The sequence below is a fragment of the Methylobacterium fujisawaense genome, from assembly GCF_014138435.1.
Classification (GTDB): domain Bacteria; phylum Pseudomonadota; class Alphaproteobacteria; order Rhizobiales; family Beijerinckiaceae; genus Methylobacterium; species Methylobacterium fujisawaense.
In genome coordinates this window covers 391,938-449,608 of record NZ_JACJIM010000005.1, presented here as the reverse complement: position 1 = coordinate 449,608, position 57,671 = coordinate 391,938, and the positions used below count along the sequence as shown (strand labels likewise).

The window sequence follows — 57,671 nt, the reverse complement described above, 5'->3', positions numbered from 1 at the left end:
GGCTACGCGGGCGGGTCCCTGGTGCTGCTCGGATCGGTCGTCGCGACCCTGATCCTGTGGAAGCGCACGCTCGGCACGGTCGCCGTGGAGACGGTGCGGTCCCCGCGGGCCGAAGGTTTCTATTGGGCCACGGTCATGTTCTCCCAGACGCTCGGCACCGCGTTGGGCGACTGGATGGCCGACAGCAGCGGGCTCGGGTACAACGGGAGCGCGCTCCTCATCCTCGTCGCGCTGGCCGTGGTCACGGCCCTCCATCTGCGTACGCGCGTTTCCAGGCCGATGCTGTTCTGGACGGCGTTCGTCCTGACGCGGCCGCTCGGCGCCACCCTCGCCAACTCGCTCGACAAGCCGGTCGCTTCCGGCGGCCTGGGCATCGACGACATCACGATCTCCGGCGTCCTCGCGATCGTCATGGTCGGGCTCGTCCTCCTCATCCCGCAGCGTGCCGGTCGCCGGGCGGCCTGCGCCGACGCGCCGTCAGGTTTCCCCTCGAAGAAGGAGCAGGTCCGATGGACGACCGTTACGAACGCGCCCTGAGCAAGGTACCCGAGGTCACGCTGGGCTTCTGGATCGTCAAGATCCTGGCCACCACGCTCGGGGAGACCGGCGGCGACACCGTCACCATGACCCTCGATTGGGGCTATCTCGCCGGCACCGCCCTGTTCGCCGTGCTGCTGGTCGGGCTCGTGGTCGCCCAGATCATGTCGAAGCGGTTCCACCCGGTCCTGTACTGGTCCACGATCGTCGCCTCGACCACCTTCGGTACGACGATGGCGGACTTCGCCGACCGCTCGCTCGGCATCGGATACACCGGCGGATCGACCCTGCTCCTCGCCTGCCTCGCGGCCGTGCTCGGGCTCTGGTATGCGACCGAGGGCACCGTGTCGGTGGACACGGTTTCGACCCCGCGGGTCGAGGCGTTCTATTGGGGGGCGATCACCTTCTCGCAGACGTTGGGCACCGCGCTCGGCGACTGGCTCGCGGACACCGGCGGCCTCGGCTACGAGGGTGGCGCCCTCGTCTTCGCGGCGGCGCTCGCGGTCGTCATCGCCCTGTACTACCGGACCTCCGTTTCACGGGTCACGCTCTTCTGGGCGGCGTTCATCCTGACCCGCCCGCTCGGGGCCACGGTGGGCGATTTCCTCGACAAGCCGGTCGCCGACGGCGGGCTGAACCTGAGCCGGCCGCTCGCCTCCGCCGTGATCGGGGCCTTCATCGTCGCGCTCATCGTCCTCCTCCCGCAAAGGGCCGGTCGGCATCCGACAGAGGGAGCGCAGGCGTCGCGGTGACCCGGACGTTCCCGTGCGAGCGCCGAACGGCCACCGTGCCTTGCCCGCAGCTTCCGGATCGCCACGTCCAAGCGTATGAGGAGGGGGAACCTCTAGGGCCATAGCATGCCCGCTGCGTTACGCGACGACTTCATCGGGCTGGATGAGTACGAACGCCTTTGCGAAGCGGCGGAGGAAGGGGAGCGGCTGGAGTACATCGACGGGCAGGTAATCCGCATGCTGGTCGGCGGCTCCATCGCCCACGATGCCTTGACCCGGCCCCTCGATGACCTGACGGTACGACCGCGGCGGGAAATGGCTCGAATACCAGACGCTGCCGGACCTCATGCATTTCGTCCTTGTCGCGCAGGACCAGCGCCGGGTTGATTTCTTTCACCGTCAGGGAGACGGATGGCACTACGAAGTCCAACAAGGACCAACGCCGTCCTCCGGCTAGCGGCCATCGGGGTCGAGTTGAGGCTCGACGATCTCTACTCGTCCATCCCGATGCTCGCCCTGGAGGACGGCGACCTTGCTACCCAAGCCACGTTCGCCCCCGCTCAGGTATCGGGCATCGCGGGGATGAAGGGTCTTCCACGCTCGCCGGACATCTACGCCAAGGTTACGGAGATGGACGCCGGCGAGTGTGAGGCGGCCGTAGCTGCCATCGTCGGCTTGGTCGGTACGCCCGCGATGGTGGACTGAGAGTCCGTACTGCCGGAGCGGTTGCAGGACCGGCTGGATGCTGTTCTGAGCGCCAGCACTTACAATGAGGCAGTCCTTTCAGGAGCCGGGCGGCTTAATCATAACCGAAGGGGGGCGGCCCCATGAGGGCTTGGGCCTCCTCCGACGCCCGGTCGACGTTGCGAGGGTGTTTGCCCGCTCTGGCACCCGCCGCGACGACCAACGCCGGATGGAACCCCGTCTTCCTTACCCACTCCGAACCTAAGCGGTCCGTACCCCGACGGCTTCGGCGGCCATGGCGCTCAGCAGGTAACCATCCCCGAAGCGTTGGATCTCGGTCACCAAAGGGCACTGACGAAAGCTCGATGTTGACAGCGGAGAGCATCTCTGAATCAATGCTCTACCGGCCTGAAAACCGGCCGATATGCCGGCGAGGTCAGGCTTCTCAGTAAATCGGTCCACATAACTCGCTTCCCGGGATATGTTTTACTGAGAAATTACACAGGCTGAGCCCTAGACGTCCAGATTGGCGACGCTGAGGGCGTTTTCCTGAATGAACTCGCGCCGCGGCTCCACCACATCGCCCATCAGCTTCACGAACAGGTCGTCGGCGTCGGTCACGTCCTTTACCTTGACCTGCAGCAAGGAGCGCACGTCGCGATCCAGGGTGGTCTCCCAGAGCTGCTGGGCGGTCATCTCACCGAGGCCCTTGTAGCGCTGGAGCTGCAGGCCTTTCCGGCCAAACGCCATCACCGCCTCGAACAGCGCGACGGGCCCGTGCAGCACGGTCTCGTCGGACTTACGCATCAGGGTGGCGGGTTCGCCATAGATTTCCCGGAAGGCGTCGGCCCGCTCGGACAGGCGCCGGGCTTCCTGCGAGGTGATCAGGCCGAGATCGAGGGTCGCCACCTGCCGGACGCCGCGCAGCGTCCGGCTGAGGCGATAGCCGCCCTCGAAGGATTCGCCCTGCCAGCCGCGCTCGATCTCGTCCGCGATGGCGTCGAGCCGGCGGGCGGTCAGGTCGGCCAGCACCTCGGCCTCGCCGGTCCGCGAGGCCGCCTCGGGGTCGAAGGCGCCGGCCAGCACCGCCTGCTCGACCACGGCGCGGTCGTAGCGCGTGTGCAGGCCCTGCAGGATGTTGCGGAAGGTCCGCGCCTCCTCGACGAGGCTCTTGAGCTGAGGCCCGGCGAATTCCGCACCGGTGGAGAGGCGCAGGATCGCCCCGTCGGTCCCCTGGTCGATCAGGTAATCCTCAAGGGCGCGCTCATCCTTCAGGTAGATCGCCTTCCGGCCGCGCTCCGCTTTGTAGAGCGGCGGTTGCGCGATGTAGAGATGGCCGCGGTCGATCAATTCCGGCATCTGCCGGAAGAAGAAGGTCAGAAGCAGCGTCCGGATGTGCGAGCCGTCCACGTCCGCATCGGTCATGATGATGATGCGGTGGTAGCGGAGCTTCTCCGGGTTGAAGCCCTCGCGGTCGGTCGAGGAGCGCCCGATCCCGGCGCCGAGCGCCGTGATCAGCGTGCCGATCTCGGCCGAGGACAGCATCCGGTCGGCGCGGACGCGCTCGACGTTCAGGATCTTGCCGCGCAGCGGCAGCACCGCCTGGAAGGTCCGGTCGCGGCCCTGCTTGGCCGAGCCGCCGGCGGAATCACCCTCCACCAGAAGGATCTCGCACTTCGTCGGGTCGCGCTCCTGGCAATCGGCGAGCTTGCCGGGCAGCGAGGCGATGTCGAGGGCGCCCTTGCGGGTCACGGTCTCGCGGGCCTTGCGGGCGGCCTCGCGCGCCGAGGCCGCCAGGACCACCTTTGCCATGACCGACCGCGCCTGGCTCGGATTCTCCTCGAGCCAGGTCGACAGGCCTTCGTTGAGGACGTTCTCGACCGCGGGCCGGACCTCGGACGAGACGAGCTTGTCCTTGGTCTGCGACGAGAATTTCGGGTCCGGCACCTGCACGGAGATGACGGCGGTGAGGCCCTCGCGGCAATCCTCGCCGGTGAGCGACACCTTCTCCTTCTTGGCGATGCCGCTGGATTCGGCATAGCCGGTGACCTGCCGGGTCAGGGCCGCCCGGAAGCCGGCCATATGGGTGCCGCCATCCCGCTGCGGGATGTTGTTGGTGAAGGGCAGCACGGTCTCGTTGAACGAGTCGTTCCACCAGAACGCGACCTCGACGCGGATCCCGTCGCGCTCGGAACTGACGACCACCGGGCTGGTCATGCCGTCGATCGGCTTGCGGGAGCGGTCGAGATACCGGACGAAGGCCTCGATGCCGCCTTCGTAGTACAGCTCCTCGCGCTTCTTCTCGGCATGGCGGGCATCGGTCAGGACGATGCGCACGCCGGAATTGAGGAAGGCGAGTTCACGCAGGCGCTTTTCCAGCGTCCCGTAATCGAACTCGATCATCGTGAAGGTTTCGGTGGAGGGCAGGAAGCTGACTTCTGTCCCGCGCCGACCGTTGCCGGGCCCGACGACCTCCAGGGGCGCCACGGCGTCGCCGTGGCGGAACTCCATCGCGTGCTCCTTGTCGTTGCGCCAGATGCGCAGGCGAAGCCACGACGAAAGGGCATTCACCACCGACACGCCGACGCCGTGCAGGCCGCCGGAAACCTTGTAGGAATTCTGGTCGAACTTACCGCCGGCGTGCAGCTGGGTCATGATGACCTCGGCCGCCGAGACGCCCTCCTCCTTGTGGATGTCCACCGGGATGCCGCGCCCGTTATCGGAGACGGTGCAGGATCCGTCGGCGTTGAGGGTGACGGTGACGAGATCGGCATGGCCTGCCAGCGCCTCGTCGATGGCGTTGTCCACGACCTCGTAGACCATGTGGTGGAGGCCGGAGCCGTCATCGGTATCGCCGATATACATGCCGGGCCGCTTGCGGACGGCGTCGAGGCCCTTCAGCACGCGGATGGATTCCGCGCCGTAATCGGCAGGCTCGGTCTGGGGGGTGTCGGCCATGAACTTCCTCGGGCAGGCGGGCCTGATCGCGTCGGTGGCAGATGCGCCGTCGGGTGCCCGCGCCTGAACTCTCGCTTGATCCGCCTGATATAGGGGTTCCGCGTTGAGATTGCACGATTTTACGGGCCCGCGGCGGGCCCGTCCCGAAGCTTTTGTGACGCTCGCCGCTTAACGCCGCGTTAGCCCTCGATGCCGCCCTCGCTCGCCGTGTCGAGGCGGCCGATCGCCTCCGGCGAAAGGGTCAGCCGCACGGCGCCGAGGAGCTCGTCGAGTTGCGCCACCGAGGTCGCGCTGGCGATGGGCGCCGTGATGCCGGGGCGGGCGATGATCCAGGCAAGCGCCACCTGGGCCGGGCTGGCACCGTGCGTCTGCGCGACCGAATCGAGCACGTTCAGCAGCGCGAGACCGCGCGGGTTGAGGTACTTAGCGACGCGGTTCTCACGGGCCCGTCCCGTCGCGTCCTGGGCGCTGCGGTACTTGCCGGTGAGGAAGCCCGCGGCCAGCGAGAAGTAGCCGATGACGCCGATCTGTTCGGCCCGGCAGAGCGGCTCCAGCTCGGCCTCGTAACCGCGCTGGGCGAGGCTGTAATCCGGCTGGAGGCATTCATAGCGTGGCAGCCCCGCGGAGGCGGCGATCGTCAGTGCCTCCTTGAGCCGCGCCGCGCTGTAGTTCGAGGCGCCGATCGCGCGGACCTTGCCCGCCGCGATCAGGCGCTCATGGGCCCGCAGGGTCTCGTCCAGGGGCACGTCGGTATCGTCGACATGGGACTGGTAGAGGTCGATCCGGTCGATCCGCAGCCGCCGCAGCGAGGCCTCGCAGGCCCGCTCGATATGGGCCGCCGAGAGACCCTTGCCGGCCTCGCCCATGTCCATCCCGACCTTGGTCGCCAGCACGATCCGGTCCCGGACGCCCGGACGGCTGGCCAGCCATCGTCCGATCACCGTCTCGGATTCCCCGCCGACATGGCCGGGGGCCCAGCGCGAATAGACGTCGGCGGTGTCGATGAGATCGAAGCCGCTCTCCACGAACCGGTCGAGGATCGCGAAGGCGGTCGCCTCGTCGGCGGTCCAGCCGAAGACGTTGCCGCCCAGGCAGAACGGCGCGACCGTCAGGTCGGAGCGGCCGATGCGGCGCTTGTCCATGATGTCGGTCAGTCCTGCAGGAAGGGATTTGAGACACGCTCCTCGCCGAGCGTGCTCGTCGGGCCATGGCCCGGGATGAAGGCGATGTCGTCGCCCAGCGGCAGGACCTTGTCCTTGATGGCCCGGATCAGCTGCTCGTGGTTGCCGCCCGGCAGGTCGGTGCGGCCGACCGAGCCCTTGAACACCACGTCGCCGACCAGGGCGAACCGCGCGTCCCGGCTCACGAACACGACGCTGCCGGGCGAGTGCCCGGGGCAGTGAAGGATGTCGAAGCCGAGACCGCCGACCGTCACGGCATCGCCCTCGTCGAGCCAGCGGTCGGGCGTGACGGGCCGGGCCGCGCCGAGGCCGTAATTGGCGGCGGTCTCGGGCAGGGAATCCAGCAGGAACTTGTCCGCCTGGTGCGGCCCCTCGATCGGAACGCCGAGGCGCTCGCGCAGCTCGTCGGCGCCGGCGGCGTGGTCGACATGACCGTGGGTCAGCAGGATCTTCTCGACGGTGACGCCCTGCTCGCGGATGGCCGCCTCTATCCGATCAAGATCGCCGCCGGGATCCACCACGGCGCCGACCTTGGTCGTGTCGTCCCAGATCAGGGTGCAGTTCTGCTGGAAGGGTGTGACCGGGATGATCCCGGCGCGTGGCGTACCTGGCATGTCGTTCCGCGTGTAGGCAGCGCCGCTCCGGACGCCCTCGGCCGCAGTTTAGCGCAGAACGCCGGTGGGCGGCACCCTGTGCGGCACGCTCAGGCCGCGTCGCCCCTGGGGCGGCGCAGGCCGTCGTGAAGCGCCAGCATCTCGGCCATGCCGAGCGCCCGCGAGCTCCAGCGCGTCTCCGCGGTGTTGACCTGCGTGAACCGGTCGTGGGACCGGCCTCCATAGGCTCCGAACAGGGTCCTGCCCGCCTCGACGGCACCGTCGTCCCGCGCCGTCTCGTCCGGCCGGTCGATCCGGTAGGACGGCGTCGGCGACCGGCCGGTCACGCCGATCCGCACCGAGGCGTCGCCGTAATGCTTCTGGCACAGCCTCATGGTGACCAGCACCTCGCGCAGGTAGTCTTCAGCGTCGGCGAGATCCGGCAGGACGTCGGCGATCGTCGCGTCCGAGGGATAATGCTTCGTCCGGGCCATGTTACACCTTGCTCAGGCGTGTCCTACCGTGTTCGCCGGCCGAGGGCGAGCCGGGCGCCGGTTTTCCTCACGCCGGCCGCCGCTTCAGCAGCGCGTCGAGGCCCCCGACCCGGAACCAGTGGTAGCCGTAGCCTTCCAGGAACAGGCAGTGCCGTCCGTCCTCGCCGACCTCGCTGCGGCTGCCGGTCAGCACATCGACGAGGATGTCGTGCTCGGGATCCTCCACGCCGGATGCCATGGCGACCTCGACGGGCTCCGGCGCCAGATTGTGGACACACAGGATGGCGTTGCCGCGCCAGTCGTAGCGGAGCGCCAGCACCGAGGGACGCCCGGTTTCCATCGGGACCACGTCGCCCCAGCCGATCTCTGGCGCCTCCTTGCGCTGACGGATCATGCTCTGCATCCAGTTGAGCAGCGAGTCGGCCTCGTGGCGCTGGTCGGCGACGTTCACGTGCGCGTAGCCGTAGGGCCCGTGGTCGATCAGCGGAATCACCGTGCGGTCGGCCGTGGAGAAGCCGCCCTGATACTCGCTGGTCCACTGCATCGGCGTGCGAGCGCAGTCCCGCTCCTTGAGCGCGAGCTCGTCGCCCATGCCGATCTCGTCGCCGTAACGCAGCACCGGCGTCCCCGGCAGGGTGAACATCAGCGAATAGGCCAGCCGGATGCGGCGGGGATCGCCGGCCAGCATCGGTGCGAAGCGGCGGCGGATGCCGCGGTCGTAGAGCTGCATCCCCTTCTCGGGCCCGAAGGCGTCGAACACGCTCTGACGCTGCTTGCCCGTCAGGCGTCCCAGGTCCAGCTCGTCGTGGTTCCGCAGGAAGATGCCCCATTGGCAGGAGAGCGGGCGCGGCTTCGTCCGCTCGATCGCCTTGACCAGCGGGCGCGCATCATGGGCCGCAAGGGCGTAGAAGGTCGCCTGATTGACCTGGAAGTTGAACATCATGTGCATGCGGTCGGCGTCGTCGCCGAAATAATCCATGTCCTGGTTCGGCAGGATGTTGGCCTCGGCCAGGATGATGGCGTCGCCCTGGCGCCATTGCAGGAACTCGCGCAGGTCGCGCAGCATCTCGAACTGCTCGCGGGGCTTGCCGCCGACATCGGCCCCCTTCTCGGCGATGACGAACGGCACGGCATCCATGCGGAAGCCTGAGACGCCCAGCTGGATCCAGAAACCCATGATCTTGAGGATCTCGGCCAGCACCTCGGGATTGGCGGTGTTGAGATCCGGCTGAAAGTTGAAGAAGCGGTGGAAATACCACGCCTTGGCCTTCGCATCGTAGGTCCAGGTGGTCTCCTGCACGCCCGGGAAGACCATGCCCTCGTCGGCGCTCGCGGGGCGCTCTTTCGACCAGACGTACCAGTCGCGATAGGGCGAGTCCGGGTCGGAGCGGGCCGACTGGAACCATGGGTGCTGGTCCGAGGTGTGGTTGACCACGAGGTCGATCAGCACCCGCAGCCCCCGCTGCTTGGCGGCGTGGGTGAAGGCGACGAAGTCACCGAGCGAGCCGTAATCGGGGTCGACGCCGTAATAGTCGGCGATGTCGTAGCCGCCATCCTTCTTGGGCGACGGCTGGAAGGGCATCAGCCAGACCGCGGTGGCGCCCAGGCCCTGGATGTAGTCGAGCCGGCGCTCGAGCCCAGCGAAGTCGCCGATCCCGTCGCCGTTGGCATCCATGAAGGTGCCGACCGACAGGCAATAGATGATGGCGTTCTTGTACCACAGGTCGTTGATCATGGCCCCCTCGGCGTCGTCGCGCCTCACGAACGTGGGACCCCATCAAAGCGTTGCCGTGCGGCGTCTCCTTAAATCAGCCGCGTTGTGCACGCCCTGTTCAGGCGCGCTCCCGAAAGGTTCGCGCCCGCCCCGTCGCGTCCCCCGAACCCGGCCCGTATGAACGCCATCCTGATCAAGCTGTTCGCGACCGCCCTGACCCTGAGCCAGGTCACGACCCGGCCGGAGGCGGTCCGGACGCAGTTCGATCCAGCCACCGATGGGCCCGAGGTTGTGCGCCTGCTGCGCGACGGCTGCGCCCACATGCGCAAGGCCTTCGACATCGAGGACATCAACCTCGACGAGCTGATCACCACCGCGATGGAGGATCCGTCCACCGTCGCCGGGCCGGCCGCCCCGAAGATCCTGCACGGGCTCGACCTGAACGAGCTGAACACGAGCTACAAGCAGTTCTGCAAAGGCGAGAACCCGGCGAACTCGCCCTTCGACGCCAAGGCGGTGATCGAGTTCTACGACAACGCCACCAAGGACCTGCCCAGCGCCGAGGCCCTGCGCGACAAGGCGCTGCCCGGCATGACCCGGATCCTCGACGGCGCCGGCAAGCCCTTCGCCGAGGCCTCCGAGCCGAACGGGCGCCGCATCGTCGTGCCGATCACAGCGGTTCCGACGCTGGTGCAGAAGGCCTTCATCGCCGCCGAGGACAAGCGCTTCGAGACCCATCACGGCATCGACGAGCGCGGCGTGATCCGCGCCTTCATCGCCAATCTCGCCTCGCCGGGACGTCCGGCGGGTGGTTCGACCATCACCCAGCAGGTGGTCAAGAACCTCTCGGTCGGCGACGACGTCACCTACGAGCGCAAGATCCGCGAGATGATCGTCGCGTCGCGGCTGGAGAGGATTCTCTCGAAGCCGCAGATTCTCGGGCTCTATCTCAACGGCATCTATCTCGGCCGCGGCGCCTACGGCATCGAGATGGCGGCGCAGAGCTATTTCGGGAAGCCGGTGGGGCAGCTCACCCTGCCGGAGGCCGCGCTCCTCGCCGGCATGCCCAAGGGGCCGAATTTCTACAGCCCCGACAAGTATCCGGACCGGGCGCGGGAGCGGCGCGCCTACGTGCTCGCCCGCCTCAAGGAAGAGGGCGCGATTACCGAGGCCGAGATGAGCGCGGCGATCAAGTCCGATCTCGGGCTGAAGCCGATCGAGACCGCGCGGCGCGATTCCGGCTTCTACGTGGTGGATTTCCTCAATCGGGAGGCCCGCACCTTCGCGGGAGTGGATTCTTTGACCTCCGGGTCGCTGACCGTCCGCTCGACGATCAATGCGGGCCTGCAGCGCTCCGTCGAGGAGGCTCTCCAGGACGGGCTCGCCAATTACGAGCGCTCCACGGGCCGTCAGGTCTTCGCGGGGCCCGAACTCAACCTCGCCGACAGCGTCCGCCGGATCCAGGCCGCGACTCCTGCACCGGAGGGGGCGACCCAGGCGGCGCCCGCGGTGACGGGAGCGCGAACGGATGCGCCCAAGGCAGATGCCAAGATGGACGCCAAGGCGGACGCCAAGGCGCGTCGTGGCGAGAAGGTCGCGGCGATCCCGCAGAAGAAGCCGGCCTGGCTTCTGGCGCTCGAGAGCGCTCGCCCGGTGCTCTATGATGTGCATTGGCCGATGGCGGTGGTGCTGGAGACCGGGCGCGGCGGCATGAAGGTCGGCCTCGCCGATGGCCGGACCGCCGTCCTCGACCCCGGCATCGCCCGGGGCAAGCTGCAGGTCTACGACGTGATCCGCGTGAAGGTCGGCTCGGGCAAGGGCGGCCTGCGCGCGCAGATCCGCGTCCGGCCTACGGTCCAGGGCGCGGCCCTGGTGATGGAGAACCAGACCGGCCGGATCCTCGCGATGGCCGGTGGCTTCTCCTACCCGCTGAGCCAGCTCAACCGCGTCACCCAGACGGTGCGCCAGCCCGGCTCGACCTTGAAGCCGCTGACCTATCTCGCCGCGCTCAATGCCGGTCTGCAGCCCAACACCCTGGTGATGGATTCCGCCGTCACCCTGCCGCCGATCGGCGGGACCGGCGATTCCTGGTCGCCGAAGAACTACGAGGGGGGCGGTTCGGGCCCCACCACCCTGCGGCGCGGCCTCGAATTCTCCAAGAACCTCGTCACCGCCCGTCTGCTCCAGGGTGGAATCGAGCCCAAGGCGCCGGCGAGCCTGAAACGGGTCTGCGACATCGCCCTGGAGGCACAGATCTACGCCGAGTGCGAGCCCTACTATCCCTTCGTCCTCGGCGCGCAGCCGGTGCGGATGCTGGACCTCGCGGGCTTCTACGCTGCAGTGGCCAACGAGGGCGCGCGTCCGGCCCCGTACGCGCTCGAATCCGTCGAGCGGGACGGCAAGCCGCTCTACACGCACCCCGCCAAGGAGCCGGCGCGGATCGCCTCTGCGGACCGGGTCGCCTTCTACCAGCTCAAGACCATGCTGCAGGGGGTGACCCAGCACGGCACCGCGGCGGCGCTGTCGAAGGTCTCGGCCTACGTCGCCGGCAAGACCGGCACCTCCGAGAACGAGAACGACGCGTGGTTCGCGGGCCTGACCAACGAGATCAGCGTGGTGGTCTGGGTCGGCTACGACAACGCCGACGGCACCCGCAAGACCCTCGGCCGCGGCCAGACCGGCGGCCATGTCTCGGTGCCGATCGCCTCGGCGATCCTGCAGGCGGCGTGGGCGAACGGAATCCCCAAGACGCCGCTGCGGGGCCCCTCCCCCGAGGCGCGCCCCTTCATCGCCGACCTGGCGGTCGATCCGCGCAGCGGCGTGCGGGTCGCGGGCGGCGGCTTTCTCGAGCATTTCCGCACAAGCGGCGACGGACGGATGGCGGACACGCAGTACCGCCTCGTTCCGCGGGAGACGCTCTACGCCATGCGGCCCGATGCCCAGGACGGCGATCTCGCCGGCGCCGACGACGGCGCGAACGTGGCGGGCGACTATTACGGCAACATGACGGGCGAGCGGCCGCGGGCCGACTTCCTGGACCCGTTCGGCGAGCGTCCGGCGCCGCGCAGCCGCCGTGCGCAGGGCGATGTGGATCTCTACGGGCAGGATCCGTACAAGCCCTGGCCCGGCCAGACGAACCGCTCGCCCTTCGGCGGGGATGACGACGCGCGCCGGCCGCGCCGCCGCGATCCGGACTACCTGTTCGGCGAAGATCCCGGTTACTGACTGCCCTCCCCGAGAGATGAGAATCCCGTTGCGTCAGCAGCTTCCTGCCGCCCTGGCGGCCGCCCTCACGGTCGCTCTCCCGGCCATCCCGGTCCGCGCTCAGACGCCCGCCGCCAACACGGCGCCGGCACCGGAGCGGGTCAAGGATGTGCCCTCGGTCACGGCCGTCGACCCCGCCGCGATCAAGCCGGGCCAGATCCTGTTCACCGATCACCGCGAGAATCCGTCGGCGCCGGAGAACGGCCTGATCCCGTATCTCGACTGGTTGAAGGTGCGGCCGGCCGAGGCGACGGCGCTCGCCCCCTATCCCGGCTACAAGGAGCCGGATTACACCGTCACGGTGAACGGCGTGACGAAACCCCGGCACGAGACGCTGAAGGTCTATGTGGCCGAGGGACGCTTCGTCGTCCCGCGGCCGGCCGAGGCGATCGACCTCCAGGCCTTCGCCAATCTCGCCTTCGTCCAGAAGATGGATCCGGCGATCAAGCACCGCGCCATCTCGGCCGCCGACGTGACCCCCAACAAGGATCCGGCCGCCGCCTTCGCCAAGCGACCCGACCGGCCCTGGTGCGAGGGGGCGGGCGCCTGCATCGAGTCGCGCTACGATCTCGAGGGCAAGCTGCCGCTCGGGGTGAAGCTCGCCAACAAGCTGGAGGAAGGGTCGGCCAAGAAGATCGCCGAGTTCGTCTCGTTCCAGAGCGAGTTGCGGGTCCTCGGGCCGGACCAGGGCGCCGCGCTCAAGGCACTGACCAAGATCGACACGTCCGTCACCGGCGGGCTGGAGCAGACGATCTTCTGGGTCAACCAGATCCTGCGCTTCGGCAAGTTCCTCGCCGTGTTCCAGCCGATGCCGAACGACCCGACCAAGACGGTGGTCACCACCTACATGGCCCTTGCGATCAAGGGGGACGTCCTCGACCGCAAGGCCGAGTACGCCCGTGTGCCGGTTCTCAAGAACCTGCTGCCGGCGCAGGTGCTGATGGGCAATTCGAGCTTCAACACCGGCAACTCGATCAGCGCCGGCCTGCCGGTCTACGCTCGCAACCGGATCGCCGCCTTCGCGGACGCGCTCACCAAGCGCTGACGCGTCGCGACCGCGGGTGTCACATCCCGCGGTTGCCGATCGTCGGCAGCGTGGGCTGGGTGTAGGCGCGGTTCACGTCCCGGCGGCTCTGGGTGCCGTTCGTGTTGCCGGAGGCGCGGTAATTGTCGAGGTTGAAGGTCTCGGCCAGCCCGCTGCGCGAGTCCGGCCCATCGCTGGTGCTGCAGGCGCACAGGCCACCGAGGGTGAGTGCGGAGAGGGCGAGAAGGGTCAAGCGCATCGCAAATCCTGAAGCCTGCCGGAGTCGAGCCTCCCTCCGGCATCTCCCGGACGAGGCCTCGACGAAACGTCTCGCGGCATGGTCAGCCCGGGAGCGCGCCCGTCAAGGTCGCGCGCAACGTGTAAATCCGTTCTGTGGCCTCCGATGCGCAGCGGCCACGGAAAATCCACCACACCCCCGGTTTGGGGCGGATACCGACGGGCAATCGTGTTGAGCGCGGCCCGCGCCCCCTGGCGAATCCGGACCGTTTCGGGCGACAACCCTCGGCAATGAGCAACGTCTTGCCCTTCCGCCCGCGTCCCACCGTCACGCGCCTCGCCCGCTGCGAGGTCGTGACCGTGGCCGGCGATCTTCTCGCCCTCCTGGAGCAGCTCGAGGATGTGAGCGCCCGCGCCGCCGCGATGGGTCGCCCCGCGCTCGAGGTCGAGCGGACGGTCCAGCACCTGCTCGATGCCGTGAGTGCGGTCGAGCGCGCCCTCGACTGCATCGGCGAGGGCGAACAATCCGCTCCGGGCTGATCGGCGCTTCACCCCCACCGCGTCCGGATCGCGTCATCGCCCTCAGACGGGGGCGTCGAATACTGCACCGTCGCGAAGTCGACCGGTGTTGCTAAGCAGATCGTAAATCATCCGGAACCCTCCAGTACGCCTTGCGGTTGAGGGTCGGATGCTCACGTCGGGCGTCGGTTCCGGAGGATGTCATGAGGCTTCGCACGAGCAGTTTGCTGGCCGTCATGACGGCCAGCGGCCTTCTCGCCGGGACGACGATGCACGCCCACGCGGCCGAACTGGGCTTCCTCGAGATGCTGTTCGGGGCTCGGCCGGCGGTTCAACAAGCTCAGCCCGCGCAGACCCAGGCTCCGGCCTTCGAGGGCCGTTCGTATGGCCGCCAAGCGAGCCCGCGGCTCGGCGCCGCCCGCCGGCGCTTTCAGACCCGCTACGCGGCGCTGCCGCTGAAGATCCGCGTCAAGGAGCGGGAGATCAGCGAGCGCCAGACCCCCATCGACATGAAGGGCGGCGCCACGGCGGCTCTGTTGAAGGACGAGACGCTGCGCCCCGGCGACATCGTGGTCCTGAATGCCGGCGCCCGGGTGTTCACCGGGAATCCCGACAAGCGTCACGCCATCCGGGATTTCGAACCGGTCCAGAACTCGCGCTTGGTCAGCAAGGGTACCCGCAAGGTCCTGGCCGGCCTGTTCACGCCGGTGGGCACCCTGCCCGCACAGGCCGCACGGCAGATGATGGCGCGGGCGAAACAGCCGGCCCCCGAGATCGCGACGCCGATCCCTGCGCAGAAGACCGCGATGCGGGTGATCAACCCGTGGCATGAGGCGCAGTGACTGGCGCGGCCGTCGCTCAGAAGAAGCGCTCCTTGATGACGATCGTGTCGCCCGGACGGACCGCGTAGGTCATCGGCACGATTCCTGAGACCAGCGTGCCGTTGGTGTCGCGGGTCAGAACGGCATAATCCCGCGCCGCCCGGGGGCCGAAGCCGGCGGCGATGGCCACCGCCGTCTCGACGGTCATGCCGTTGACGAACGGATACTGGCCCGAGGTGGTCACCTCTCCGAGAATGTAGAAGGGCCGGTAGGCGTCCACCTCCACGGTGACGTGCGGCTCGCGGACGAACCCGGCCGCCAGCTTGGCTTCGACCGCCTTGGCCGCCTGGGCGGTCGTCTGACCGCCGACCTGCACGGTGCCGATCAGCGGCATGGCGATGCGACCGGCACCATCCACCGCGTAAATGTTCGATAGGTTGTCCTGGCCGAAGACGATCACCCGGAGCTTGTCGCCCGCCGCCAGCGTGTAGCGGGCAGCGATCGACCCGGTGCCGGTCGCGTCGAGTTCGTCGGTGCGGAAGCTCGGCCGCAGGCAACCGCCGAGTGCCAGAGTCGAGCCGAGTGCGAGAAGCAGAGCGCGCCGGTTCATCACCATCGCCGTCAAGGATGCAGTTGCCGGATCATCTAGGCCGTTAAGGTTAATGAAACTTGATCACCGCCGGACGGGCCGGCCGGCGCCGCCGGTCCGCGCGCGCCTTAACTCTTGAGCAACCTTAACATCCACTAATGGCGGCGGGCGGGCAGTAATGCCGGCCCGGTTTTCCGCCGCGTCCAGAGCGTCCGCATGTCCTCTATACGTCAACGCTCGACCAACGCCCTGCCCAGCCCGCAGCCGCGCGCCGAGGAGGGCCTCGGTCTCGCGCAGCTGCCGCGGATCCTGCGGCGCTCGATCGGATGGATCGTCGGACCGACCCTGGTGGTCGCCCTGGGGGCGAGCGTCTTCGTCAACGTGGTCAGCCCCCGCTACACCGGCGAGGCGAAGGTTCTCCTGGAGAGCCGCGACCCGGCCTTCGCCCGCACCGCGCAGGAACGCGCCGACCAGCTCGCACCCATCGACGAGCAGGCTGTGGCGAGCCAGGTGCAGGTGGTCATGTCCCGGGATCTCGCCCGCGAGGCGATCCGCCGGCTCAAGCTCGTGGGCAATGCCGAATTCGATCCCGGCGCCGGCAGCATCGGCCCGGTGCAGCGCGTGCTGATGATGCTCGGCATCGGCGCCAATCCTCTGGACCGCCCGGCCGAGGACCGCGTGCTCGATGCCTATTTCGATCACCTGCTGGTCTTTCCCGCCGGAAAGTCGCGCATCCTGACGATCGAGTTCCGCGCGAAGGATCCGAAGCTCGCGGCCGAAGCCGCCAACACCATCGCGAAGCTCTACATCGGATCGCTGGAGGCCGATAAGGTCGATACCGCCCGCTATGCCTCCACGTGGCTCGGCGGCAACATCGATGGGCTCCGCAAGCGCGTCGCCGAAGCCGAGGCGAAGGTCGAGGCGTTCCGCGTCAAGAACGGCCTCGTGGGCAGCGCCGGCGCCACCGGCCGGCCCCTCAACGCGCAGCAGCTCGGCGAATTGTCGAGCCAGCTCTCGGCGGCGCGGAGCCTGAAAGCCGATCTCGACGGCAAGGTGAAGGCCATCAAGGACCTGATCAAGGACGGGCGCGCCTTCGAGATCCCGGATGTCGCCAACAACGAGGTGATCCGGCGGATCGTCGAGAACCGGATCTCGGTGCGCGCCCAGCTCGCCCTCGAATCGCGCACGCTGCTGCCGGCCCATCCGCGGATCAAGGAACTCAACGCCCAGCTCGAGGATCTCGACGCGCAGATCAAGGCTTCCGCCGAGCGCATCGTGCGGACGATGGACAACGACGCCAAGATCGCCGGCGCACGGGTCGAGAGCCTCCGGAGCGCCGTGGACGGCCAGCAGGACGTCGTCGCCCAAGGAAACGCCAGCGAGATCCAGCTCCGCGCGCTGGAGCGCGAGGCCAAGGCGCAGCGTGAGCAGCTCGAATCCTATCTCGGCCGCTACCGCGAGGCGGCGGCGCGCGACGGCGAGGCGGCGACGCCGGCCGATGCCCGGATCGTATCCCGCGCGGTGACGCCCGAGGTGCCGTCCTTCCCGAAGAAGTTGCCGATCGTCGCGTTCGCGACGCTGCTGACCCTCATGCTCTCGGCGGGCGGCGTCATCGCCAGCGCGCTGCTCGCCGAATCCGGCCGCGCTGCCGGACAGCGCGACGGCGATCCGACGGACGATCGCCGCCGCCGCGAGCCGGTGATGGACCGGCCGACCTTCGCGTTTCCGGAGCCGATGCCGTCCGAGCGCTGGTCCCAGCCGTCGGAGGCCGCAGCCGCCTCCGCGACGACGGCACCCGTGGCGAAAGCGTCAGCCGGCGCCGCCGAGACCTTCGACCTTGCGCCCCTCGTCGCGCGCATCGCCGCAGCGCCCCGCGACCCGGGGGCCCAGTCCGGCCGCCGGATCCTGATCGTCGAGACCGAGGACCGGCGCGGTCCGGCGACGCTCTCGGAGGCCCTGACCCGTGCCCTCGGCCGCGAGGGGAGCCTCGTCGCCGTGGATCTGAACGCGCCGAGCAGCGGGCCCCGGGGCTTGGGCTTCTCCGACCTCATCGCCGGCGAGGCTGCCTTCCTTGATGTGATTCAGGCCGGTCGCGCCGGCGGTCATCATCGGATCGCGGCCGGGCTCCACGATTCGACGGTCCTGTTCGACGCGCCGGACGCTCTGGTGTTGACCTTCGAAGCCATGGCGGAGGCCTACGAGTGCGTGCTCTTCCGGCTCGCCGCCGCGCCGGGCGCCGTCGACCTGCTCGAGCTCGTCGCGGGCTTCATGGACTGCGTGGTGATCGCGTCGAATGCCGATGCGGAGGATCCGGCGCTGGCCGATCTCTACGCCCTGGCCGAGGATGCGGGTGCGGGGCAGATCCTGGTCGCTCAGGACCGTCCGGCGAATGCGGATTTTCAGGATCCGGCGGCCGAGCTGCGCCTCAGCGCCGCTTGAGACGGGTGCCGCCGGGCGCGGGTCCGGCCCAGGACGCGACGGTCAGGGCCGGCGGCGCAAAGCCCGGAGCCGCTTGAGGACGGCGTAGAGACGCGGGTCTCGCTTGATGCGCCGCTTCGTGCGCGTCAGGCTTCCGCGCACGGCCCCGTAGGTCCGGCCGCGCAAGGTCACCGGTATGACCGTCTCGACGAGGCTGATCGTCTCGTCGCAGATGCTGGCCTTGTAGCGCGCCTCGCCGACGCCGAGGTCGAAGCCCTGCCGGCCCCGGTCCGTCTGATCGCGCACCAGATGTTGCAGCAACAGGTCCCCGGGGCTGTACCGGGCGATCTCCGGGTCGGCGTCGAATGCCGTCATCATGCCGCTGAAGCGCCGGTCGCTCACGGCGCCGCCGAACGTTGCCAGGACCCGGCCGCTCTCGATGAGGCAGAGGGCATGCACCTCCATCGCCGGCTCCGCGCCGGTCGACGCCGCCGCGAGGAAGGCGCGGATCGCGGGATCGGCATAGGGGTCGGAGATGCCCATGACGGCGAAGCGCGCCGATTTCTGCGCGTAGAAGGCGGCCAGCAGACGCTGCGCTTCCCCGGGCGTCCCGGCGCGGCGGTAGGCGATGGCGCCGTGCGCCTCGATGAGGCGCTTCTCCTTCGAGCGCAGCTTCTTGCGGGCGTCGGCGCTGAAGACCCGGCGCACGGTCGCCTCCGGGTCCGGCCCGAGCATGAGACCGTAGGCATCGCTGGCCTCGGGCTCGCCGGTCGCGGCGAGCGGATTCGCCGCCCCGTCCCACATCCGAGGCTGATGCTTGAGGGTGTAGGCGTCGATGCCGTTGGCCCGGCCCGCCTGGATCAGGGCCGTGACGATGCTGCTGGGCGGGAGGGCTGCCGCATCGCGGGTGGCGAAGAGCGGCATATGATAGTTGGCGTGCGTGTCACCGACGGTGCGCGCGATGCGGAGGCCGTGTTCCCGCTGCAGCGTCAACGGCATGAGAAGGCGTGGACGCCCATCTGCGTTCCGCACGATCACGATGCGGGCATGCTCGACCTGCCCGGTCGCATGCAGATAGGCGCTCACCCAGTCGAACCGCTGATAGGGCGTCCCGAGGGCGGCCGGCTCGGTTTCGAGCCGGCGCCAGAGTGCCTCGGCGGCATTCAGATCCGGGATGATCTCCGCGATGAGCCCGTGGGCCAGGCGCGATTCGACCATGTCCGTTCCTGCCATCTGGACGCCGGTCGCCATGACCCGATCCCCCAGGGACCACCGACGATCCCGTGCCGCCCGAATACTGGGTTCCAGGGCCTGAATGGCCCGTCACCTCAACGCGGGATCCTGGGCCCGCGGCGCGGCACGGCGCGGCAAAAGGGATGCGTGGCTAACAGCACCTTTCTTCCGGTCGCCCCTCGGTGCGGCGGCTTTCGGATTTGTTTACCGCGTCGCGCCAAGGCTCCGTGGTACGGGCGCTGCGGCCCGATCGGTTCAGAATCATGCTGTCGTCGCGCGCCAAGCATCGGGTCTTCGCGTCCGGCTTTCGCGCGATACAGGCGCTCGGGGCGGATCGGTGGCTCGGCCCCGCCGCCCGCGGCCTCGGTGTGATCCTCACATTCCACCACGTCAGCCCCGCGCCGAGTCCCGCCTTCGCGCCGAATCGCCTGCTGGGCATCACGCCGGAATTCCTCGACCTGACCCTGCGGGAACTCGATGCCCGGGGCTTCGAGATCATCGGCCTGGATCACCTGCCGGAGCGCCTGGCCGAACCCGATTACGGGCCGCCCTTCGCGGTCCTGACATTCGATGACGGCTACCGGGACAACGTCGTGCATGCGCGTCCCGTGCTGGCCCGCCACGGCGCGCCGTGGACGTTGTTCGTCACCAGCGGCTTCGCCGATCAGGGCGGCCGGCTCTGGTGGATCGAGCTTGAGCACGCGATCGCGCGCCTCGATCGCGTGCGGATCGACATCGGGTCCCGCAGCGTGGACTTGCCGGCCCGCAGCCCGCAGGAGAAGGCTCTAGCCTTCGAAGTCGTTTACCGAGACCTGCGCCGCGGCCGCGAGGCCGACCTTCTCGACCGGATCGCCGAGCTCTGCCGACAGGCCGGCTTCCCGCCCGGACGGATCGCCTCCGAACTGTGCCTGTCCTGGGCGGAGCTGCGCGACCTCGCGGCCGACCCGGCGGTCACCATCGGCGCGCATACGGTGAGCCACCCGATGCTGGCCAAGCACGACGCCGCCTTCGCCGCCCGCGAGATCGCCGAGGGACGCGCGCGGATCGAGGCGGAACTCGGACGGCAGGTGCGGCACCTGTCCTATCCGGTGGGAGACCCGACCTCCGCCGGACCGCGGGAATTCGCCCTGGCGCGGGAGATGGGCTTTGCGACGGCGGTGACCACGCGGCCCGGTCACCTGTTCGCCGAGCATGCCGCGCACCTTCAGGCCCTGCCCCGGGTCTCGGTGAACGGCTGCCACCAGACGGGTGCGGCGCTCGCCGGACTTCTCTCCGGTGTTCCGTTCCTGGCGTGGAATCGCGGGCGGCGCGTCAACGTCGCCTGAAGCGGCGTCGCGGTTCGAACCGGCCCCTGACGACGCCGGACGAGTTCATCGAGGCGGGTGCCGGGACCGGATCGCAGACGCGGTCAGCGGAATAGAGCGTCGAACAGGTTCTGCGGCTGATGCGGCGGCGGCGGAGCCGGTGCCGGACCCTCGTTCGACGGGAAGAACTTGCGCGAGGGCTTCTGGCGCGGCTGGACGGGCACGCCACGCGGCGCCTCCACGTCCACCTGCCCGGCCGCATTGAGCTGCTGCGCGGTCTTCGTGGGGTCCTTGCCCGGGCGCTTCGCCTTCTCGGGCTTGGCCGCGACGGCCGGGACGTCTTCCTGCTCCTTGGCTTCGGCGATCACATCGCTGCCGCCTTTGCAGTCGACCAGCCACACGTCGTAGATCGGATGCTCGATCGCGTGCAGTCCGGGGCTCGACGCGAACATCCAGCCGGTGAAGATGCGGCGGTACTTGTTGTCGAGGGTCACCTCGTCGACCTCGAGGAAGGCCGTGGTCTTGGCGCTCTCGGTGGGCGGACGCGTGTAGCAGACCCGCGGGGTGAGCTGCAGCGCGCCGAACTGCACGGTCTCGTCGACCGCCACCTCGAAGTTGACGATCCGGCCGGTGATCTTGTCGAGGCCGGAGAAGACCGCGGTCGGGTTCTTGATCTTGTCGGCGGCGGCGGGGCTGGCGCAGATGGCGAGCGCCAGGCTCGGGGCGAGCGCGCGGCGTGCGAAGGCGGTGATGCGGCTCAAGGCTCGGACCCCTAGACGAGGGTGGCCGGCCGCGCCAACGATTGCGCGGCGGACGATCGGGATTGGCCCGTCATGAACACCGGAACGGTGGCGGCAAAAGGGCGCCGAGTCCGCGGGAAACCGGGGATCTACTCGCCCGGCGACCAGGAGACGTAGTCGCCGGTGGCCGCCGGCCGCTGGCCCCAGGAGAGCTGCGAACCCGCCGGCCGGTACGCGTTGGCCGTGCCGGTCTGGTTCTCGATATGCGGCTTCTGCCAAGCCTTCGGCTCGTAGTTCTCCTCGCTCGGGGCGAGATCGACATTGTGGCAGAGCCAGCCACGCCAGCCTGGGGGGACCTTCGAGGCGTCGGCATAGCCGTTGTAGACGACCCAGCGGCGCTCCGAACCGACCGAGCGGTCGATCAGCGCGCCTTCCGCCTTGTAGTACTTGTTCCCGAACTCGTCCTCGCCGACGAAAATGCCGGTGCGGGCGGTCTGGAGCGCCAGGGAGACGGTCTGGCCGTTCCACCATGTGAAGACGCGCAGCAAAGTGTCCTTCAGCGCCATCGCCGGTCCCGAGATCGTGCCGCGCCGCAGGGGCGCTTCTCGGCGTCGTTATGGTGACCGCGCGCCCGCGAGTCCAGCCGCGTGACGGAAGTGTCGCTGCGCGGCAACGCTCAAGGCGGGCTTTCCGCTCCCCGTTTTGGCCGGGCGCCCACCGCTCTCTCGACGGTTGTGAATCTAAAATTTTCCCGATCCGATTCCGGAAAGCGGGAAGGACACTTATCCGGGCCCGGGACGATATCCACAGGCTTTTGCGAGCCGGCACAACATCTAGCGGGGAACAAGGCCGCCGAACACCACTTGTTGACGTGAGAGTGAAGGCGGCGGTATTCTCCCGGCATCGGTCGCGACCTTGGAGTGGCGCGTTGAGCAGGGGCGACCGTTCCTAGATTTCGTTCGCGACACCGGGTGACGACCCTTCGCCGGGCGTGTTCGGCCGCGAATCCCAATATCGGGCATAGACCCCGCGTCGCGCGGGGCCGGGGCCGTCGTGTCCCGTCGGAAGAGGTGTGTTTCATGCGGTTCGAGCGTCGCTACACAACGGCCGGACAATCGCCCTACGCCGGGATCCCCTTCCGCAAGGCCCTGAGCGAGATCCGCAATCCGGACGGGTCGGTTGTGTTCCGCCTCGACGGCATCGACGTGCCGGAGAGCTGGAGCCAGGTGGCGAGCGACGTCCTCGCGCAGAAGTATTTCCGCAAGGCGGGTGTGCCGGCCCGCCTCCGCAAGGTCGAGGAGAACGCGGTTCCCTCGTTCCTGTGGCGCTCGGTGCCCGACGAGGCGGCGCTGGCGGATCTGCCGGAGGACGAGCGCTTCGTTTCGGAATCCTCCGCCACGCAGGTCTTCGACCGGCTCGCCGGCTGCTGGACCTACTGGGGCTGGAAGGGCGGCTATTTCTCGTCGGAGGCGGACGCGTCCGCCTTCATGGACGAGTTGCGCTTCATGCTCGCCCGCCAGATGGTGGCGCCGAACTCGCCGCAATGGTTCAACACCGGCCTGCATTGGGCCTACGGCATCGATGGCCCGAGCCAGGGACACTATTACTGCGACCCGCAGACCGGCGTGCTGACCAAGTCGGCCACGGCCTACGAGCACCCGCAGCCGCATGCCTGCTTCATCCAGTCGGTCCAGGACGACCTCGTCAACGAGGGCGGCATCATGGACCTGTGGGTGCGTGAGGCGCGCCTGTTCAAGTACGGTTCGGGCACCGGCTCGAACTTCTCGCAGCTGCGCGCCGAGAACGAGAAGCTCGGCGGCGGCGGCAAGTCGTCGGGTCTGATGAGCTTCCTCAAGATCGGCGACCGGGCGGCGGGCGCGATCAAGTCGGGCGGCACCACCCGGCGTGCCGCCAAGATGGTGATCGTCGATATCGACCACCCGGATATCGAGGCCTTCATCGACTGGAAGGTGAAGGAGGAGCAGAAGGTCGCCGCCCTGGTGACCGGCTCGAAGGTCGTCTCCAAGCACCTGACCCTGGTGATGAAGGCCTGCACCCAGTGCGAGGCGGAAGGCGACGCCTGCTTCGACGCCGAGCGCAACCCGGCCCTCAAGCGCGAGATCAAGGCTGCCCGGCGGGCGTCCGTGCCGGACGCCTACATCAAGCGCGTGGTGCAGTTTGCCCGTCAGGGCTTCACCAAGATCGACTTCCCCGTCTACGACACCGACTGGGATTCCGAGGCCTACCTGACGGTGGCCGGCCAGAACTCCAACAACTCGGTCTCCCTGACCGACGGCTTCCTGCGCGCCGTCGAGGCGGACGCGGACTGGAACCTCACGGCCCGCACCACCGGCAAGGTCACCAAGACCCTGAAGGCGCGTGAGCTGTGGGAGCGGATCGGCGAGGCCGCCTGGGCGTCGGCGGATCCGGGCCTGCACTTCAACACCACGATGAACGACTGGCACACCTGCCCGGCGGGTGGGCGGATCCGGGCCTCGAACCCGTGCTCCGAGTACATGTTCCTCGACGACACCGCCTGCAATCTCGCCTCGGCGAACCTGCTGACGATGTACGACCGGGAGACCAAGCGCTTCGACGTGGAGGCGTTCGAGCACCTCAACCGCCTCTGGACGGTGGTGCTCGAGATCTCCGTGATGATGGCGCAGTTCCCGTCCAAGGAGATCGCGGAACTCTCCTTCCGGTACCGGACGCTGGGTCTCGGCTACGCCAATATCGGCGGCCTGCTGATGACCATGGGCCTGCCCTACGATTCCGATGCGGGCCGGGCACTGGCCGGCGCGCTCACCGCGATCATGACCGGTGTCGCCTACGCCACCTCCGCCGAGATGGCTGCCGAACTCGGCACCTTCCAGGCCTATGACGAGAACGCCGACGCGATGCTGCGGGTGATCCGCAACCACCGCAGGGCCGCGCATGGCGAGACCGCAGGCTACGAATTCCTGAATGTCGCGCCGGTCGCCCTCGACCATGCCAACATCCCGCAGGCCGACCTGGGCGACCATGCCCGCGCCGCCTGGGACCGGGCGCTGAAGCTCGGCGAGGAGCACGGCTACCGGAACGCGCAGGCCACCGTGATCGCGCCCACCGGCACGATCGGCCTCGTGATGGATTGCGACACCACGGGCATCGAGCCCGACTTCGCCCTGGTGAAGTTCAAGAAGCTCGCCGGTGGCGGCTACTTCAAGATCATCAACCAGGCCGCGCCGGACGCCCTGCGGGCGCTGGGCTACCGCGAATCCGAGATCGCCGAGATCGAGGCCTACGCGGTCGGCCACGGCTCCATGGGCCAGGCGCCGGGGATCAACCCGACGACGCTCCGCGCCAAGGGCTTTTCGGACGAGAAGATCGCCGCGGTGGAGAAGGGGCTGAAGTCGGCCTTCGACATCAAGTTCGTGTTCAATCGCTGGACGCTCGGCGACGACTTCCTGATCCAGACCCTGAAGGTCCCGGCAGAGAAGCTTACGGACCCGACCTTCGAGCTGCTGCCGTTTCTCGGCTTCTCCAAGAAGGAGATCGAGGCCGCCAACACCCACATCTGCGGGGCGATGACGCTGGAGGGCGCGCCCTTCCTCAAGCTGGAACACTACGCGGTCTTCGACTGCGCCAACCCGTGCGGCCGGATCGGCAAGCGCTACCTCTCGGTCGAGAGCCACATCCGCATGATGGCGGCGGCCCAGCCCTTCATCTCGGGGGCGATCTCCAAGACCATCAACATGCCGAACGACGCCACGGTGGAGGATTGCAAGGCGGCCTACCTGCTGTCCTGGCGTCTCGCCCTCAAGGCGAACGCCCTCTACCGCGACGGCTCGAAGCTGTCACAGCCGCTCAACTCGGCCCTCATCTCGGATGAGGACGACGAGGCGGATGAGGGCATCGAGGCGCTGATCCAGGCCCCGGCCGCCGCCAAGGCTGCCGCGGTGGCGGAGAAGATCGTCGAGCGGGTGATCGAGCGGGTGGAGCGCATCCGCTCCCGCGAGAAGCTGCCGGCCCGGCGCAAGGGGTACACCCAGAAGGCAGTCGTGGGCGGCCACAAGGTTTACCTGCGCACCGGCGAGTACGACGACGGGCGGCTGGGCGAGATCTTCATCGACATGCACAAGGAGGGCGCGACCTTCCGGAGCTTGATGAACAACTTCGCCATCGCGATCTCGCTCGGCCTCCAGTACGGCGTGCCGCTGGAGGAATACGTGGAGGCCTTCACCTTCACGCGGTTCGAGCCGGCGGGCTTCGTGCAGGGCAACGACGCGATCAAGAACGCGACGTCGCTCCTCGACTACGTGTTCCGCGAGCTGGCGGTCTCGTATCTCGGCCGCGCCGACCTCGCCCATGTCAGCCCCGCCGAGATCGGCGGCACGGTGATCGGCGGCGGCGAGAGCGGCGACACGACCCGCGAGGGCCCGAAGCCCGCCCCAGCCTCCTCGGTCGTCTCCCGCGGCCTCCTGCGCGGCTCGGCCGACCGGCTCACCCTGATCCAGGGCGGCCCGGCGGGCGGGACGGTCGGTGTGGGCGCGGCGAGCGCCGGTCAGTCGGCCCCGGCCGGCGGAACGGTCCACGCGATCCGCGGCAGCACCGCGCTGAAGGCGGAGCCGGTGGCGCCCGGTCAGGCCGAGACCATCGCGGACGCCCTGCCCTTCGCAAAGGTGGAGCGGAGCGTCGCGGACCGCCGCGCCGAGGCTAAGATGAAAGGCTATGTCGGCGAGGCCTGCCCGGAATGCGCGAACTTCACGCTGGTCCGCAACGGCACCTGCCTGAAGTGCGACACCTGCGGGTCCACGACGGGCTGCTCGTAATCCCGACGTCCTGGGGTGGAGATTTGGGTGACGGCAGCGTTTGCCTTTGTTTAACGACGACGGCAGCACTCAAAATCCGAATCGCTCGATCTCCTTCCAGGCCGCCTTTCGGCGGCCTGGAACATTAAGCAGAACAAAACATGAATATATGGCCTCTTGCGACAATCATGGGCCGACCGAATAGAGCGCTTTACGTGTGCGAGACGGCTCTGGATCCCTGAGTTGTCGCGCTGGACCGAGAAGGCCGAACGTCGATCCGCTCGCCGAATCGTCAGGACCGAGCGGGCTTCGAAATTAACCGCTCGGGGCCATGATGGGGCGTCTCAGTGTCGGACGTCATCATGCGGTTGCGCACGCTCCTCGCCCTCACTTTCGCGGCCGGGGCGCTGCTCCTCACCTTCGCCGCCACGATCGTCGTCTCCCAATTCATCGCGGCGCGGGTGCAGATCCGCGCGGAGGCCCACACGGCTGACCTGGCGGAGCATCTGCGCCAGATCATCGACGCCAACATCAGCGAGCGGCTCGGCGACATGGCCGTGCTGTCCTCGGTCGCCCGGACGAACGCCACCACGCCGGAAGCGCGGCGTGCGTGGGTCGACGCCTTGCGCGAGAGCTTTCCCGCCTATGCCTGGATCGGCTTCGCGGACCGGACCGGTATCGTCCTCGCCAGCACCGACGGCATGCTGGAGGGCGAGAGCGTTGCGGCGCGTCCGTGGTTCCAGCGCGGCATCGAGGCCTTGGCCGTCATCGACATCCACGAAGCGAAGCTGCTGGCCAAACGCTTGCCGTCGCTGCCCTACGGCGAGCCGCGGCGGTTCGTCGACGTGGCGATGCCCTTCCGCGACCCTTCCGGCGCCGTCGTCGGCGTCGTCGGCGGCCATCTCAGTGTCAGTTGGATGCGTGAGATGAGCCGAGCGGCCATCGCCACCGCCCTGAAGCGTGAGCCGAGCGTCGAGGTGCTGATCCTCGCTGGGGACGGAACCGTGATCCTCGGTCCCGGCGATCAGGCCGGTCGACGGATCGATGTCGATCTGCCCGCCCTTCCAGCCCTGACGGCCGGTGCCGAGCTCGCGAGCGCCCGCGGGACATGGCCCGATGGGGGCGATTACTTCACCGGCGCGAGCCGCGCCCGACCCGTGGCTGACCGGCCGACGCTGCCCTGGACAGTCCTGGTCCGCCAGCCGGTCGAGGTCGCGAAAGCGATCTCTGATCCCATCGTCAATCAACTGGTACTCGGCGGCGCGGCTTTCACGCTTCTGTTCGCGCTGCTCGGCTGGTGGGCGGCCGAGCGCTTGGCCGAGCCGCTTCGCGCCTTGGCGGGCGCCGCTGGCGGCATCGGCCATTCCTCGACGAACGCGCAGCTACCCAAGCCGCACGGCTACCGGGAGATCGCCGAACTGACGGATGCCCTGACAAAATTGCTGGCCCGGCTCGGCGAGCGTGATCGCGCCCTGGCGCAGGCCAACACCGATCTGGAAGGCCGGGTCGCAGAGCGGACTGTGGAGCTGGCCGAAGCGTGCCATCGCGCCGAGAGGGCGCAAGCGCGCGCCGAAGCCGGCGAGCGTGCCAAGGGCGACTTCCTGGCGACGATGAGCCATGAGGTCCGCACGCCCCTGAACGCTATCGTGGGCTTTGGTGACCTACTCCGTGATGAAATCAACCTCACCCCGCACCAGATGCGCTGCATCGATCAGATGCGCGTCGGTTGCGAAGTCCTGACGACGGTCGTCAACGACATCCTCGACTACGCACGCATCGAAGCCCATGGCGTCGTACTCGAAGCTGCCCCGTTCTCGCCGCGAGGGCTGGTGGAGGAGACCGTCGCCCTCGTCGCCGGCACCGCCGAGCGCCAGGGTCTCGACCTGCGGTTGGACGTCGGCGCAGGCGACGTGCATTTCCTCATCGGCGACAAGACCCGGTTGAGACAGGTGCTGCTCAATCTCGTCAACAACGCGGTCAAGTTCACGCCGCAGGGCTCTGTGACCGTCTCTTTGGAACAAGCGGCAACGCCGGATGGCATCGCTCTGCGCGTCGCCGTCTGCGATACGGGAATCGGCATTCCCGCCGAGGCGCAGGCGCGGCTCTTCACCCGCTTCGTGCAGGCCGACAGCAGCACCACGCGACGGTTCGGCGGTACAGGATTAGGGCTGGCCATATCGAAAGGGCTGATCGAAGCGATGGGCGGCGCCATCGGCCTTGAGAGCCGCGACGGTGTCGGCTCGACCTTCTGGTTCAGCCTCGTGCTTCCGCGTGTGCCGACTGGCGAGCGGTCGTCCGACCGACCGGTTGCCGCGGCTCTGCCCAGACCGGTCGAAGACGACACGTCGCGGCAGGCGCATCTGCTCCTCGTCGAGGACGGCGCGATCAACCGCGAGATCGCCCAGATGGTTCTGGAGGCCATGGGCTATCGCGTGTCCATCGCCTGCGACGGCTCGGAAGCCGTGAAACGGGTGCAGGAGCAGGCCTTCGATCTCGTGCTGATGGATGTGGAGATGCCGGTCATGGACGGCATCACGGCGATGCGGCTCATACGGGGGCTCGAGGGTGTGGTGCGCGCCGTGCCAATCATCGCGATGACGGCGCATGTCCTGCCGGAGCAGGTTCGCGCGCTCCTTACGGCGGGCGCAAACGATCACGTCGGAAAGCCCTTCGACCGAACCCATCTCCGCGCGGTTATCGAACGCTGTCTCGTCGAGTCCGCCGAACGGTCCCGAGCTGCTTGAACGACCCCCGACAGGGTGCGCAGAGGCGGCGCGCCGGGAGCCGTTGCGCGACCAGGAGCGTTCTTCGTGGGAAAACGTTGAAGCAATAATCTGGATAGGCGCGACGCATCAGTATCATGGCAGAAGACAGTTCCGGCTCCGCCACACCGAGCGGCGTTCACGGGCGCATATCCACCGGCGTTCCCGGCCTCGACGAGGTCCTGTGCGGTGGCCTCACGCAGGATCGACTATACTTGCTCGAGGGCACACCGGGCACCGGCAAGACTACACTCTCACTGCAGTTCCTGCTCGACGGCGCCGCGCGCGGTGAGCGCGGCCTCTACGTCACACTATCCGAGAACAAAGATGAGCTGTGTGCTGCAGCCGCCTCGCACGGCTGGTCGCTCGACGGCATCGAGATCTACGAACTCGTCAACGAGTTCGGCCTCGATCCCGACAGCGAGCAGTCGATCCTGCACCCGTCGGAGATCGAGCTGGGCGAGACCGTCAGGGACGTCATTGCTCGCGTCGACGATTTGAAGCCAGCGCGGGTCGTCTTCGACAGCCTGTCCGAGCTGCGCCTGCTGGCCCAGAATCCGCTGCGCTATCGTCGTCAGATCCTGGCCCTCAAGCAATATTTCGCCCGTCGCAGCTGCACCGTTCTCATGCTCGACGACCGCACGTCGGAACCGGGTGACCAGCAACTTCACAGCATCGCCCACGGGGTAATCTCGCTGGAGCAGGCACCGCGCGAGTTCGGCTCGGAGCGCCGTCGGCTGCGCATCGTCAAGATGCGCGGCATCAAGTTCCGCGGCGGCTATCATGACTTCGCCCTCGACACCGGCGGTCTGACGGTCTTTCCCCGCCTCGTCGCCGCCGAGCACCACGCGACGTTCGATCCGACCGCCGCCTCGACCGGGTCCGCCGAGCTCGATCTGCTGCTCGGCGGCGGCTTGGTGCCCGGCACCAATACCCTGCTGATCGGCCCATCGGGAGTCGGGAAGACCACGACGGCGCTCGGGTGCATGCTGGCGGCCTTGGAGCGGGGTGAGTCGGCGACCTACTTCCTGTTCGACGAGGGGCTCGCCACCCTGCTCGCCCGTTCCGCGATGCTCAACATGAACCTGTCCCCGCACATAGAGGCGGGCCGGCTGACGATCACCCAAATTGACCCGGCGGAACTCGCTCCGGGTGAGTTCGCCACCCATGTTCGGCATGCGGTGGAGAAGCGCCGCTCCAGGTTCGTCGTCATCGACAGTCTGAACGCCTACCTGCACGCGATGCCGGGCGAGGAATTCCTCATCCTGCAGATGCACGAGCTTCTGAACTACCTGAATCAGCAGGGCGTCACGACGCTGCTGGTTCTCGGACAGCACGGCATCATCGGTGATGTCCAGACCGACGTCGACCTCAGCTATCTCAGTGACGGCATCCTGCTGTTCCGGTTCTTCGAGGCGAAGGGAGAGGTCCGCACCGCCGTTTCTGTGGTGAAGAGCCGGGTGAATGCGCATGAGCGCACGATCCGTGAGTTGAAGCTCACGAGTCAGGGGCTGCGGGTCGGCTCGGCCCTGGACGACTTCCAAGGTGTGCTCACGGGGCTGCCCTCTTACCGAGGGAGAGTCGCGCTGTTGCCGGACGACGCTCCCCTCGGAAGCCAAGCGTGATGCCTCAGCCGCCGGATCACGAAGGGCGCGTCCTCGTCCTGGCGCCGCGCGGGCGTGACGCGGCGGTGATCGCGCAGGTGCTCGACCGCGTCGGCACGCCGACCGAGGTCTGTGCCGACGTGTCGGATTGCGTGACGGGCCTGAAGGCGGGGGCCGGAGCCGCTTTGGTCACCGAGGAGGTGCTCGCCGGGGCGGATACGGGAGCCTTATTCGCCTGGCTCGACGCGCAGCCCGCTTGGTCCGACTTCCCGTTCATCGTCCTGGCGACGCGGCAGACAGGCCGCCGGTCGGAATCCGCCGCCGGCATCCTCGCGCGGCTCGGAAACGTCGTCCTGCTGGAACGCCCGATCAATGCCGAGACCCTGATCAGTGCCGCCGAGTCGGCACTGCGGGCGCGCCGGCGCCAGTATCAGGTGCGCAGCCTCCTGGCCGGCCGTGAACGGACGCAGGAGCACCTGCGACTCCTCAACGAGGGTCTCGAACGGCGGGTCGCCGAGCGGACCCACGAGGTCGAGGCCGCCCGGGAGACCCTGGCCTTCGCCCTCGAAGCGGCCGGCATGGGCTCGTGGGACCTCGATCTCGCGAACGGAACCTCCCGTCATTCCCCGCGCTTCGATGCCATCTTCGGGTATTCCGAGCCGTGTCCATCGTGGACCCGAGGCACGTTTCTCGCCCATGTCGTCGAGGAGGACCGTCCCGCCGTCGAGGAGGCGTTCTCGGCCATCCCGGAGACCGGCCGGATCGACCTGGAATGCCGCATCACGCGCCGGGACGGCGCCGGGCGCTGGGTCGCGGCGAAAGGGCAGGTCACATACGACGCGTCCGGCGTACCGACCCGCATCGCTGGGATCCTGGTGGATCGAACCGACCAGCGCATCACCGAGGACGCGCTGCGCCAGGCCCAGAAGATGGAAGCCATCGGTCAGCTGACCGGCGGCGTGGCCCACGACTTCAACAACCTCCTCACCGTCATCGTCGGCGGCCTCGACATGATGCTTCGCCGGCCCGAGCAGACCGACCGCGTGAAGCGGCTGGCCGAGGCGGCGATGAGCGCAGCCCGGCGCGGCGAGCAGCTCACGCAGCAGCTCCTGGCCTTCTCCCGCCGGCAGATGCTGCGGCCACAGACGCTCAACCCGAACCGCCTGCTGCTCGACTTCAGACCGCTGGCCGAACGGGCGGCCACGGGTGCCGTCGAGCTGGTGTTCAACCTCGACCCGGCGCTCGATCCGATCCGCATCGATCCGGCACAATTCGAGGCGGCGGTGCTGAACCTGATCGTGAACGCCCGCGACGCCATTGAGGGCCGCGACGGCCACGCCCGCATCGCGGTCGTGAGCCGCAACGTCCACCTTGGCACCGCGGCCGTCGCCGACCAGGGGGTGCCCCCGGGGCCCTACGTGGTCGTATCAGTCAGCGACACCGGCAGCGGCATTCCACCCGACGCGCTCCAGCGTGTATTCGAGCCGTTCTTCACCACCAAGGAGGTCGGCAAGGGAACGGGGCTCGGCCTGTCCCAGGTCTACGGCTTCACGCGCAGCGCCAAGGGCTTTGCCCAGATCGAGTCCGAGATCGGCTCGGGCACGACGGTCAACCTGTACTTTCCGCGTTCGACCGACCCGGCCGGCGATGAGACGGGCGCCGCTTCGGCGAGCTCGATCCCGCTGCGCCGCGCCGGCGAGGGCGAGACGGTTCTGTTGGTTGAGGACGACGAGCAGGTGCTCGGGATGGCTGTCGAGAGCCTGGAGGAGCTGCGCTACCGGGTCATGATCGCTCGAAACGCCGTCGAGGCTCTTGAGCACCTTCGCGGCGTGGAGCGGATCGACATTCTGTTTTCCGACGTCGTGATGCCGGGCGGGATGAACGGATCGCAGCTGGCGGTCGAGGCGCAGAAACTTCGGCCGAGTGTCAAGGTCCTGCTCACATCAGGCTACGTCGCAAACCTCGACGAGGGTCAGGTCATCGGTCGAGGCGAGATGCCGGTCCTGAACAAGCCCTACCGCCGCGACGAGCTCGCCCGCTCGCTGCGCCTGGTCCTGGGGGGAGAGGGACGTTGACGCGACAGCGAGGACGATCTGGTTTGTTAGAGTCTTCGCACAATGAAGAGCGCGAGGGAGATACACTCTGCGCCGGGAGTATAGGCATCAGACTCCGGGCCTGTCATGTTCGGGGTTCGGCGCGCGCATTCCACCGATTTCGCCGCGTTCGAAGCTCTGCTGTATTCTAACAACCGACTTGCTCGGGCCGACACCATCGCGCGTGTTCGCTGCTCCAGCGGGATCTACGGCGTGGATTACAGGATCGTTCATCCCGGCGGGCAGATCCGCCGGTTGCGCTCGCGCCGGCGCGTGCAGGTAGACGAGGAGGGCCAGCCGGTCCGGCACCGCGGCGTGGTTTTCGACATCGACGCGTACAAGCGCGCCGAAGAGGAGCAGAAGACGGTCGAGGCGCAAGTGCGGACGCGCGAGGCGCGCCTGTACGCCATCCCCGACGCGATGACCGAAGGCATGATCGTCATCGACGAACGCGGCATCATCCCTTCGTTCAACCCTGCTGCCGAGGGCATCTTCGGCTACCGGTCGGCCGAGATCGTGGGTCGGAAGATCAGTCTGGTGCTGCCGGAGCCGGATCGCGACCGATCCTTTGCGGCCTGTCGTCATGGTGACGGGGCACGAAGATCCGTCGCGCGCGGTCGAGGCGATGAAGCTCGGGGCCTGCGACTTCAGCGAGAAACCGTTCGACGAGAGAGCCCTTATACGACTTTTGCGCGCCACCCTGGAACGCGGATGCGTGACCGAGACGGGGTCGAACACGCGGCGAGTGCACATCCGCCGGATCGCCGAAAGCGAGCGACACGTTCTGGACCACCTGGTCGGCTGGGACACCAGCCAGAATCGGTCGCGTGCTCGACTTCAGCCCGCCCCCCGTCGAAATTGACCGGGCGAACATCTTCACTAAAACGCAGGCGGCCCACCGACAGGAGCTGGTGCGTTGGTGGATGCTGAGCGGTCTCCGGTGAGTTTGATCCTCCGCAATTCGACGGAACCGCGGAAGTGGCAGCGTCATTTCCCGCTCTATGGTGCCAGTCGAGTTGGTAGGCGAACGGACCCTGTCTTACAGGATAGCGTCATGCCGATCTTCATCGTGGACGACGATGCCGCCATTTTGAGTTCAGCACGGTTCATGCTGGAGGGCGAAGGTTACACGGTCGCCACGTTCGAGTCGGGCAGCAAGCTGATCGCCGCATTTCCGCAGGCGAAACCGTGCTGTATCGTGATCGACTACGTGCTGCCGGACATGACGGGGCTGGATGCCTACGAACGCGTGCGGTCTTCGGGCGGGACCGCTCCGGTGATCATCATCACAGGCCATCCGAGCGCCGCGATCCGCGAGAAGGTGCGGCAGGCTGGCTTGCCGCTGGTCGAAAAGGCCTTCGTCGAGGACCTGCTCGGCGCCATCGAGGCGATAGGTCCGCTGCATTGACCATAGGCTCTTGGTCGGAGGCTGGACGGCGAGCAGAACGTCATTCTGGGGCAAGGGAAAACCAGATCTATTGGTGTCTGTTCGGATCAGGGACCGCAATGCGCAAGTGAATCCTTCCGGCACCTGATGGCCGAGCGCGGCATGGACTGCTTCATGAGCCGGTCGGGCGATGCCGTGGGACCGCGCGACCATGGAAGGCCGTTTCTCGTCGCTGACGATCGCGCGCACGGCCCCGAGGACCGACTGCACGCGGGACGAGGCGCCCGCGGATGTGTTCGATGACATCGAGCGCTTCTATAGCCCGACAAGGCGGCTCTCGACCTTGGGCTGTCTCAAACCTGTCGAATTCCAATACCATGCTCGATTTGCTTAAGATGGTATCTGTCAAACCGGCTACAGTTTAATTTGCGGACGGCGCTCAGGCTCGCCAAGTCATCGCGATTTGGTCAACGGACACACTCCATAGGCAGCCAAATCGGTCGGATTGCTTCCGATCCCGGCGCGATTCTGCGGCGTCCTCACCGTATTCCAGCTGAAAAACTCGGCCGCGCCGATCCCCAATCCGCTTGCCGGCCCCAGGGCCACTGAGGTTTCGCCGACGTCGTCCTTACAGGCGGAACGCGATGCGGGGGCTACTTGAAGTAATTATGTCTCCGCTCCGTGAACACCGACGCAGATATTTTGCATCGCTTTCCCATGTTGCCGCGTTCTATTAACAAGCGAACCGGTTTTTCGGTACGATTTCTGACATGAAGGAGGCGCGAATGCTGCGCGGTGGAATGCTGTGGCTGCTGGGGATCCCGCTGCCAATTATCCTGCTGTTGTGGTTCTTCGGCGTGTTCCACTGAGCGCCGGTGGGCCAGCATCATGCCCTACACAGTCGAGATCACAACGCTCGCGGCGCAGGTCGACGGCGAGGAACGGCCAGCAAGGCTGTACCAGTTGCCCGATCCCTTCAGCACGCTGGCCGAAGCCAAGGAAGCCGCTGTCACCCACATAGCGGGGCTCGGGCTCGATCCTTCCTGTGTCCTCTACAACGTCTTCGACCGCGAGGGCTTCACGGTGGCATCCAATGCTGAACAGATGGCAGGGTCCGGGTGACGTCAAAGCCGCTGGCCAGCACCGCTATGCCGGTGAGGAGCCGGGCCTATCAGAAGAAGGCGTTTGGAGACGCGTCTTCCTGAGCAAAACCCGCTGGACGGCGCGTATACGCCTTTTCGCTCATGGCCGACGACGCGTGCGCCGACGACGGGGTGCCGGAGACGGTGCAGCGGGCCTGGACGCGCCAGGATGACGTCACGCCAAGCTCGAACCTGGAGGCGCGGCTCTGCACCATCAGCCACAATCTGTTTCATGCGGAGTGCCGCGAGCGCAGGCGCGTGATCGGAAATGTGGACGGCTCCGTTACGACTCAGCGCGCTGCGCCCGCGGCCCACGAGCACCGCTCCGATCTGCCGACCGTCCCGTCGCCCATCGGTCAGCTGCCTGAGATGTGGCGCGGGGGTCTGCTGCTCGTGAGCGCGCGAGACTTAACCTATGAGGCGGCCGCCGAAGTGATGGGCTGTCAAACCGGTCCTGTGAAAAGCCGGGCGCGCCGCGCCCGGGCCTGGCGCGTTGCGAATCCTGCCAGCGAGGAGCACCTCAACTTGCGCGGGCATCCATGCTGACCTGTCCGGAGGCACCGAACCGTCCTGACACGGCCATGCCAGTGTGAGCGTATTCGTTTCTGTCAGATCGGCCACGACACAAGTTCTACGCAGGACGAGGCTCGCGATTTGGCTTCGTCCCGAGTTCCAAACGATTGAGCAACCCGCTGGGCTGAGCTCAATTGCCGTGCCACTTCGTTGGTGGTCACTCGTAGTCGCTGACGATTCGGATGGCTGCCACGCTTAGCCATGCGCATCTACCCTGAGGTTGTTTCCGCATGACGCCGACTACGTCGCAGTTGGAGCCGAAGCTCCTCCTGAAGAGCCTCCGCGCCTTTCGGAAAGGTGACTTCTCGATCCGGCTGCCGCTGGATCTCACGGGCATCGATGGCGAGATCGCGGACGCGTTCAACGACATTCTCGAACTCAATCAGGGTCTCGTCCGGGAACTCGACCGGGTTGCTCGTGCCGTGGGCAAGGACGGGCGCATCGGCGAGCGTGGCAAGCTTCCGGCCGCGACCGGCGGATGGAACGACTGTGTCGACTCGGTCAACACGATGATCGGAGATCTCGTTCAACCGACCACCGAAGTGGCCCGCGTCATCGGGGCGGTCGCGAAAGGCGACCTCGGTCAGACCATGCAGATCGAGATCGAGGGCCGCCCGTTGAGGGGCGAGTTCCTCCGCATCGGCAAAGTGGTCAACACGATGGTCGACCAGCTGAACTCCTTTGCCTCGGAGGTGACCCGCGTGGCCCGGGAGGTTGGCTCGGAGGGCAAGCTCGGCGGACAGGCCAAGGTCAAGGGCGTCGGCGGAACCTGGAAGGACCTCACCGACAACGTGAACCTGATGGCGGCCAATCTGACAGGCCAAGTCCGCAATATCGCGGAGGTCACGACTGCCGTGGCCAATGGCGATCTGTCCAAGAAGATCACCGTCGATGTGAAGGGTGAGATCCTCGACCTGAAATCGACCATCAACACAATGGTCGATCAGCTCAATTCCTTCGCCTCGGAGGTCACGCGCGTTGCCAAGGAGGTGGGTTCGGAAGGCAAGCTTGGAGGCCAGGCTCAGGTCAAGGGCGTCGGTGGTGTCTGGAAGGACTTGACCGACAACGTCAACATGATGGCCGAGAATCTGACGGGCCAAGTGCGTAACATCGCCGAAGTCACGACCGCGGTCGCGCGCGGCGACCTCTCCAAGAAGATCACCGTCGACGTCAAAGGCGAGATCCTGGCGCTGAAGCTGACCATCAACACGATGGTGGACCAGCTCAACTCCTTCGCCTCCGAGGTGACGCGTGTCGCCCGCGAGGTCGGCACGGAGGGCAAGCTCGGCGGTCAGGCCCAGGTGGAAGGCGTCGGTGGGACCTGGAAGGACCTCACCGACAACGTGAACATGATGGCGGCCAACCTCACCGGTCAGGTGCGCAACATCGCCGACGTCACGACTGCGGTGGCCAATGGCGACCTGTCCAAGAAGATCACCGTGGACGTGCGCGGTGAGATCCTGGAGCTGAAGAACACCATCAACACGATGGTGGATCAGCTTAATTCCTTCGCCTCGGAGGTGACCCGCGTTGCGCGCGAGGTCGGCTCGGAGGGGAAGCTCGGCGGGCAGGCCCAAGTTCCTGGGGTCGCCGGCACCTGGGCCGATCTCACCGACAACGTGAACCTCATGGCCGCCAACCTTACCGGCCAGGTGCGCAACATCGCCGACGTGACCACCGCGGTGGCCAACGGCGATCTGTCCAAGAAGATCACCGTGGACGTGCGCGGCGAAATTCTGGAATTGAAGAACACCATCAACACGATGGTGGATCAGCTCAATTCCTTCGCCTCGGAGGTGACCCGCGTCGCCAAGGAGGTCGGCTCGGAGGGGAAGCTCGGCGGGCAGGCCCGCGTCGAAGGCGTGGCAGGAACCTGGGCCGATCTCACCGACAACGTCAACCTGATGGCCGCCAACCTGACCGGTCAGGTGCGCAACATCGCCGACGTGACCACCGCGGTGGCCAATGGCGACCTGTCCAAGAAGATCACCGTCGACGTGAAGGGCGAGATCCTGGAGCTGAAATCGACCATCAACACGATGGTGGACCAGCTCAACTCCTTCGCCTCGGAGGTGACCCGCGTCGCCCGCGAAGTCGGCACGGAAGGCAAGCTCGGCGGGCAGGCGCAGGTCAAGGGCGTCGGCGGCGTGTGGAAAGGCCTGACCGACAACGTGAACATGATGGCCGCCAATCTGACGGGCCAGGTGCGCAACATCGCCGAGGTCACAACCGCGGTGGCCAACGGCGATCTGTCCAAGAAGATCACCGTGGCCGTCGAAGGCGAGATCCTGGAATTGAAGTCCACCATCAACACGATGGTGGATCAGCTCAACTCCTTCGCCTCGGAGGTGGTCCGCGTCGCCCGCGAGGTTGGCATCGAGGGCAAGCTCGGCGGACAGGCCCAGGTGCGCGGCGTCGGCGGGACCTGGAAGGATCTCACCGACAACGTCAACATGATGGCCGCGAACCTCACTGGTCAGGTGCGCAACATCGCTGATGTCACGACCGCGGTGGCCAACGGCGATCTGTCCAAGAAGATCACCGTCGACGTGAAGGGCGAGATCCTTGAGCTGAAATCGACCATCAACACGATGGTGGATCAGCTCAACTCCTTCGCCTCGGAGGTGACCCGCGTTGCCCGGGAGGTCGGCTCTGAGGGCAAGCTCGGCGGCCAAGCCCAGGTGCGCGGCGTCGGCGGAACCTGGAAGGACCTCACCGACAACGTCAACATGATGGCCGCCAACCTGACCGGTCAGGTCCGCGGCATCGCGGATGTCGTCACGGCGGTGGCCCAGGGCGACCTCACGCGGAAACTCTCGGTCGATGCCAAGGGCGAGATCGCCGCCCTGGCCGACACCGTCAACGAGATGATCGAGACGCTCGCCACCTTTGCCGACCAGGTCACCAACGTCGCCCGCGAGGTGGGCGTCGAGGGCAAGCTCGGCGGTCAGGCCCGGGTGCCGGGTGCCGCCGGGCTGTGGCGCGATCTCACCGACAACGTGAACCAGCTCGCGGCGAACCTGACGACCCAGGTGCGCGCCATTGCCGAAGTGGCGACGGCGGTGACGAAGGGCGACCTCGCGCGCTCGATCTCGGTCGAGGCTTCCGGCGAAGTCGCCTCGTTGAAGGACAACATCAACGAGATGATCCGCAATCTGCGGGACACGACCCTCAAGAACGCCGAGCAGGACTGGCTGAAGACGAACCTCGCCAAGTTCACGCGCATGCTGCAGGGCGAGCGCGACCTCGCCACCGTCTCAAATCTGATCCTGTCCGAGATCGCGTCGCTCGTGAATGCCCAGCGCGGCGTGTTCTTCATGGTGGAGGACGATGGCGGAGAGCCGGTTCTGGATCTGATGGCGAGCTATGCCTTCACGGAGCGCAAGAACCTGTCGAACCGGTATCGCCTCCGTCAGGGTCTCGTGGGCCAATGCGCCTTCGAGAAAAAGCGCATCACCCTCACCAACGTGCCCGGCGACTACATCACCATCGGCTCGGCTCTCGGCGAGGCACCACCCCTCAACATCATCGTCCTGCCAGTCCTGTTCGAGCAGGAAGTTCGGGCAGTCATCGAGCTGGCGTCGTTCAACCGTTTCAGTGAGACCCATCAGTCCTTCCTTGACCAACTGACCGAATCCATCGGGATCGTGCTCAACACGATTGCCGCCAACATGCGGACCGAAGGTCTCCTCAAGCAGTCGCAGCTCCTGACCGGCGAATTGCAGAGCCGGCAAGAGGAGCTGAAGAAGACGAACGACCGCCTGGAACTTCAGGCGGCCTCCCTGCAGCAATCCGAGGATCTGCTGAAGAGCCAGCGCGAGCGCCTGCAGCAGACCAACGAGGAGCTGGAGGAGAAGGCGCGGCTGCTCGAAATCCAAAAGCGCGAGGTCGAGGGCAAGAACCGCGAGGTCTCCGTCGCCAAGACGGCGCTGGAGGAGAAGGCCGAGCAGCTGAGCCTGACCTCGCGCTACAAGTCGCAATTCCTGGCCAACATGAGCCACGAGCTCCGCACGCCGCTCAACAGCCTATTGATCCTCTCGAAGCTTCTCTCCGAGAACCGCGACGGGAACCTCACGGACAAGCAGCGGGAATTTGCCAAGACGATCAACGCAGCCGGGACCGACCTCCTGTCGCTCATCAACGACATCCTCGATCTTTCCAAGATCGAGTCCGGGACGGTGTCGCTCGAAGTCGGCGATGTCGCGCTGCAAGATCTCGTCGAGAACCTCGAAAGGACCTTCCGCCAGCTGGCCGAGGACCGCCACCTCGCTTTCGTGATCGATGTCGAGCCCGGCTTGCCGCGGTCGGTACGCACGGATTCCAAGCGCCTGCAGCAGGTTCTCCGAAACCTTCTCTCCAACGCCTTCAAGTTCACCGAGACGGGCAGCGTTTCGCTCAAGATCGGCTCGGCCGAGGGCTCGCCGCTGCGCGCCGGAAGCCAGTGGATGGCCCTCTCCGTAACCGATACCGGCATCGGCATCGCCGAGGATAAGCAGCGGATCATCTTCGAGGCGTTCCAGCAGGCCGACGGGACCACGAGCCGCAAGTATGGCGGCACCGGCCTCGGCCTCGCCATTAGCCGCGAAATCGCCCGCCTGCTGGGCGGCGAGATCGTGGTCGAGAGCCGCATCGGTTCGGGCAGCACCTTCACCCTGTTCTTGCCCTTCGAACCGCCCGTTCAGGCGGCCACGGGCCGCGCATGGGAGACACCTGCGGGGACCGGAAATGCTGCGCTGACCGGCCGCCAGCCGAACGCCGCGATGGCCCTCTCGGCCGCCGCGGACGACCGCCATGCCATCCACACGGGCGATCATATCGTGCTCATCGTCGAGGACGACGCGATGTTCGCCTCGGTGCTGTTGGAACTTGCGCGCGAACGCGGGTTCAAAGGCTTGATCGCGCAGGACGGTGCCGGCGCGCTGAGCCTCGCCCACCGCTTCAAGCCGCACGCCATCACCCTCGATATCGGCTTGCCCGACATGGACGGCTGGGCCCTGCTCGACCTCCTGAAAAACAACTCCCGCACCCGCCACATCCCGATCCACGTCATCTCCGTCAACGACGAGAAGAAGCGCGGCCTGCGCGCCGGCGCGTTCGGCTTTCTGGAGAAGCCCGTGGAGCGCGAGGGCCTGCTGCGGGCCCTGGAGCTCTCGAAGGATTTCATCACGCGGCCCGTCCGCAACCTTCTGCTCGTCGAGGACGACGAGAACCAGCGCGCCAGCATCACGGCGCTCCTGAGCGAGGAGGACGTCAAGATTTTCGGGGTCGGCACGGCGTCGGCCGCACTGGAAGCCCTGACCGGCGGCCGGTTCGATTGTGCGATCATCGATCTCGGCTTGCCCGATATCGGTGGTTCCGAGCTGATCGAGCAGATCCGCGCCTCGCAGGACGGGGAGGAGCTGCCGATCATCGTCTATACCGGTCGGGAGCTCACGCCCGCCGAGGAGCAGCAGCTGAGGCAGACCGCCTCGACGATCATCATCAAGGACACGCGCTCGTCCGAGCGGCTTCTCGACGAGACCGCCCTGTTCCTGCATCGGGCCATCGCCAGCGCCCCGGCCGACGAGCAGGGTCTCGGCGATCGCAGTGACGGGGTGTCTCTCCAGGGCTGCCGGGTCATCCTGATCGACGACGACCTGCGTAACATCTTCTCGCTCACGAGCGCCCTGGAGCAGCACGGGCTTGAGGTTCTGTTTGCGGAGAGCGGGCACGACGGCATCGCGCTGCTCGAATCCCATCCGAACATCGACGCGATGTTGATCGACATCATGATGCCAGGAATGGACGGCTACGAGACGATGCGTGCGATCCGGGTTCAGGGCGCCTTCCGAACCCTGCCGCTGATCGCCGTGACCGCGAAGGCCATGAAGGGCGATCGCGAGAAGTGCCTCGAGGCGGGCGCGTCGGATTACGTCTCGAAGCCGATCGACATGGACGAGCTCTTGGCCGTGCTGCGGGTGCAGTTGGCACGACGGGGCGAGGTCGCCGACAGTGTGACGCCGCTACGCGCGGAAGCGAGAGACTTCGAGCGGCAACCCCGATGAGCCGCCGACTGGATCCCCATCCGGCTGGTCCGGACGATACGGCGGGACAGCTCGGCTTACCCACCGAGCTGACCCCGGTCCGAGCCAAGATCCTGATCGTCGATGACGACCAGCGTAATCTGCTTGCCGCCTCTGAGATTCTAGCCGATCCCGAGACCGACTTGATTCTGGCGAACTCGCCGGAAGAAGCCCTACGCCGGGCCCTCCGGGAGGACTTCGCCCTCATTCTGCTCGACGTACAGATGCCGCGCATGGACGGCTACGAGGTGGCCGCCCTCATCCGCAGCCGCTCGCGCACATCCCGTGTCCCGATCCTGTTCCTCACGGCCCACAACAAGGACGACATCCACATCTTCCGCGGTTACTCCGCCGGCGCGGTCGATTATGTGTTCAAGCCGATCCAGCCTTTGGTGCTGAAGTCGAAGGTCGATGTCTTCGTCGATCTTTACCGCAAGACCGAAGAGATCAAGCGCAACGCGACCGCCGAGAAGCGTCTGCTCTTGGAGAACCTTCGCGTACGCGGTGAGAAACTGGAAGCCGAGCAGGCGCTGCGCAGGCGGGAAGAGCATCAGGCCGCTGTCCTGCGCGGCCTTCCCATCGCCCTCTACACCTCACCGATCGGCGTCGCCGACCGACGCCTCTACTTCACCAACGACAGCATCGCGCGCATCACCGGCTTCTCGCGCGAGGCCTTCGCCACCTCTGGCCTCTGGAATTCCCGCCTCGAAGCAGACGACCGTGAGCGCGTGTCGGCAGCGCTTTGCGCGGTCCTCGAGACCGGCGAGGTGGCTCTGGAATATCGCTGGCGCAACGCGGATGGCTTGGAACGACACATCCTCGACCAGATCTCGGTGAACCGTGATGAGAGCGGCACGGCGGTCGAGCTCTTCGGGATGTGGTTCGACGTGACGGAGCGCAAGGAACTTGAACTCAACTTGCAGCACGCTTCGAAGCTCGAGGCGGTGGGCCGCCTAACCGGCGGGATCGCGCACGATTTCAACAACATGTTGAGCATCGTCATCGGCAATCTTGACTTGGTAAAAGGCGCGTTGCTGGGCAACGAGAAGGCGCACCGCCGCATCGAGAGAGCCATCGAGGGGGCCCATCGCTGCGCCGAACTCACCAGCCGGCTGCTGGCCTTCTCGCGACGCTCTCCTCTCCAGCCGAAAGCGCTGAACTTCGCGAACTTCATTCCTGGCCTGATCAAGCTTCTGGCGCGTACGCTCGGCGAGCGGATCACGATCTCCGCGGATCTGGAGGCGGGATTGCCGGAAGTCTGTGTCGATCACGCTCAGTTCGAGGCCGCTCTCATCAACCTCGCGGTGAATGCCCGGGACGCGATGCCGGATGGAGGGACCTTGGACATCCGCATCAGGCGCCGGGACCCCACTGGGCCGGAGGGGGTCGAGGACGTGCGTCCCGTAGAGATCACGGTCGCCGACTCGGGCACGGGGATGTCACCTGATGTTCTGGCGCGCGTCTTCGAACCCTTCTTCACGACGAAGGAGGTCGGCAAAGGCACGGGCCTCGGTCTGAGCATGGTCTATGGCTTCGTGCAGCAGAGTGGCGGGACCATCGTTGTCGACAGCACGCCGCATCAAGGCACCCGTTTCCTCGTCACGATGCCCGTGCTCGCCGAAGGAAGTCCCAGATCGGAAGAATGCGCTGCGGGTGCGACGAACGAGCCGCCGAATCCGATGAATGGTGCGGGTAGGGCCGTGCTTGTCGTCGAGGACGACGCCGATGTCCGCTCGACCGTTGTCTCGACCCTCGAGGCCCTCGCGTTCGAGGTGCTCAGTGCGCATGATGCCAGCGAGGCTCTGCACGTTCTGCGGAGGGAGGCGAATATCTGCCTCGTTTTCAGCGACGTGAACATGCCCGGCGCGATGAACGGCATCGAGCTCGGACACATCATCCGGCAGCAATGGCCACACATGCAGATCCTGCTGGCCTCCGGCTACCTTCGGGAAGGTCAGGATGCGAACGGCTTCCCCTTGCTGCAGAAACCATTCCGAGCGGACGACTTGATTGACAACCTGCGGGAGCTGCTCGGCAACGCGCGGGGATGAAGTTGTCTCGATCGCGACCAAAGAAAACGACAGCGGAACGCGTGCCGATCGCAGAGAGGCGCGGCGATTTTGCCCGGCAGAGATCCCCGGGATCTGTGGAGATCCGCCGTTCCCGCATATCGGCACAGGGCTGCCGGCGTTCGGATTCCCGGTAAGACGGCCAGCGGTGCCCCAAGACGGTGCGTGCGAACGGCACCCGGGCGACGCCGGTTGTCGAGGGATGGACGCGCGGCCTGTCGATCAGCCGTCTGTCGCACGCACCGGGATGGACGGGTTCAGTCGGCCGAGCCGGCCGACTTCCGCGGCAACGTCCTGCAAGCTGGCGTCACCCTTGCGCAAGATCCGGTCGGCGGCGGACAGATCATGACGCTCTTCCTCCGAGACGTCGCGGGCGCTCAGGACGACCACCGGAACTTCGTCGCCGCCCGGCATTGCCCGCAGGGCACGCAAGAATGCGAAGCCGTCCATCACCGGCATGGTCAGGTCGAGGAGCACGAGCCCCGGGCGCGCCGCGCGCACGCTGGCCAGGGCCTCGGCCCCGTCGCCGGCCTCCCGAACCGCGAACCCCTGGCGCCCCAGCACGGTGCGGAGCCGGCGCCGCATCTCGGCGTCGTCATCCACCACCAGCACGTCGCCCGCGCCGGCGCCGATCCGGTCGAGCACCCCCTTCAGGCGGCTCCAGTCCACCGGCTTCGGAAGCGAACCGGCCGCCCCGAGCGCGGCCCCGAGTGCGGCATCGGCCACGAAGCTGACCATGATCACCGGGATGTCGCGGGTGGCGTCGTCGCGCTTCAGCGCGGCCAGCACGGCCCAGCCGTCCATCTCCGGCATCATCACGTCGAGCAGCACCGCGACGGGCTGCAACTGGCGTGCGAGTTCGAGACCCGACCGTCCGTCGACCGCAGCCTGGGCCGCAAAGCCCTGGCGGGCCAGGAAGCGGATCATCAGCTCGCGCTGGCTGGACTCGTCGTCGACGACCAGAACCAGACCGCGCGTGCCGTCCGCCGTGCCCCCGTGAAGGGCCGGAGGATGCCCATCCGCGATCTCGGGCCCGGGCATGGTCGCCGGCAGTGTGAGGGTGAAGGTCGTGCCCCGACCTTCGGCGCTGTCCGCGGAGACGTCGCCGCCCATCAGATTGGCGAAGGCCTTGGTCAGGGCCAAGCCCAGTCCCGTGCCGCCGTACTTGCGCGTCGTCGATTCGTCGGCCTGCACGAACCTCTGGAACAGCCCGGCGAGCTGCTCGGGCGTCATGCCGATGCCGGTATCCGATACGGCGAAGGTCAGCCGGCCACCATGGGGTCCGGGCTCGCGCCGGACCCGCAACGTCACGGTCCCGCCCTCGGTGAACTTGGCGGCGTTGCCGAGCAGATTGAACAGGCACTGGCGCAGTTTCACCGCGTCGGTCTGTGCATGGCCGAGGTCCGGAGCAAGGTCGAGGACGAGGCGGTTGCCCTTCTTGGCCACGAGACCCTCGACGGTCGCGGCGGCGTCTCGCACGAAGGCCTCGACGGCGACGTCCTCGGCCAGGACGTCCATCTTCTCGGCCTCGACCTTCGAGAGGTCGAGGACGTCGTTGATCAGCCCGAGAAGGTGCTGGGCGTTCGAGCGGATCTTTCCGAGATCGGCCTGGAACGTGTCCTGCCCGAGATCCTCCGCCTCCTCCTGAAGCATCTCGGCGTAGCCGATGACCGCCGAGAGCGGCGTGCGCAGCTCGTGGCTCATGTTGGCGAGGAACGCGCTCTTGGCGCGGTTGGCGGCCTCGGCCGCATCCCGGGCATCCCGCAAGGCGGCCTCGTGGGCGTGACGGGCGCTGACATCCGCGTGGACGCCGACCCATTCGCGGATCGCCCCGTCCGCATCCCGCACGGGCACGGCGCGCACCGCGTAGTGCCGCCAGCTGCCATCCGATGCGCGGACGCGGTGTTCCACGGCGTAGGCGCCGCCCGTCCGGGACGCCTCCTGCCAGATCCGGTTCGTCTCGGGGAAATCCTCCGGGTGGATCGCTTTCGCCCAGCCGCGACCGCGATACTCAGCGAAGGTATGGCCCGTGATCTGCTCCCAGCCCGGCTGCTCCTCGATGAAGTCGCCGGCAGCGTTCGTCGTCCACATCACGCCATCGACGGCCCGGACCGCGGAGCGGAAGCGCGCTTCGCTGACGTGTAGGCGCCGCTGGGTGCGCCGCTGGTCGAACGAACCCGCCATCATCGCCAGGAACAGGACGACGAAGGTGATACCGGCCACCGCCAGGGCGAGATCCTGCTGGCCGGTGGACAGGACGGCCGCGTGGGCCGGGTGAGCACCCGCCTCCTCGGCTGTGAAGGTCGCGGCGGCCATGCCGGTGTAGTGCATGCCGGCGACCGCCAGCCCCATGACGCCGGCGGCCATGAGCCTCTGCCAGGGGCGGTTGCGCCGGAAGGTGAGCCACAGGGCGGCGGTCGATGCGGTGACGGCGATGGCGACCGACACGGCGACGATGCGCGGGTCGTAGGCCAGGTTCCCCGGGACCCGCATCGCGGCCATGCCGGTATAGTGCATGGCCGCCACGCCGAGGCCCATCGCCGAGCCCGCGACGAGCAGCGGCGCGGTGGCGATGCCTTCCCGCGCCACCCAGGCAAAGGCCGCGGCCGTGCTGCCCACAGCGATCAACAGCGACAGGACGGTCGTGCCGAGGTCGTACCGCGCCGGCATGCCCATCTCGAAGGCAAGCATCCCGACGAAATGCATGGCCCAGATGCCACCGCCCATGGCGCACGCGGCGGCTGCGGCCCAGGCCCAGCGCGGACCGGAATCGGGCTGGCGGATGCGCGCTCCGAGGTCGAGCGCCGCATAGGATGCGAACACCGCGATCACGATGGAGAGCGCCACAAGGGCCGGGCTGTAGCCGGTATGGATCATACGAGGATCGATCAGGGAGAGGTCGGGCGTCGGGCGCTCGGGAGGGCGGACGAATCTGCGGGCGGCGACGGAGCGTGTCCACTCACCGATGCGTTTGGCTTCGGTATCCGCCCGCGCGGGACGCCGATAGCGTGGCATTGTCGCGCGACGACCGCGGTGAAGAGGTCGGCTCAGGCCTCCCGCCAGCCCGAATCTCATTCCGTGGATGAGAGATCGGGGTCGGCTCACGTGGCTTTCGATCACGCTGCGGACAGCGGCTCAGGCATGTAGCTGGGCCCGCCCACGCTGGCGGACCGTGACGGGCACCGCTCATGCACCGACGCGGACAGGAGATTCACGCGGCGCGTGACGCGTGCGACTCCGGGCGACGGTCGTGCCCATATCGTCCCAGGGCAGGATCGCCGATCAGCGCGCGTCCGGATCCCGTCAGCACCGTGGGCATGGCCGAGCGGAGTCGGGGACAGCCACGGGTCGATTTCGGCCAAGCCGTCTGGTCCCGTCGGCGTCGGACTTGGTGCAACCGTCGCAGTCGGCGCGCGCCATGCAGGATGCGGATGGGACCCATTCCCCGGATCTGCCGGAACCGGGACGCCAGGGTCAAAATGCGGACGCAGACGTTGCATCCGAGCGCCAGAAGCATCACACACGCACCAGATTTCCGGACCGTTCGGTGCGCCGCCCATGAGCGAGGCGCACCGAAGAGTCGGCAGTTCGGCGCCGTCCGTGATCGTCCAGACAATAGGAACTTGTGATGAAGACGCGCGCGGCTGTCGCGTGGGAGGCCAAGAAGCCTCTCACGATCGAGACCATCGACATCGAGGGGCCCAAGGCCGGCGAGGTTCTCGTCGAGCTGATGGCCACCGGGATCTGCCACACCGACGCCTACACGCTGTCGGGCCTCGATTCCGAGGGCAAGTTCCCGGCGATCCTCGGTCATGAGGGCGCGGGCATCGTCCGCGAGGTCGGCGCCGGCGTCACCACGCTGAAGCCCGGCGACCATGTCATCCCGCTCTACACGCCGGAATGCCGCAACTGTAAGTCCTGCCTGTCCCAGCGCACCAACCTGTGCACCGCGATCCGGGCGACCCAGGGCCAGGGCGTGATGCCGGACGGCACGAGCCGCTTCTCCTGCGTCTCCACCGGCGGCAGCCCGGGCGGTTCGAGCACCGTGTTCCACTACATGGGCTGCTCGACCTTCTCGAACTTCACGGTCCTGCCCGCCATCGCGCTGGCCAAGATCCGCGAAGACGCCCCCTTCGACAAGATCTGCTACATCGGCTGCGGCGTGACCACCGGAATTGGCGCAGTGATCTACACCGCCAAGGTCTGGCCCGGCGCCAACGTGGTGGTGTTCGGTCTCGGCGGTATCGGCCTCAACGTGCTCCAGGCCGCCCGGATGGTCGGTGCCGACAAGATCATCGGCGTCGACATCAACCCGGAGAAGCAGGCCATGGCCCGCAAATTCGGCATGACCGACTTCATCAATCCGAACGAGGTCGGCACCGACAAGGTGGTTCAGGCCATCGTCGATCTCACCGGCGGCGGCGCCGATTTCTCCTTCGACTGCACCGGCAACGTCCACGTGATGCGCCAGGCCCTCGAGTGCTGCCATCGCGGCTGGGGCGAGTCGATCGTCATCGGCGTGGCGGAAGCCGGCCGCGAGATCTCGACCCGTCCGTTCCAGCTCGTCACCGGCCGCGTCTGGAAGGGTTCGGCGTTCGGCGGCGCGCGCGGACGCACGGACGTGCCGAAGATCGTCGACTGGTACATGGAGGGTAAGATCAACATCGACGATCTGATCACCCACACCATGCCGCTGGAGGAGATCAACCACGGCTTCGACCTCATGCACGAGGGCAAGTCGATCCGCTCCGTGGTCGTCTACTAAGGAAGACAGATCCGGGGCTCCCCCGCCTGCGAGGTCGGGGAGCCCCACGCACGCCCCCGCATTCCCGGAGCCCCGGTGCCCGCGATCCGGCCCCCGAGCGGGGCTCTCGGCGCCCGAGCAGGAGATCACAGCTGATGGAAACCGTCTCGAAGGCCCGCGCCCACGGCGGCACGCAGGGCGTCTACAAGCACGACGCGCAGACCACCGGATGCCCGATGACCTTCGCGGTGTTCGTGCCGCCCCAGGCCGAGAAGGGACCAGTCCCGGTGCTGTGGTACCTGTCCGGGCTGACCTGCACGCACGCCAACGTCATGGACAAGGGTGAGTATCGCAAGGCGGCAGCCGATCATGGTGTGATCGTCGTGGCTCCGGATACCAGCCCGCGCGGCCCCGGGATCCCGGACGAAGAGGGCAACTGGCAGTTCGGCTCCGGTGCCGGTTTCTATCTGGACGCCACCGAGGCGCCCTATGCGAAGAACTACAAGATGTGGAGCTACGTGACTGAGGAGTTGCCGGCCCTGATCGCGCAGGAATTCCCCGCCGATCTGTCGCGCCAGGGCATCTTCGGCCATTCCATGGGCGGCCACGGGGCGCTCACCATCGCGCTGACCTACCCGGAACGCTTCAAGTCCTGCTCCGCATTCGCGCCGATCGCACAGCCGTCCACGGCCGGCTGGTCGAAGCCTGCCTTCGAGAAGTACCTCGGGTCCGACCCGGCCGCCTGGCGCGCCCACGACGCCACCGCGCTGATCGAGGACGGCAAGCGCTTCCCCGAGATCCTGGTGGATCAGGGCACCGCCGACAGCTTCCTTCAGGACGGTCTGCGCCCCTGGCTGCTTGAGGAGGCCTGCAAGAAGGCCGGCATCGCGCTGACGCTGAACATGCGCGAGGGCTACGACCACTCCTACTTCTTCATCTCGACCTTCATGGCCGACCACATCGCCTGGGCTGCCGCGCGCCTGAAGTAAGTTTGTCAGCACCCTCGGCGCAGTCGGGAAGCGATGCTTCCCGACCTCGGGTGGAAGACGCCGTCCTGGGCGCCCGCGGAGGCTCGATCCCCCCGCTTTCGGGAAGCCCAGGCGGTTTTCCGCATGCCCGACATGGATCGGTTGGAGCTCGTCCGCTTGTGCAGCGCGCCCTCTGCAAGGCGGACGTTTGACTTCCGGCCAGACCAACGCACGCCGGATCTCCGAAGCCCCCAACACCGCGCATCCGGGTTTGCGCTCCATTCGGCTGAACGGCGAGGGGCAGAAACGTCCCCCGAAGCCGGCACGGTTCCGGGGCGAGATCGATCCGCTTCACGTCCCGGACCGGAATCAGGCCGACCGACTGGCGCGACGTCTGTCAGGACAGGATCCCGGCGGCGCGCCGGGACATCTCGGGACCTCGTCGTTGCGAACCCAACGGTCGCCCTGATCAATCGGGTGTCCGGCCACCAAACCGGCAACGGCGGCGACACCGCCTTCCAGAAAGCGCCGCCGGGCGGGGATATCCGTGTCGTCGTCGGTCATGGCCGTGCGATCCGAAGTCGAAGGCGCTTGCGGCCGGGGCACAGTCATGCCGCTCCCCGGTCGGACGCGGCGTGCGGCGTGGAGAACCGGTCGGCGGGACGCGGCAGGCCGAGATTCTCCCGCAGGGTCGTCCCCTCGTATGCCTCCCGGAACAGGCCCCTTCGGCGCAGTTCGGGGATCACCAGGGAAACGAAATCGTCGAGGCCTCCGGGCAGGGTCGGCGGCATGATGTTGAAGCCATCCGCGCCATAAGCCTCGAAGCGCTCCTGCAGGGCGTCCGCGATCTGCGCCGGCGTGCCGACGATCGTCCAATGTCCACGGGCGCTGGCGGCCCGCAGGTACAATGCGCGGATCGTCAGCCCTTCGCGGCGGGCGAGACGGAGGAAGAGATCCTGACGGCTCTTGCCGCCGTCGGTCTCCGGAAGATCCGGCACGAGGGCATCGTCCGGGTAGGCCGAGAGATCGGCGCCGATGAGCTGCTGCAAGAGCGCGCGGCCGACCACCGGATGAATCAGCTCCTGCAGGGACGCGAATTTGTCCTGCGCCTCGGCCGACGTCCGGCCCACGACGGGGAAGGCGCCCGGCATGATCTTGAGGTGGTCGGGGTTGCGGCCGTGGCGTGCCATCCGATGCTTCACGTCGCCGTAGAAATCCACCGCGTCCTCCAGGGTCTGCTGGGCGGTGAAGATCACTTCGGCGGTGCGGGCGGCGAGGGCTTTGCCCGCCTCCGAAGAGCCGGCCTGAACCACCACGGGATGCCCCTGCGGCGGCCGGGGGACGTTGAGCGGCCCCCTCACCGAGAAATGCGCGCCCGCGTGCGCGAGCAGGCCGAGCTTGTCCGGATCGAAGAAGCGCCCGGTCTCGCGGTCGCGCACGAAGGCGTCGTCCGCGTAGGAATCCCAGAGGCCGCGGACGACGTCCACGAATTCCTCCGCTCGGGCGTAGCGGTTGGCGTGGGCGAGATGGCTCTCGCGGCTGAAGTTCCAGGCCTCGCGCGGATCGGCGGAGGTGACGAGGTTCCAGCCCGCCCGGCCGCCGCTCAGGTGATCGAGCGAGGCAAACTTCCGCGCGACATGGAACGGCTCGTTGTAGGTCGTGGAGGCGGTCGCCACGAGCCCGATGCGCTCGGTGACCGCCGACAGGTGGGACAGCAGCGTCAGGGGCTCGAACTGGCCGACATAGCGGATCGCCGTGCGGCTCAGGGCGTCAAGATCGTCCCCGCGAATGCTGACGCCGTCCGCGAGGAAGAGCAGATCGAACTTCGCGGCCTCCGCGATCCGGGCGATCTGCCGGTAATGGGCGGCGTTGATCCCGGCATCGGCCTGGGACGACGGATGCCGCCACGCGGCGACGTGGTGGCCGCCGGGATACAGGAACGCGCCCAGGCGCATGCGGTCGCGGCGTGCCATGCCCGTCGCCCCCTCACGCCGAGCCGACCCGGTATTGCCGGGGCGGCGCCTCCCCGGAAATCGCGAAGGCGCCGACGGAGCGGTCCCGGTAGATCCGCGGGTTGTGGGAGGCGATGGTGCGGGCGTTGCGCCAGTAACGGTCGAGCCCGTTCCCGACCTTCACCGCCGAGGCGCCCAGCGCGTCGAACAGGCTCGTCGTCGCACTCAAGATCAGGTCGGTCACCACGCTGACCGCTTGGTTGACCTCGACATCGGCGAGCGTCGCCTGACGCTCCACGTCCGGCGATCCGGCCCGGTGCGCGTCGTGGACCCTCTGGAGGGCCTCCGCGACCTTCAGGACGATCGCGCCCGCCGCGTAGGCGTTGGCACGCACGCGCCCCACCACCGCCTGGATCTGCGGGTCGTCAGCCGTCCGCCCGGCATTGCCGTGGCTGTAGACGCGGGTCCGCTCGGCCACGAGCCGTGCCACGTCGTCCGCCGCCGCCCGGCCGATCCCGGCGAGCGTCGCGAGATGAACCAGCTGGAAGAACGCCATCGCATAGGGGAAACGGGCCGGATCAGGCTTGATCAGGTCGGGGGCGAGCACCACGCCTTCGAAGGTCGCGGTGCCGCTGGCTGTGAGCGACTGCCCGAACCCGTCCCAATCGTCGACGATGGTCACCCCCGGCGCGCGCACTGGCACCGCCGCCGTCACCGGGCTGCCCGCCTCGTCATCCGCCGAGAGGTGGATGTAGTCCGCGAACAGCGAGCCGGTCGTGTAGAACTTCCGGCCGTCGACCACGCGGGCACCGTCACGCCGGCGCACCACCGTGTCGAATGCGCCGACCTTGGCGGGGCCCGTCTCCGAGACGCCGCTGCCGATCGTCTCGCCCGCGCCGATCCGGCCGATCCAGGCCGCGCGCCATTCGGGCGAGGACGAGCAGAGCGCATCCTCGGTGAAGCCGAAATGCGCCCGCAGCGCATTGGTGACGTTGGAATCGGCGCTCGACAGCTCGATCAGCAGAGCGAACAGTTCCGACAGGCTGGCGCCATGGCCGCCCTCGGACGGCGCGAGGCGCAGCGTGGTGAAGTTGGCCTCCCGCAGCCAACCGATCTCGGCATGGGGCAGTCGGCGGGACCGATCCCGCTCGACCGCCGTGGCGCGGATCTCGGCAAAGACCGGCCGAAACCGGTCCGCGAGTTCCTCGTAGCGCCCGCTCGGCCCCGCACCCCAGCCCGCTTCCGTCTGAGACATGAACACGACTTCCCGATTCCGGCCGACGGCCCGACAGCGATGCCCCTGGAATCGGTGAGTTGTTCCCGGATCTCAAGCCGAATGATCTGGCATTATCTGTTTTTGGAAACTCAGTCTTGCAAGAAAGACGCTTCGGAGATTTTCATTTTCTTCAACGTCCCAGAGAGAAAAGGCTGCCTCTTCGGGTCCATGATTCGTGGATGATCCGACAAATATCGACTGTCGGCGCCGGATTCCGAACTGTCGGGCGTCGACAGTGAAAGAATACTTTTCCGAGCGCCCGTCGAGGAACGGTCTGCCATGCTGCAACGGCAAATCGAAAACACGTTTCATTGATCCGGCGCCCCCGGGCGTCTTTCAATACGGGGCCGGCCTCTTCTTTCCCTGCCGCGTTGTGAGCCTTCGATGACCGACGAGACCCTCTGGCGGATCGCGCCCTCCCGCCGCTCGCTCCTGCGCACCGGACTCGGCGGCGCGGCCGCCGTCGCGCTCGGTGCCCCTGCCGTGCACGCGGCGCCGCGCGAGGTGAAGATCAGCATGCAGCGCTCGTCGGTGCTGTTCACCGTGCTCAAGGTGAAGGGCACGCTGGCCGAGCGGCTCGCTCCGCTGGGCTTCACGCCGACCTGGCACCTGTTCACCAGCGTGATCGAGCCGATGAATGCCGGCGCGGTCGATATCCATGCCGACGTGGCCGATGCGGTGCCGATCTTCACCCAATCGGCCAAGGCGCCCCTCACCTTCTACGCCCGGGAGCGGGGGGCGCCTTCGGCCGAGGCGATCATCGTGCCGGACGAGTCGCCGATCCGCACCATCGCCGATCTGAAGGGCAAGACGGTCGGCGTCTCGCGCGGCTCGGGCAGCCATTACGTGCTCGCCGCCGCGCTGAAGCGCGACGGCCTCACGCTCGGCGATATCACGCCCGCCTATCTTCAGGCGCCGGAAGGGGCCGTGGCCTTCGAGCAGGGCCGCCTCGATGCATGGTCGATCTGGGATCCGTTCCTGGCCTTCGCGGCGGCGAAGCGCCCTGTGCGGGTCATCGCCGACGGCAGCGGGCTCACGAGCTATCACCGGTACTACCTCGTCAACGATAGCTTCGCCGCCGCGCAGCCGGAGGTGGTGGCGACCGTCTACCGCGCGCTCGCCGAGGCCGGAGCGTGGATGAAGGCGAACCCGGTGGAGGCCGTGGCGCTGCTGGCTCCGATCTGGGGCGACCTGCCACCCGCCGTCGTGGCCGCCGCCAACAGCCGCCGCACCTATGCCGTCGAGCCGGTGGAGCGGGCGCAGCTCGGCGAGCAGCAGGCCATCGCCGACGTGTTCTACGAGGCGAAACTCATCCCCCGCCGGATCGACGCCACCGCCGTGCCGATCTTCGCGATTCCTCCCGGCCGGGGCTGACGCCATGACGGGTTCACCCCGGTTCGGCATCTGGGCCGCCGTCCACGGCTCCCGCGCCGCCCACCATGATCCCGACGAGCCGGACGATGCCAGCTGGGAGCGCAACCGGGCCCTGGTGCTGGAGGCGGAGGCGCTGGGCTTCGACGCGGTGCTGGTCGCGCAGCACACGATGAACCCCTACGATCCGCAGCGCGATCAGCTGGAGGCCTGGACAGGAGCGGCGGCGCTGGCGGCCCTGACCCGGCGCATCGAGATCATCGCGGCGATCAAGCCCGGGCTTTACCACCCCGTGGTGCTCGCCAAGATGGCGCTGCAGATCGAGCATATCAGCGGCGGCCGCTTCGCCCTGAACCTCGTGAATGCCTGGAACAAGGCCGAGTTCGAGCGAGCCGGGCTGCCCTTCCCGGCCCATGACGAGCGCTACGCCTACGGCCGCGAGTGGATCGGCCTCGTGGACCGGCTGATGCGCGGCGAGCGCGTGACCCTCCAGGGCCAGCACTTCCAAGTGGAGGAGTACCAGCTCCGCCCGGCCGGGACCTTCCGGGCGCGGCCGAGGATCTATCTCGGCGGCGAATCCGAGCCCGCCCGGGCGCTCGCCGCCGACCATGCCGATGTCTGGTTCATCAACGGCCAGCCGCTCGCTGAGGTCGCGGCGCTGATCGAAGACGTCGCCCGCCGCCCTGCCCCCAATGGCCCCCTGCGCTACGGCCTCTCGGCCTTCGTGATCGCCCGCGAGACCGATGCGGAGGCGCAGGCCGAGCAGGACCGTCTCCTCGACCTCGCCCAGCGCGACGCGGCCCTGCGCGCCGACACCCGGGCCCGCACCGATGCCGCGAGCGTCATGTTCGCCAAGACCGATGCGGCCGCCTCCCGGCATGTCGGCACCAATGGCGGCACCGCCGCCGGGCTGGTGGGCAGCTACGAGACTGTGGCCCGCCGTCTCCGCGACTTCCACGCTGCCGGCATCGACCTGTTCATGCTGCAGTTCCAGCCCTTCGAGGCCGAAATGCGCCGCTTCGCCGAACAGATCCTGCCGCGCGTCCGCTGATCCGGAGAGAGTCGATGAGCGGCCGTCAATTGCACCTCAACGTCAATGTGCTGCATGCGGGCGTCTACCCCTCCGCGTGGCGGCTGCCGCAGAGCCAGCCGGATGCCTTCCTCGACCTCGACCACTTCGTGCGCGTCGCCCGCGTCGCGGAGCGGGGCAAGCTCGACGCGGTCTTCCTGGCGGACACGCCCGCCATCAACGACCGGATCGACCACCGGCCCTTCAACGCCCTGGAGCCGACCGTCTTGCTCGCCGCGCTGGCCACCGCGACGCGCCATGTCGGCCTCGTGGCCACCGCCTCGACCACCTACAACGAGCCGTTCAACCTTGCCCGTCGCTTCGCAAGCCTGGACCTCGTCAGCCGGGGCCGGGCGGGCTGGAACGTGGTGACGACGGCCGATGCCGCCGCCGGCCGCAATTTCGGCTTCGCCGGCGCTTCGGAGCACGGGGCACGCTACGCCCGGGCGCGGGAATTCACCGATCTCGTCCACGCTCTGTGGGACAGCTGGGAGGACGATGCATTCATCGGCGACAAGGCGAGCGGCCGGTTCATCGACACGGCGAAGGTCCATGCCGTCGAGCACCGCGGCGCGCATTACGCCGTTGCCGGGCCGCTGACGGTGCCACGGAGCGCGCAGGGGCGCCCGGTGACCTTTCAGGCCGGCGGATCGGAAGACGGGCGTGAACTCGCCGCCGCCACCGCGGACGCGGTGTTCTCCCTGGCGCAGACCATCGAGGACGGCACCGCCTACGCCCGGGACCTGCGGGCGCGGGCCGCGCGATACGGACGCCGACCGGACGCGCTCGTTATCCTGCCGGGCCTCGCCACGGTGATCGGCGCGACGGAGGCCGAGGCACGCCGCCGCCAGGACGAACTCTGGGACCTCGTGCCGGTGGAATACAGTCTCGCCCGTCTCGCCGGGACGTTGCGCCTCGACCCGTCACGGCTCGAGCTCGACAAGCCCCTGCCGGAACCGCTCCCCCTGCCGCCCGACGCCAACCACACGATGTTCCTCGGCACGCTCGCCCTCGCGCGCCGGGACCGGCTGACGGTCCGCCAACTCCTGCGGGCGCTGGGCGGCGGCGTTGGCCACCGCATCGTCGTGGGCACGCCGGAGGCGATCGCCGACGACATCGAGGCCTGGTTCCGCGCGGGCGCGGCGGACGGCTTCAATCTGATGCCTGACGTGCTGCCGGATGGTCTGGAGACTTTCGTGGACGCGGTCGTCCCGATCCTCCAACGGCGCGGCCTGTTCCGCCGCGACTATACCGGCGCGACCCTGCGCGACCATCTCGGCCTGCCACGGCCGGCGAGCCGCTTCGCCGCCACGGACGCCGCGGCTTCGGCATGATCAAGTGCAGCAGCATCAGGCTGAGAGAATTCCGCTCTCGATCTTCCCGACGACACGAGAAGCAAGACCTACCAACATGCGAAAGTTCGACAGTCGATACTCTTGATGCCACGGAGCGCAGAGCGATAAGAATATAAGCATTATCGTTCAAGAATTTTCTTCGAGAAGCGTGCGCCGTGCCCCAATACTCCCGTCGTCTTTTCCTGTCTGGCGCGCTGGCCCTGAGCATGGCGCCGGCGCGCGCCGCGACGGCTCCCCTGCGTGTCGTGGCCTCGTCCGTACCGCATGCGGAGATCCTCGAATTCGTCGCCGACAAGCTCGCCCCCGACCTGCCGCTCAAGACCATCGAGATCTCGGGCGATCTCCGCCCGAACGCCCTGCTGCGTGACGGCGACGCCGACGCCAATTTCTTCCAGCACGTGCCCTTCCTCCGTTCGGAGGAAGCCGCGATGGGGGTGCGCTTCGCCGTCGTCGCGGCGGTGCATATCGAGCCGCTGGGATTGTACAGCCGCCGGGCCGAGTCGGTCGCGGACGTGCCGGCCGGCGGGACCGTCGCCCTGTCGAACAGCGTGTCCAACACCAGCCGAGGCTTGTCGCTGCTTCAGGCCAACGGCCTGATCCGTCTGCGGGCGAAGGACGCGGGCGTGAACGCGACCTTGGACGACGTCCTCGAGAATCCGAAGAACTTCCGTTTCGTCGAGATCGCGCCTCCGCAATTGCCGCGCTCCCTCGATGACGTGGCGATCGCAGTGATCAACGGCAATTACGCGCTGGAAGCGGGGCTGGAGCCCGCACGGGACGCGCTGGCCCTCGAACGCGCCGAGGGCAATCCGTATGCGAACGTCCTCGTCACGACCGAGGGTTTGGCGAAGGATCCCCGCATCCAGCGTCTCGCAACGCTGCTGACCTCGGCCGAAGTCGCGGCGTTCATCCGCAGCCGCTACCGCGGCTCCGTGATCCCCGTCCGGAATTCATGACCGACCACGGTTGCGGGACGACGGAGGTTCGGTGCGGGCGCAGTCCGGCCTCTGCCTCGGGGCCGGCGTCCCCGCCCAGAATGCGCCCAGGGAATTCCGGTTCGGCTACCAGAAGTTCGGCCTCATCGTCGCCGCCCGGCAGCAGCGTCTGATCGGAAAGCCGCTCCTATCGCGACTTCGCATCGCAGGTCGCGGCGTCCGTCGGAGACCCATCGGGGGACCGGCGCGGTCGCCCCGTGGACCGCGACGTCTTCGGTAAGCAGAGCCGTCCTGCATGCCGGTGACCACGACGCCGACGTCTCCGCGCCCACCGATCGACTCCGATGGGCGGAGGGCTCTCGGAGCGACCGCATTCGATACGGTGCGCGTCGTTCGCAAGGACGTGCTCGGGTCGCAGGCGGCTCCTCGCATTGCCCAACCCATTGGGTTTTGATCTAAGCGCTGCAGGGTGGCCGCT

At 67.6% G+C, this 57,671-nt stretch carries 40 protein-coding genes (1 of these 40 only partly in view); 25 read left to right on the top strand and 15 right to left on the bottom strand.

Features of this window, described 5'->3' with window-relative positions; translation table 11 throughout:
• Both GGQ91_RS17870 and GGQ91_RS17865 read left to right on the top strand, forming a co-directional pair.
• Positions 1–537, top strand: the 3' portion of a protein-coding gene (locus tag GGQ91_RS17870) for a COG4705 family protein (protein WP_007563915.1). 303 nt of this gene lie to the left of the window's left edge; 537 of the gene's 840 nt are visible here — the last part of the coding sequence; its start codon lies beyond the left edge, outside the window; its stop codon occupies positions 535–537.
• Positions 510–1,289 (top strand): COG4705 family protein, encoded by a 780-nt coding sequence (locus GGQ91_RS17865; protein ID WP_007563913.1) that lies wholly within the window; start codon positions 510–512, stop codon positions 1,287–1,289. The genes GGQ91_RS17870 and GGQ91_RS17865 overlap by 28 nt, the downstream gene beginning before the upstream one ends.
• 117 nt (positions 1,290–1,406) lie before the next feature.
• On the opposite strand, the gene GGQ91_RS17860 is transcribed toward GGQ91_RS17865, so the two are convergent.
• Complete coding sequence (locus tag GGQ91_RS17860) at positions 1,407–1,616, bottom strand: hypothetical protein (protein ID WP_007563911.1); 210 nt, start codon at positions 1,614–1,616, stop codon at positions 1,407–1,409.
• Between the two features lie 63 nt (positions 1,617–1,679).
• Here GGQ91_RS17860 and GGQ91_RS17855 point away from each other — a divergent pair, with 63 nt between their 5' ends.
• On the top strand, positions 1,680–1,973 hold the full coding sequence (locus tag GGQ91_RS17855; RefSeq protein ID WP_007563909.1) for a hypothetical protein: 294 nt from the start codon (positions 1,680–1,682) through the stop codon (positions 1,971–1,973).
• A 492-nt stretch (positions 1,974–2,465) separates the two neighbouring features.
• On the opposite strand, the gene gyrB is transcribed toward GGQ91_RS17855, so the two are convergent.
• From gyrB to GGQ91_RS17830, 5 genes are all read right to left on the bottom strand, one after another.
• Positions 2,466–4,910 carry a DNA topoisomerase (ATP-hydrolyzing) subunit B gene (gene gyrB, locus GGQ91_RS17850; protein ID WP_043380905.1) on the bottom strand — a complete coding sequence of 815 codons (2,445 nt, stop codon included), beginning with the start codon at positions 4,908–4,910 and terminating at the stop codon, positions 2,466–2,468.
• Positions 4,911–5,089: 179 nt separating this feature from the next.
• Positions 5,090–6,052 carry an aldo/keto reductase gene (locus GGQ91_RS17845; protein WP_182592553.1) on the bottom strand — a complete coding sequence of 321 codons (963 nt, stop codon included), beginning with the start codon at positions 6,050–6,052 and terminating at the stop codon, positions 5,090–5,092.
• Between the two features lie 8 nt (positions 6,053–6,060).
• On the bottom strand, positions 6,061–6,705 hold the full coding sequence (locus GGQ91_RS17840; RefSeq protein WP_043380910.1) for an MBL fold metallo-hydrolase: 645 nt from the start codon (positions 6,703–6,705) through the stop codon (positions 6,061–6,063).
• An 89-nt stretch (positions 6,706–6,794) separates the two neighbouring features.
• Positions 6,795–7,178 carry a hypothetical protein gene (locus GGQ91_RS17835; protein ID WP_182592552.1) on the bottom strand — a complete coding sequence of 128 codons (384 nt, stop codon included), beginning with the start codon at positions 7,176–7,178 and terminating at the stop codon, positions 6,795–6,797.
• Positions 7,179–7,245: 67 nt separating this feature from the next.
• Positions 7,246–8,913, bottom strand: coding sequence for an alpha-amylase family protein (locus GGQ91_RS17830; RefSeq protein WP_043755248.1), 1,668 nt, complete (start codon positions 8,911–8,913; stop codon positions 7,246–7,248).
• A 156-nt stretch (positions 8,914–9,069) separates the two neighbouring features.
• Here GGQ91_RS17830 and GGQ91_RS17825 point away from each other — a divergent pair, with 156 nt between their 5' ends.
• Complete coding sequence (locus tag GGQ91_RS17825) at positions 9,070–12,117, top strand: penicillin-binding protein 1A (protein ID WP_182592551.1); 3,048 nt, start codon at positions 9,070–9,072, stop codon at positions 12,115–12,117.
• 28 nt (positions 12,118–12,145) lie between these two features.
• Positions 12,146–13,201: a hypothetical protein gene (locus GGQ91_RS17820; RefSeq protein ID WP_182592621.1), complete on the top strand. Its 1,056-nt coding sequence runs from the start codon at positions 12,146–12,148 to the stop codon at positions 13,199–13,201.
• Between the two features lie 19 nt (positions 13,202–13,220).
• Here the strand turns inward: GGQ91_RS17820 and GGQ91_RS17815 are convergent, their stop codons facing one another.
• Positions 13,221–13,439 (bottom strand): hypothetical protein, encoded by a 219-nt coding sequence (locus GGQ91_RS17815; protein WP_043345328.1) that lies wholly within the window; start codon positions 13,437–13,439, stop codon positions 13,221–13,223.
• A 269-nt stretch (positions 13,440–13,708) separates the two neighbouring features.
• On the opposite strand from GGQ91_RS17815, the gene GGQ91_RS17810 reads away from it, so the two are divergent.
• Complete coding sequence (locus GGQ91_RS17810) at positions 13,709–13,957, top strand: hypothetical protein (RefSeq protein WP_043345326.1); 249 nt, start codon at positions 13,709–13,711, stop codon at positions 13,955–13,957.
• A 182-nt stretch (positions 13,958–14,139) separates the two neighbouring features.
• Positions 14,140–14,778 carry a hypothetical protein gene (locus GGQ91_RS17805; protein WP_182592550.1) on the top strand — a complete coding sequence of 213 codons (639 nt, stop codon included), beginning with the start codon at positions 14,140–14,142 and terminating at the stop codon, positions 14,776–14,778.
• A gap of 16 nt (positions 14,779–14,794) precedes the next feature.
• Here GGQ91_RS17805 and GGQ91_RS17800 read toward each other — a convergent pair whose 3' ends face one another.
• Positions 14,795–15,373, bottom strand: a complete 579-nt coding sequence (locus GGQ91_RS17800) for a polysaccharide biosynthesis/export family protein (protein ID WP_043345320.1) — start codon at positions 15,371–15,373, stop codon at positions 14,795–14,797.
• A 189-nt stretch (positions 15,374–15,562) separates the two neighbouring features.
• Here GGQ91_RS17800 and GGQ91_RS17795 point away from each other — a divergent pair, with 189 nt between their 5' ends.
• Positions 15,563–17,785 carry a GumC family protein gene (locus tag GGQ91_RS17795; RefSeq protein ID WP_182592549.1) on the top strand — a complete coding sequence of 741 codons (2,223 nt, stop codon included), beginning with the start codon at positions 15,563–15,565 and terminating at the stop codon, positions 17,783–17,785.
• 42 nt (positions 17,786–17,827) lie between these two features.
• Here GGQ91_RS17795 and GGQ91_RS17790 read toward each other — a convergent pair whose 3' ends face one another.
• On the bottom strand, positions 17,828–19,015 hold the full coding sequence (locus GGQ91_RS17790) for a GNAT family N-acetyltransferase (protein WP_182592548.1): 1,188 nt from the start codon (positions 19,013–19,015) through the stop codon (positions 17,828–17,830).
• 245 nt (positions 19,016–19,260) lie between these two features.
• Here GGQ91_RS17790 and GGQ91_RS17785 point away from each other — a divergent pair, with 245 nt between their 5' ends.
• Positions 19,261–20,322 carry a polysaccharide deacetylase family protein gene (locus GGQ91_RS17785; protein WP_182592547.1) on the top strand — a complete coding sequence of 354 codons (1,062 nt, stop codon included), beginning with the start codon at positions 19,261–19,263 and terminating at the stop codon, positions 20,320–20,322.
• Between the two features lie 83 nt (positions 20,323–20,405).
• On the opposite strand, the gene GGQ91_RS17780 is transcribed toward GGQ91_RS17785, so the two are convergent.
• Positions 20,406–21,062, bottom strand: coding sequence for a DUF2155 domain-containing protein (locus tag GGQ91_RS17780; protein WP_043380931.1), 657 nt, complete (start codon positions 21,060–21,062; stop codon positions 20,406–20,408).
• Between the two features lie 128 nt (positions 21,063–21,190).
• Positions 21,191–21,607 (bottom strand): NADH:ubiquinone oxidoreductase subunit NDUFA12, encoded by a 417-nt coding sequence (locus GGQ91_RS17775; protein WP_078947231.1) that lies wholly within the window; start codon positions 21,605–21,607, stop codon positions 21,191–21,193.
• 513 nt (positions 21,608–22,120) lie between these two features.
• On the opposite strand from GGQ91_RS17775, the gene GGQ91_RS17770 reads away from it, so the two are divergent.
• From GGQ91_RS17770 to GGQ91_RS17725, 10 genes are all read left to right on the top strand, one after another.
• Positions 22,121–25,852 (top strand): vitamin B12-dependent ribonucleotide reductase, encoded by a 3,732-nt coding sequence (locus GGQ91_RS17770; RefSeq protein ID WP_182592546.1) that lies wholly within the window; start codon positions 22,121–22,123, stop codon positions 25,850–25,852.
• A 326-nt stretch (positions 25,853–26,178) separates the two neighbouring features.
• A complete protein-coding gene (locus GGQ91_RS17765) occupies positions 26,179–28,575 on the top strand; it encodes a hybrid sensor histidine kinase/response regulator (protein WP_343066812.1) in 2,397 nt (798 codons plus the stop codon).
• Positions 28,576–28,691: 116 nt separating this feature from the next.
• Complete coding sequence (locus GGQ91_RS17760) at positions 28,692–30,218, top strand: ATPase domain-containing protein (RefSeq protein ID WP_182592545.1); 1,527 nt, start codon at positions 28,692–28,694, stop codon at positions 30,216–30,218.
• Positions 30,218–32,272 (top strand): ATP-binding protein, encoded by a 2,055-nt coding sequence (locus GGQ91_RS17755; RefSeq protein ID WP_182592544.1) that lies wholly within the window; start codon positions 30,218–30,220, stop codon positions 32,270–32,272. The genes GGQ91_RS17760 and GGQ91_RS17755 overlap by 1 nt, the downstream gene beginning before the upstream one ends.
• A 105-nt stretch (positions 32,273–32,377) precedes the next feature.
• Positions 32,378–33,220 (top strand): PAS domain-containing protein, encoded by an 843-nt coding sequence (locus GGQ91_RS28605; protein WP_182592543.1) that lies wholly within the window; start codon positions 32,378–32,380, stop codon positions 33,218–33,220.
• 124 nt (positions 33,221–33,344) lie between these two features.
• Positions 33,345–33,698: a response regulator transcription factor gene (locus tag GGQ91_RS17745; protein WP_043347011.1), complete on the top strand. Its 354-nt coding sequence runs from the start codon at positions 33,345–33,347 to the stop codon at positions 33,696–33,698.
• 867 nt (positions 33,699–34,565) lie between these two features.
• Complete coding sequence (locus tag GGQ91_RS17740; protein ID WP_043382083.1) at positions 34,566–34,799, top strand: hypothetical protein; 234 nt, start codon at positions 34,566–34,568, stop codon at positions 34,797–34,799.
• A gap of 122 nt (positions 34,800–34,921) precedes the next feature.
• On the top strand, positions 34,922–35,365 hold the full coding sequence (locus GGQ91_RS17735; RefSeq protein WP_182592542.1) for an RNA polymerase subunit sigma-70: 444 nt from the start codon (positions 34,922–34,924) through the stop codon (positions 35,363–35,365).
• Between the two features lie 257 nt (positions 35,366–35,622).
• Positions 35,623–41,436 carry a HAMP domain-containing protein gene (locus tag GGQ91_RS17730; protein ID WP_182592541.1) on the top strand — a complete coding sequence of 1,938 codons (5,814 nt, stop codon included), beginning with the start codon at positions 35,623–35,625 and terminating at the stop codon, positions 41,434–41,436.
• A complete protein-coding gene (locus GGQ91_RS17725; RefSeq protein ID WP_182592540.1) occupies positions 41,433–43,505 on the top strand; it encodes a response regulator in 2,073 nt (690 codons plus the stop codon). The genes GGQ91_RS17730 and GGQ91_RS17725 overlap by 4 nt, the downstream gene beginning before the upstream one ends.
• Positions 43,506–43,745: 240 nt before the next feature.
• On the opposite strand, the gene GGQ91_RS17720 is transcribed toward GGQ91_RS17725, so the two are convergent.
• Positions 43,746–46,400, bottom strand: coding sequence for an MHYT domain-containing protein (locus GGQ91_RS17720; protein ID WP_182592539.1), 2,655 nt, complete (start codon positions 46,398–46,400; stop codon positions 43,746–43,748).
• 751 nt (positions 46,401–47,151) lie between these two features.
• Here GGQ91_RS17720 and GGQ91_RS17715 point away from each other — a divergent pair.
• A complete protein-coding gene (locus GGQ91_RS17715) occupies positions 47,152–48,288 on the top strand; it encodes an S-(hydroxymethyl)glutathione dehydrogenase/class III alcohol dehydrogenase (protein ID WP_043382090.1) in 1,137 nt (378 codons plus the stop codon).
• A gap of 134 nt (positions 48,289–48,422) precedes the next feature.
• A complete protein-coding gene (gene fghA, locus GGQ91_RS17710; RefSeq protein WP_043382092.1) occupies positions 48,423–49,256 on the top strand; it encodes an S-formylglutathione hydrolase in 834 nt (277 codons plus the stop codon).
• A gap of 348 nt (positions 49,257–49,604) precedes the next feature.
• Here the strand turns inward: fghA and GGQ91_RS17705 are convergent, their stop codons facing one another.
• The 3 genes from GGQ91_RS17705 to GGQ91_RS17695 are packed head-to-tail and all read right to left on the bottom strand — an operon-like array spanning position 49,605 to position 52,442.
• Positions 49,605–49,799 (bottom strand): hypothetical protein, encoded by a 195-nt coding sequence (locus GGQ91_RS17705; RefSeq protein WP_139239460.1) that lies wholly within the window; start codon positions 49,797–49,799, stop codon positions 49,605–49,607.
• A gap of 44 nt (positions 49,800–49,843) precedes the next feature.
• Positions 49,844–51,208 carry an LLM class flavin-dependent oxidoreductase gene (locus GGQ91_RS17700; protein WP_182592538.1) on the bottom strand — a complete coding sequence of 455 codons (1,365 nt, stop codon included), beginning with the start codon at positions 51,206–51,208 and terminating at the stop codon, positions 49,844–49,846.
• Between the two features lie 13 nt (positions 51,209–51,221).
• Positions 51,222–52,442 (bottom strand): acyl-CoA dehydrogenase family protein, encoded by a 1,221-nt coding sequence (locus GGQ91_RS17695; protein WP_182592537.1) that lies wholly within the window; start codon positions 52,440–52,442, stop codon positions 51,222–51,224.
• A gap of 405 nt (positions 52,443–52,847) precedes the next feature.
• Between GGQ91_RS17695 and GGQ91_RS17690 the strand changes: the two genes are divergently transcribed.
• The 4 genes from GGQ91_RS17690 (at position 52,848) to GGQ91_RS17675 (ending at position 57,214) form a co-directional block, all read left to right on the top strand.
• Positions 52,848–53,837, top strand: a complete 990-nt coding sequence (locus GGQ91_RS17690; protein WP_182592536.1) for an ABC transporter substrate-binding protein — start codon at positions 52,848–52,850, stop codon at positions 53,835–53,837.
• A gap of 4 nt (positions 53,838–53,841) precedes the next feature.
• On the top strand, positions 53,842–54,885 hold the full coding sequence (locus GGQ91_RS17685; RefSeq protein WP_075381588.1) for an LLM class flavin-dependent oxidoreductase: 1,044 nt from the start codon (positions 53,842–53,844) through the stop codon (positions 54,883–54,885).
• Positions 54,886–54,899: 14 nt separating this feature from the next.
• Positions 54,900–56,237: an LLM class flavin-dependent oxidoreductase gene (locus GGQ91_RS17680; protein WP_182592535.1), complete on the top strand. Its 1,338-nt coding sequence runs from the start codon at positions 54,900–54,902 to the stop codon at positions 56,235–56,237.
• Between the two features lie 176 nt (positions 56,238–56,413).
• Positions 56,414–57,214: a MetQ/NlpA family ABC transporter substrate-binding protein gene (locus GGQ91_RS17675; RefSeq protein ID WP_343066811.1), complete on the top strand. Its 801-nt coding sequence runs from the start codon at positions 56,414–56,416 to the stop codon at positions 57,212–57,214.
• Positions 57,215–57,671: the final 457 nt, after the last annotated feature.

Bases quoted from the DNA above. Each gene is read 5' to 3' on its own strand.
- GGQ91_RS17690 (WP_182592536.1), top strand. From the start codon at position 52,848: ATGACCGACGAGACCCTCTGGCGGATCGCGCCCTCCCGCCGCTCGCTC.
- GGQ91_RS17855 (WP_007563909.1), top strand. From the start codon at position 1,680: ATGGCACTACGAAGTCCAACAAGGACCAACGCCGTCCTCCGGCTAGCG.
- GGQ91_RS17790 (WP_182592548.1), bottom strand. From the start codon at position 19,015: ATGGCGACCGGCGTCCAGATGGCAGGAACGGACATGGTCGAATCGCGC.
- GGQ91_RS17860 (WP_007563911.1), bottom strand. From the start codon at position 1,616: ATGAGGTCCGGCAGCGTCTGGTATTCGAGCCATTTCCCGCCGCGGTCG.
- GGQ91_RS17785 (WP_182592547.1), top strand. From the start codon at position 19,261: ATGCTGTCGTCGCGCGCCAAGCATCGGGTCTTCGCGTCCGGCTTTCGC.
- GGQ91_RS17760 (WP_182592545.1), top strand. From the start codon at position 28,692: ATGGCAGAAGACAGTTCCGGCTCCGCCACACCGAGCGGCGTTCACGGG.
- GGQ91_RS17715 (WP_043382090.1), top strand. From the start codon at position 47,152: ATGAAGACGCGCGCGGCTGTCGCGTGGGAGGCCAAGAAGCCTCTCACG.
- GGQ91_RS17840 (WP_043380910.1), bottom strand. From the start codon at position 6,705: ATGCCAGGTACGCCACGCGCCGGGATCATCCCGGTCACACCCTTCCAG.
- GGQ91_RS17830 (WP_043755248.1), bottom strand. From the start codon at position 8,913: ATGATCAACGACCTGTGGTACAAGAACGCCATCATCTATTGCCTGTCG.
- GGQ91_RS17730 (WP_182592541.1), top strand. From the start codon at position 35,623: ATGACGCCGACTACGTCGCAGTTGGAGCCGAAGCTCCTCCTGAAGAGC.
- GGQ91_RS17810 (WP_043345326.1), top strand. From the start codon at position 13,709: ATGAGCAACGTCTTGCCCTTCCGCCCGCGTCCCACCGTCACGCGCCTC.
- GGQ91_RS17775 (WP_078947231.1), bottom strand. From the start codon at position 21,607: ATGGCGCTGAAGGACACTTTGCTGCGCGTCTTCACATGGTGGAACGGC.
- GGQ91_RS17725 (WP_182592540.1), top strand. From the start codon at position 41,433: ATGAGCCGCCGACTGGATCCCCATCCGGCTGGTCCGGACGATACGGCG.
- GGQ91_RS17745 (WP_043347011.1), top strand. From the start codon at position 33,345: ATGCCGATCTTCATCGTGGACGACGATGCCGCCATTTTGAGTTCAGCA.
- GGQ91_RS17805 (WP_182592550.1), top strand. From the start codon at position 14,140: ATGAGGCTTCGCACGAGCAGTTTGCTGGCCGTCATGACGGCCAGCGGC.
- GGQ91_RS17705 (WP_139239460.1), bottom strand. From the start codon at position 49,799: ATGACCGACGACGACACGGATATCCCCGCCCGGCGGCGCTTTCTGGAA.
- GGQ91_RS28605 (WP_182592543.1), top strand. From the start codon at position 32,378: ATGTTCGGGGTTCGGCGCGCGCATTCCACCGATTTCGCCGCGTTCGAA.
- GGQ91_RS17700 (WP_182592538.1), bottom strand. From the start codon at position 51,208: ATGGCACGCCGCGACCGCATGCGCCTGGGCGCGTTCCTGTATCCCGGC.
- GGQ91_RS17720 (WP_182592539.1), bottom strand. From the start codon at position 46,400: ATGATCCATACCGGCTACAGCCCGGCCCTTGTGGCGCTCTCCATCGTG.
- GGQ91_RS17865 (WP_007563913.1), top strand. From the start codon at position 510: ATGGACGACCGTTACGAACGCGCCCTGAGCAAGGTACCCGAGGTCACG.
- GGQ91_RS17815 (WP_043345328.1), bottom strand. From the start codon at position 13,439: ATGCGCTTGACCCTTCTCGCCCTCTCCGCACTCACCCTCGGTGGCCTG.
- GGQ91_RS17825 (WP_182592551.1), top strand. From the start codon at position 9,070: ATGAACGCCATCCTGATCAAGCTGTTCGCGACCGCCCTGACCCTGAGC.
- gyrB (WP_043380905.1), bottom strand. From the start codon at position 4,910: ATGGCCGACACCCCCCAGACCGAGCCTGCCGATTACGGCGCGGAATCC.
- GGQ91_RS17735 (WP_182592542.1), top strand. From the start codon at position 34,922: ATGGCCGACGACGCGTGCGCCGACGACGGGGTGCCGGAGACGGTGCAG.
- GGQ91_RS17845 (WP_182592553.1), bottom strand. From the start codon at position 6,052: ATGGACAAGCGCCGCATCGGCCGCTCCGACCTGACGGTCGCGCCGTTC.
- fghA (WP_043382092.1), top strand. From the start codon at position 48,423: ATGGAAACCGTCTCGAAGGCCCGCGCCCACGGCGGCACGCAGGGCGTC.
- GGQ91_RS17770 (WP_182592546.1), top strand. From the start codon at position 22,121: ATGCGGTTCGAGCGTCGCTACACAACGGCCGGACAATCGCCCTACGCC.
- GGQ91_RS17800 (WP_043345320.1), bottom strand. From the start codon at position 15,373: ATGGTGATGAACCGGCGCGCTCTGCTTCTCGCACTCGGCTCGACTCTG.
- GGQ91_RS17835 (WP_182592552.1), bottom strand. From the start codon at position 7,178: ATGGCCCGGACGAAGCATTATCCCTCGGACGCGACGATCGCCGACGTC.
- GGQ91_RS17695 (WP_182592537.1), bottom strand. From the start codon at position 52,442: ATGTCTCAGACGGAAGCGGGCTGGGGTGCGGGGCCGAGCGGGCGCTAC.
- GGQ91_RS17685 (WP_075381588.1), top strand. From the start codon at position 53,842: ATGACGGGTTCACCCCGGTTCGGCATCTGGGCCGCCGTCCACGGCTCC.
- GGQ91_RS17755 (WP_182592544.1), top strand. From the start codon at position 30,218: ATGCCTCAGCCGCCGGATCACGAAGGGCGCGTCCTCGTCCTGGCGCCG.
- GGQ91_RS17740 (WP_043382083.1), top strand. From the start codon at position 34,566: ATGCCCTACACAGTCGAGATCACAACGCTCGCGGCGCAGGTCGACGGC.
- GGQ91_RS17680 (WP_182592535.1), top strand. From the start codon at position 54,900: ATGAGCGGCCGTCAATTGCACCTCAACGTCAATGTGCTGCATGCGGGC.
- GGQ91_RS17795 (WP_182592549.1), top strand. From the start codon at position 15,563: ATGTCCTCTATACGTCAACGCTCGACCAACGCCCTGCCCAGCCCGCAG.